The 54421-nt window shown below is 72.7% G+C and carries 58 protein-coding genes (1 of these 58 cut by a window edge); 25 read left to right on the top strand and 33 right to left on the bottom strand.

The window, feature by feature from the left end:
- Both ABEA43_RS41100 and ABEA43_RS41095 read left to right on the top strand, forming a co-directional pair.
- Positions 1 to 443, top strand: partial view of a sensor histidine kinase gene (locus ABEA43_RS41100; protein WP_345570760.1) — the 3' end only. The gene continues 685 nt to the left of window position 1, outside the view; 443 of the gene's 1128 nt are visible here — the last part of the coding sequence; the start codon falls outside the window, past its left edge; its stop codon occupies positions 441 to 443.
- Positions 440 to 1102, top strand: coding sequence for a response regulator (locus ABEA43_RS41095; protein WP_345570758.1), 663 nt, complete (start codon positions 440 to 442; stop codon positions 1100 to 1102). Before ABEA43_RS41100 ends, ABEA43_RS41095 begins: the two co-directional genes overlap by 4 nt.
- A 14-nt stretch (positions 1103 to 1116) precedes the next feature.
- On the opposite strand, the gene ABEA43_RS41090 is transcribed toward ABEA43_RS41095, so the two are convergent.
- Positions 1117 to 1614 (bottom strand): carboxymuconolactone decarboxylase family protein, encoded by a 498-nt coding sequence (locus ABEA43_RS41090; protein WP_345570756.1) that lies wholly within the window; start codon positions 1612 to 1614, stop codon positions 1117 to 1119.
- Between the two features lie 140 nt (positions 1615 to 1754).
- Here ABEA43_RS41090 and sigJ point away from each other — a divergent pair, with 140 nt between their 5' ends.
- Both sigJ and ABEA43_RS41080 read left to right on the top strand, forming a co-directional pair.
- Positions 1755 to 2696, top strand: a complete 942-nt coding sequence (gene sigJ, locus ABEA43_RS41085; protein WP_345570754.1) for an RNA polymerase sigma factor SigJ — start codon at positions 1755 to 1757, stop codon at positions 2694 to 2696.
- A gap of 81 nt (positions 2697 to 2777) precedes the next feature.
- Positions 2778 to 3332, top strand: coding sequence for a hypothetical protein (locus tag ABEA43_RS41080; RefSeq protein ID WP_345570752.1), 555 nt, complete (start codon positions 2778 to 2780; stop codon positions 3330 to 3332).
- Between the two features lie 338 nt (positions 3333 to 3670).
- On the opposite strand, the gene lexA is transcribed toward ABEA43_RS41080, so the two are convergent.
- Together lexA and ABEA43_RS41070 are read right to left on the bottom strand one after the other, a co-directional pair.
- The gene (gene lexA, locus ABEA43_RS41075; RefSeq protein WP_425570461.1) at positions 3671 to 4279 is read right to left on the bottom strand and encodes a transcriptional repressor LexA; all 609 of its coding nucleotides are present in this window, start codon (positions 4277 to 4279) and stop codon (positions 3671 to 3673) included.
- 238 nt (positions 4280 to 4517) lie between these two features.
- Complete coding sequence (locus ABEA43_RS41070) at positions 4518 to 5648, bottom strand: FAD-dependent oxidoreductase (protein ID WP_345570750.1); 1131 nt, start codon at positions 5646 to 5648, stop codon at positions 4518 to 4520.
- Between the two features lie 82 nt (positions 5649 to 5730).
- On the opposite strand from ABEA43_RS41070, the gene ABEA43_RS41065 reads away from it, so the two are divergent.
- The 3 genes from ABEA43_RS41065 (at position 5731) to ABEA43_RS41055 (ending at position 8421) form a co-directional block, all read left to right on the top strand.
- Complete coding sequence (locus ABEA43_RS41065) at positions 5731 to 6342, top strand: TetR/AcrR family transcriptional regulator (RefSeq protein WP_345570748.1); 612 nt, start codon at positions 5731 to 5733, stop codon at positions 6340 to 6342.
- Positions 6343 to 6430: 88 nt separating this feature from the next.
- Positions 6431 to 6877, top strand: coding sequence for an RrF2 family transcriptional regulator (locus ABEA43_RS41060; protein ID WP_345570746.1), 447 nt, complete (start codon positions 6431 to 6433; stop codon positions 6875 to 6877).
- A 95-nt stretch (positions 6878 to 6972) separates the two neighbouring features.
- Positions 6973 to 8421, top strand: a complete 1449-nt coding sequence (locus ABEA43_RS41055) for an MFS transporter (protein ID WP_345570744.1) — start codon at positions 6973 to 6975, stop codon at positions 8419 to 8421.
- Here ABEA43_RS41055 and ABEA43_RS41050 read toward each other — a convergent pair.
- Entirely contained in the window at positions 8414 to 9019 is a 606-nt protein-coding gene (locus ABEA43_RS41050) for an NUDIX domain-containing protein (RefSeq protein WP_345570742.1), read from the bottom strand. The genes ABEA43_RS41055 and ABEA43_RS41050 overlap by 8 nt on opposite strands.
- 78 nt (positions 9020 to 9097) lie before the next feature.
- On the bottom strand, positions 9098 to 9535 hold the full coding sequence (locus tag ABEA43_RS41045) for a DUF6223 family protein (protein ID WP_345570740.1): 438 nt from the start codon (positions 9533 to 9535) through the stop codon (positions 9098 to 9100).
- Between the two features lie 167 nt (positions 9536 to 9702).
- On the opposite strand from ABEA43_RS41045, the gene ABEA43_RS41040 reads away from it, so the two are divergent.
- The gene (locus tag ABEA43_RS41040; RefSeq protein ID WP_345570738.1) at positions 9703 to 9969 is read left to right on the top strand and encodes a hypothetical protein; all 267 of its coding nucleotides are present in this window, start codon (positions 9703 to 9705) and stop codon (positions 9967 to 9969) included.
- 2 nt (positions 9970 to 9971) lie between these two features.
- Here the strand turns inward: ABEA43_RS41040 and ABEA43_RS41035 are convergent, their stop codons facing one another.
- On the bottom strand, positions 9972 to 10631 hold the full coding sequence (locus ABEA43_RS41035) for a helix-turn-helix transcriptional regulator (RefSeq protein ID WP_345570736.1): 660 nt from the start codon (positions 10629 to 10631) through the stop codon (positions 9972 to 9974).
- 69 nt (positions 10632 to 10700) lie between these two features.
- On the opposite strand from ABEA43_RS41035, the gene ABEA43_RS41030 reads away from it, so the two are divergent.
- The gene (locus ABEA43_RS41030; RefSeq protein ID WP_345570734.1) at positions 10701 to 11555 is read left to right on the top strand and encodes an oxidoreductase; all 855 of its coding nucleotides are present in this window, start codon (positions 10701 to 10703) and stop codon (positions 11553 to 11555) included.
- A 13-nt stretch (positions 11556 to 11568) separates the two neighbouring features.
- On the opposite strand, the gene ABEA43_RS41025 is transcribed toward ABEA43_RS41030, so the two are convergent.
- Both ABEA43_RS41025 and ABEA43_RS41020 read right to left on the bottom strand, forming a co-directional pair.
- On the bottom strand, positions 11569 to 12288 hold the full coding sequence (locus tag ABEA43_RS41025; protein WP_345570733.1) for a haloacid dehalogenase type II: 720 nt from the start codon (positions 12286 to 12288) through the stop codon (positions 11569 to 11571).
- Positions 12285 to 12935 (bottom strand): GntR family transcriptional regulator, encoded by a 651-nt coding sequence (locus ABEA43_RS41020; RefSeq protein WP_345570731.1) that lies wholly within the window; start codon positions 12933 to 12935, stop codon positions 12285 to 12287. The genes ABEA43_RS41025 and ABEA43_RS41020 overlap by 4 nt, the downstream gene beginning before the upstream one ends.
- A gap of 115 nt (positions 12936 to 13050) precedes the next feature.
- On the opposite strand from ABEA43_RS41020, the gene ABEA43_RS41015 reads away from it, so the two are divergent.
- The gene (locus ABEA43_RS41015; RefSeq protein ID WP_345570730.1) at positions 13051 to 14112 is read left to right on the top strand and encodes a helix-turn-helix domain-containing protein; all 1062 of its coding nucleotides are present in this window, start codon (positions 13051 to 13053) and stop codon (positions 14110 to 14112) included.
- A gap of 268 nt (positions 14113 to 14380) precedes the next feature.
- Here ABEA43_RS41015 and ABEA43_RS41010 read toward each other — a convergent pair whose 3' ends face one another.
- Positions 14381 to 15874: an MFS transporter gene (locus ABEA43_RS41010; protein ID WP_345570728.1), complete on the bottom strand. Its 1494-nt coding sequence runs from the start codon at positions 15872 to 15874 to the stop codon at positions 14381 to 14383.
- Positions 15875 to 16098: 224 nt separating this feature from the next.
- Between ABEA43_RS41010 and ABEA43_RS41005 the strand changes: the two genes are divergently transcribed.
- Positions 16099 to 16470, top strand: a complete 372-nt coding sequence (locus ABEA43_RS41005; RefSeq protein WP_345570726.1) for a YciI family protein — start codon at positions 16099 to 16101, stop codon at positions 16468 to 16470.
- On the top strand, positions 16467 to 17750 hold the full coding sequence (locus ABEA43_RS41000) for an RNA polymerase sigma factor (RefSeq protein ID WP_345570724.1): 1284 nt from the start codon (positions 16467 to 16469) through the stop codon (positions 17748 to 17750). Before ABEA43_RS41005 ends, ABEA43_RS41000 begins: the two co-directional genes overlap by 4 nt.
- Here ABEA43_RS41000 and ABEA43_RS40995 read toward each other — a convergent pair.
- A complete protein-coding gene (locus ABEA43_RS40995) occupies positions 17719 to 18462 on the bottom strand; it encodes an SDR family NAD(P)-dependent oxidoreductase (RefSeq protein WP_345570722.1) in 744 nt (247 codons plus the stop codon). The genes ABEA43_RS41000 and ABEA43_RS40995 overlap by 32 nt on opposite strands.
- Positions 18463 to 18579: 117 nt before the next feature.
- On the opposite strand from ABEA43_RS40995, the gene ABEA43_RS40990 reads away from it, so the two are divergent.
- Genes ABEA43_RS40990 through ABEA43_RS40980 form a run of 3 tightly spaced genes read left to right on the top strand, consistent with a single transcriptional unit; the run spans position 18580 to position 20572 of the window.
- Positions 18580 to 19500: an RNA polymerase sigma-70 factor gene (locus ABEA43_RS40990; protein ID WP_345570720.1), complete on the top strand. Its 921-nt coding sequence runs from the start codon at positions 18580 to 18582 to the stop codon at positions 19498 to 19500.
- A 59-nt stretch (positions 19501 to 19559) separates the two neighbouring features.
- Positions 19560 to 20342 (top strand): protein phosphatase 2C domain-containing protein, encoded by a 783-nt coding sequence (locus tag ABEA43_RS40985; protein ID WP_345570719.1) that lies wholly within the window; start codon positions 19560 to 19562, stop codon positions 20340 to 20342.
- 50 nt (positions 20343 to 20392) lie between these two features.
- On the top strand, positions 20393 to 20572 hold the full coding sequence (locus ABEA43_RS40980; RefSeq protein WP_345570717.1) for a CGNR zinc finger domain-containing protein: 180 nt from the start codon (positions 20393 to 20395) through the stop codon (positions 20570 to 20572).
- Positions 20573 to 20587: 15 nt separating this feature from the next.
- Here the strand turns inward: ABEA43_RS40980 and pstS are convergent, their stop codons facing one another.
- Both pstS and ABEA43_RS40970 read right to left on the bottom strand, forming a co-directional pair.
- Positions 20588 to 21652: a phosphate ABC transporter substrate-binding protein PstS gene (gene pstS, locus ABEA43_RS40975; RefSeq protein ID WP_345570715.1), complete on the bottom strand. Its 1065-nt coding sequence runs from the start codon at positions 21650 to 21652 to the stop codon at positions 20588 to 20590.
- Between the two features lie 66 nt (positions 21653 to 21718).
- Positions 21719 to 22408 (bottom strand): hypothetical protein, encoded by a 690-nt coding sequence (locus tag ABEA43_RS40970; protein ID WP_345570713.1) that lies wholly within the window; start codon positions 22406 to 22408, stop codon positions 21719 to 21721.
- A gap of 467 nt (positions 22409 to 22875) precedes the next feature.
- Here ABEA43_RS40970 and ABEA43_RS40965 point away from each other — a divergent pair, with 467 nt between their 5' ends.
- Positions 22876 to 23346: an alpha/beta hydrolase fold domain-containing protein gene (locus ABEA43_RS40965; protein ID WP_345570712.1), complete on the top strand. Its 471-nt coding sequence runs from the start codon at positions 22876 to 22878 to the stop codon at positions 23344 to 23346.
- Between the two features lie 272 nt (positions 23347 to 23618).
- Here ABEA43_RS40965 and ABEA43_RS40960 read toward each other — a convergent pair whose 3' ends face one another.
- The 3 genes from ABEA43_RS40960 to ABEA43_RS40950 form a co-directional block, all read right to left on the bottom strand.
- The gene (locus ABEA43_RS40960; RefSeq protein WP_345570710.1) at positions 23619 to 24200 is read right to left on the bottom strand and encodes a dihydrofolate reductase family protein; all 582 of its coding nucleotides are present in this window, start codon (positions 24198 to 24200) and stop codon (positions 23619 to 23621) included.
- Positions 24201 to 24349: 149 nt separating this feature from the next.
- Positions 24350 to 26872, bottom strand: coding sequence for a class IV lanthionine synthetase LanL (gene lanL / locus ABEA43_RS40955; protein WP_345570708.1), 2523 nt, complete (start codon positions 26870 to 26872; stop codon positions 24350 to 24352).
- Between the two features lie 173 nt (positions 26873 to 27045).
- Positions 27046 to 27216, bottom strand: coding sequence for an SflA family class IV lanthipeptide (locus ABEA43_RS40950; protein ID WP_345570706.1), 171 nt, complete (start codon positions 27214 to 27216; stop codon positions 27046 to 27048).
- A gap of 269 nt (positions 27217 to 27485) precedes the next feature.
- On the opposite strand from ABEA43_RS40950, the gene ABEA43_RS40945 reads away from it, so the two are divergent.
- On the top strand, positions 27486 to 29399 hold the full coding sequence (locus ABEA43_RS40945; protein WP_345570704.1) for an ABC transporter ATP-binding protein: 1914 nt from the start codon (positions 27486 to 27488) through the stop codon (positions 29397 to 29399).
- Positions 29396 to 30274: a MauE/DoxX family redox-associated membrane protein gene (locus ABEA43_RS40940; protein WP_345570703.1), complete on the top strand. Its 879-nt coding sequence runs from the start codon at positions 29396 to 29398 to the stop codon at positions 30272 to 30274. The genes ABEA43_RS40945 and ABEA43_RS40940 overlap by 4 nt, the downstream gene beginning before the upstream one ends.
- Before the next feature lie 130 nt (positions 30275 to 30404).
- Here the strand turns inward: ABEA43_RS40940 and ABEA43_RS40935 are convergent, their stop codons facing one another.
- A complete protein-coding gene (locus tag ABEA43_RS40935) occupies positions 30405 to 31187 on the bottom strand; it encodes an AraC family transcriptional regulator (RefSeq protein WP_345570701.1) in 783 nt (260 codons plus the stop codon).
- Positions 31188 to 31309: 122 nt separating this feature from the next.
- Here ABEA43_RS40935 and ABEA43_RS40930 point away from each other — a divergent pair, with 122 nt between their 5' ends.
- Positions 31310 to 32734: an MFS transporter gene (locus ABEA43_RS40930; RefSeq protein ID WP_345570699.1), complete on the top strand. Its 1425-nt coding sequence runs from the start codon at positions 31310 to 31312 to the stop codon at positions 32732 to 32734.
- Here ABEA43_RS40930 and ABEA43_RS40925 read toward each other — a convergent pair.
- Positions 32725 to 34011 carry an MFS transporter gene (locus ABEA43_RS40925; protein WP_345570697.1) on the bottom strand — a complete coding sequence of 429 codons (1287 nt, stop codon included), beginning with the start codon at positions 34009 to 34011 and terminating at the stop codon, positions 32725 to 32727. The two genes, ABEA43_RS40930 and ABEA43_RS40925, sit on opposite strands and share 10 nt — an antisense overlap.
- A 31-nt stretch (positions 34012 to 34042) precedes the next feature.
- Between ABEA43_RS40925 and ABEA43_RS40920 the strand changes: the two genes are divergently transcribed.
- Entirely contained in the window at positions 34043 to 35074 is a 1032-nt protein-coding gene (locus tag ABEA43_RS40920) for a LacI family DNA-binding transcriptional regulator (protein WP_345570695.1), read from the top strand.
- Between the two features lie 440 nt (positions 35075 to 35514).
- Here the strand turns inward: ABEA43_RS40920 and ABEA43_RS40915 are convergent, their stop codons facing one another.
- Complete coding sequence (locus ABEA43_RS40915; protein WP_345570694.1) at positions 35515 to 36441, bottom strand: NmrA family NAD(P)-binding protein; 927 nt, start codon at positions 36439 to 36441, stop codon at positions 35515 to 35517.
- A 100-nt stretch (positions 36442 to 36541) separates the two neighbouring features.
- Here ABEA43_RS40915 and ABEA43_RS40910 point away from each other — a divergent pair, with 100 nt between their 5' ends.
- Positions 36542 to 37108, top strand: coding sequence for a TetR/AcrR family transcriptional regulator (locus tag ABEA43_RS40910; RefSeq protein ID WP_345570692.1), 567 nt, complete (start codon positions 36542 to 36544; stop codon positions 37106 to 37108).
- 28 nt (positions 37109 to 37136) lie between these two features.
- Entirely contained in the window at positions 37137 to 37640 is a 504-nt protein-coding gene (locus ABEA43_RS40905; RefSeq protein WP_345570691.1) for an SET domain-containing protein, read from the top strand.
- 3 nt (positions 37641 to 37643) lie between these two features.
- Here ABEA43_RS40905 and ABEA43_RS40900 read toward each other — a convergent pair whose 3' ends face one another.
- On the bottom strand, positions 37644 to 38423 hold the full coding sequence (locus ABEA43_RS40900) for an SDR family oxidoreductase (protein WP_345570690.1): 780 nt from the start codon (positions 38421 to 38423) through the stop codon (positions 37644 to 37646).
- A gap of 51 nt (positions 38424 to 38474) precedes the next feature.
- On the opposite strand from ABEA43_RS40900, the gene ABEA43_RS40895 reads away from it, so the two are divergent.
- Positions 38475 to 39065 (top strand): TetR/AcrR family transcriptional regulator, encoded by a 591-nt coding sequence (locus ABEA43_RS40895; RefSeq protein ID WP_345570689.1) that lies wholly within the window; start codon positions 38475 to 38477, stop codon positions 39063 to 39065.
- Between the two features lie 11 nt (positions 39066 to 39076).
- On the opposite strand, the gene ABEA43_RS40890 is transcribed toward ABEA43_RS40895, so the two are convergent.
- The 3 genes from ABEA43_RS40890 to ABEA43_RS68705 all read right to left on the bottom strand — a co-directional run bounded on the left by ABEA43_RS40890 (position 39077) and on the right by ABEA43_RS68705 (position 40209).
- A complete protein-coding gene (locus ABEA43_RS40890) occupies positions 39077 to 39217 on the bottom strand; it encodes a hypothetical protein (protein ID WP_345570687.1) in 141 nt (46 codons plus the stop codon).
- Positions 39218 to 39499: 282 nt separating this feature from the next.
- Complete coding sequence (locus ABEA43_RS68710) at positions 39500 to 39808, bottom strand: hypothetical protein (RefSeq protein WP_486348729.1); 309 nt, start codon at positions 39806 to 39808, stop codon at positions 39500 to 39502.
- Positions 39766 to 40209, bottom strand: a complete 444-nt coding sequence (locus ABEA43_RS68705) for a hypothetical protein (RefSeq protein WP_486348730.1) — start codon at positions 40207 to 40209, stop codon at positions 39766 to 39768. The genes ABEA43_RS68710 and ABEA43_RS68705 overlap by 43 nt, the downstream gene beginning before the upstream one ends.
- On the opposite strand from ABEA43_RS68705, the gene ABEA43_RS68700 reads away from it, so the two are divergent.
- Complete coding sequence (locus ABEA43_RS68700) at positions 40114 to 41235, top strand: hypothetical protein (RefSeq protein WP_345570685.1); 1122 nt, start codon at positions 40114 to 40116, stop codon at positions 41233 to 41235. The genes ABEA43_RS68705 and ABEA43_RS68700 overlap by 96 nt on opposite strands.
- Here the strand turns inward: ABEA43_RS68700 and ABEA43_RS40875 are convergent.
- Positions 41131 to 41901 (bottom strand): GAF and ANTAR domain-containing protein, encoded by a 771-nt coding sequence (locus ABEA43_RS40875; RefSeq protein WP_345570683.1) that lies wholly within the window; start codon positions 41899 to 41901, stop codon positions 41131 to 41133. The two genes, ABEA43_RS68700 and ABEA43_RS40875, sit on opposite strands and share 105 nt — an antisense overlap.
- 303 nt (positions 41902 to 42204) lie before the next feature.
- Here ABEA43_RS40875 and ABEA43_RS40870 point away from each other — a divergent pair, with 303 nt between their 5' ends.
- A complete protein-coding gene (locus tag ABEA43_RS40870; protein ID WP_345570682.1) occupies positions 42205 to 42540 on the top strand; it encodes a hypothetical protein in 336 nt (111 codons plus the stop codon).
- 46 nt (positions 42541 to 42586) lie between these two features.
- On the opposite strand, the gene ABEA43_RS40865 is transcribed toward ABEA43_RS40870, so the two are convergent.
- The 10 genes from ABEA43_RS40865 to ABEA43_RS40820 all read right to left on the bottom strand — a co-directional run bounded on the left by ABEA43_RS40865 (position 42587) and on the right by ABEA43_RS40820 (position 54285).
- Positions 42587 to 43981, bottom strand: a complete 1395-nt coding sequence (locus tag ABEA43_RS40865) for a sensor histidine kinase (RefSeq protein ID WP_345570681.1) — start codon at positions 43979 to 43981, stop codon at positions 42587 to 42589.
- Between the two features lie 44 nt (positions 43982 to 44025).
- On the bottom strand, positions 44026 to 44709 hold the full coding sequence (locus ABEA43_RS40860) for a response regulator transcription factor (protein ID WP_345570680.1): 684 nt from the start codon (positions 44707 to 44709) through the stop codon (positions 44026 to 44028).
- Positions 44706 to 45293, bottom strand: a complete 588-nt coding sequence (locus ABEA43_RS40855; protein ID WP_345570679.1) for a GerMN domain-containing protein — start codon at positions 45291 to 45293, stop codon at positions 44706 to 44708. The genes ABEA43_RS40860 and ABEA43_RS40855 overlap by 4 nt, the downstream gene beginning before the upstream one ends.
- A gap of 13 nt (positions 45294 to 45306) precedes the next feature.
- Entirely contained in the window at positions 45307 to 46497 is a 1191-nt protein-coding gene (locus ABEA43_RS40850) for an acyltransferase family protein (protein WP_345570678.1), read from the bottom strand.
- Positions 46497 to 47282, bottom strand: a complete 786-nt coding sequence (locus tag ABEA43_RS40845) for an SGNH/GDSL hydrolase family protein (protein WP_345570677.1) — start codon at positions 47280 to 47282, stop codon at positions 46497 to 46499. The genes ABEA43_RS40850 and ABEA43_RS40845 overlap by 1 nt, the downstream gene beginning before the upstream one ends.
- A 106-nt stretch (positions 47283 to 47388) precedes the next feature.
- Positions 47389 to 48189, bottom strand: a complete 801-nt coding sequence (locus ABEA43_RS40840) for a DUF6182 family protein (RefSeq protein WP_345570676.1) — start codon at positions 48187 to 48189, stop codon at positions 47389 to 47391.
- Between the two features lie 8 nt (positions 48190 to 48197).
- The gene (locus ABEA43_RS40835; RefSeq protein WP_345570675.1) at positions 48198 to 49004 is read right to left on the bottom strand and encodes a nucleoside/nucleotide kinase family protein; all 807 of its coding nucleotides are present in this window, start codon (positions 49002 to 49004) and stop codon (positions 48198 to 48200) included.
- Positions 48994 to 51411, bottom strand: coding sequence for a phosphotransferase (locus ABEA43_RS40830; RefSeq protein WP_345570674.1), 2418 nt, complete (start codon positions 51409 to 51411; stop codon positions 48994 to 48996). Before ABEA43_RS40830 ends, ABEA43_RS40835 begins: the two co-directional genes overlap by 11 nt.
- On the bottom strand, positions 51404 to 53134 hold the full coding sequence (locus ABEA43_RS40825) for a GH3 auxin-responsive promoter family protein (RefSeq protein WP_345570673.1): 1731 nt from the start codon (positions 53132 to 53134) through the stop codon (positions 51404 to 51406). Before ABEA43_RS40825 ends, ABEA43_RS40830 begins: the two co-directional genes overlap by 8 nt.
- Before the next feature lie 35 nt (positions 53135 to 53169).
- Entirely contained in the window at positions 53170 to 54285 is a 1116-nt protein-coding gene (locus ABEA43_RS40820; protein WP_345570672.1) for a hypothetical protein, read from the bottom strand.
- Positions 54286 to 54421: the final 136 nt, after the last annotated feature.

Here is a 54421-nt window from a genome sequence, read left to right as displayed (position 1 = left end):
CCCGGGAGCTGCGCGCGACGCTGGAGGCGCTGCGCGACGACGGCACGACCCCGGCGCGCGGGCTCGACGACGTGGCGGAGCTGGTGGAACGAGCCCGGACGACCGGCCTGGACGCGACGCTGACGATCGAGGGAGACCGCTCCGACGTGCCGGCCGCGGTGGACCGGACCGTGTACCGGATCGTTCAGGAATCCCTCACCAACATCGCCAGGCACGCCGCCGCCGCGACGGCGTCGGTCCGGATCGACTACCGTCCCGGCGCCCTGGCCATCCGCATCGACGACGACGGCAAGGCCACCCTGGACGCCGCCCCGGTGCCCGGCGTCGGGCTGCTCGGGATGCGCGAACGCGTCACCGCCCTCGGCGGCCGCCTGCGGGCGGCGCCGCGCGGCGAAGGCGGCTTCACCGTCCAAGCCGAACTCCCCGTGGACCGGACCTCATGATCCGCGTCCTGCTGGTCGACGACCAGCCGCTCCTGCGCAGCGGATTCCGCGCGCTCCTCGACCTTGAGGACGACATCGAGGTGGTGGCCGAGGCCGCCGACGGGCTGGAAGGCGTGGCCCTGGCCAGGAAACATCTGCCCGACATCGCGCTCATCGACATCCAGATGCCGGTCGTCGACGGCATCGAGGCGACCCGGCGCATCGCCGCGGACCCGGCCCTGGCCGGGGTCCACGTCGTCATCCTGACCAACTACGGCCTGGACGAATACGTCTTCGACGCGCTGCGCGCCGGTGCGGCCGGGTTCCTCGTCAAGGACATCGTGCCGGAGGACTTCCTCCACGCCGTACGCGTCGCCGCGCGCGGTGACGCCCTGCTCGCGCCGTCGATCACCCGCAAGCTGATCAACCGGTACGTCACCCAGCCACCCGGCACCGGCGCCGGCACGGGGCTGAAGGAGCTGACCAACCGCGAACGCGAGGCCGTCGCCCTGGTCGCGCAGGGCCTGTCCAACGACGAGGTCGCCGGCCGCATGGTGATCAGCTCACTGACCGCCAAAACCCACATCAACCGGGCCATGACCAAGCTTCACGCCCGTGACCGCGCCCAGCTCGTGGTCTTCGCCTACGAATCCGGCCTGGTGACCCCGCGCGGCTCCTGACGGCCTCTCCGGCGTCAGCCGGTGTAGTTCTTCCCGGGAGCCTTGCCCGGGATCGGCCTGGCGATGAGGGCGACGGGGATGAAGAAGCAGATCTGGCTCATCGCCAGGATGAGCGTCCACAGCGCCTTGTCGTCGTAGTGGGCGGCGGCCCTGGCGTACAACTCGTCAGGGACGCGTTCCCCGGACGGGTTCGGGGCGAGGACGGCCTCCACCAGCTCCAGCGCGACCCGTTCCGCGCCGGTGAAGTAGGGGGCGTCCTGCCAGGACGCCACCGCCGTGATGCGCTCCTCCGTCTCCCCGGCCTTGCGGAGCAGGCCGGTCTGCCGGACGGTGTGGTACGTGCTGCCGGCGATCTGACCGGCACGGAGCTGCACCAGGCTGATGGTGGTGTACGGGATCGAACCGTTCCTGGTGGCCTTGGCCATGGCTCCGGCGATGACTCCCAGCTCGGGGAAGAACTGGGCGGGGTCGGGCAGCCGTGACTGAAGGTCGTCCTGCGTGGTCGTGGACATGGTGAGGTTCCCTTCTAGATCTTCACAAGTCCGACGACACAACCGCCGGAAACGTGAGGAACCGTGCTGACCTCACGTTTCAGTACGCTGTCTCGTCTGATGGATGAGGACAATTGCGACAAGGGAAAGCCGGCGACACCATGACCACCCGAACCGAGCCAGGAGACGGCCTGAGCGCGATCATGAGCGAGCGGCGTCAGCTGATCAATCTCGCCTATCGGCTCCTCGGCTCCCTGGCCGACGCGGAGGACGTCGTACAGGAGACGTATGTCCGCTGGTACGCCATGTCCCGGCAGCAGCAGGAGGACATCGCGTCCCCGGGCGGCTGGCTGACGACCGTCGCCAGCCGCATCTGCCTCGACCTGCTCGGCTCGGCACGGGCCCGGCGCGAGAACTATGTCGGCGAATGGATCCCCGAGCCGCTGCCTGACCGTACGGAGTGGATCAGCGGACGGTGGGGCGGCGCCCCGGCCGACCCGGCCGATCGGGTCACCCTCGACGAGTCCGTCAACATGGCCTTCCTCGTCGTGCTCGAATCGATGACCCCGGCCGAACGCGTCGCGCTCATCCTGCACGACGTCTTCCGCTACCCCTTCGCCGAGGTGTCCGAGATCGTCGGCCGTACGCCGGAGGCCTGCCGCCAGCTCGCCTCCTCGGCCCGCCGCCGCATCCGCGCGTCGCAGCCTCCCGCGGCTCCGGCCGCTCCGGCGGCCGCGCAGGCCGGTGTCGTCAGGGAGTTCAGGCAGGCCTGGGAGGCCAGGGACATCGACGCCCTCGTCGGCCTCCTCGACCCGGGCACCACGATGGTCGTCGACGGCGGTGGCCTGGCCAGCGCCGTGCTCCGCCCCATCGAAGGCGGCGAGCAGATCGCCCGCTACCTGGTCAATCTCGCCGGCCGGGCCCCCAGCCTGGCGATCCTGGAGCGTACGGTCAACGGACAGCCTGGTCTGGTGGCCCAGCACGACGGCGTCACCGTGACGGTGGCCGCGTTCGACCTCGCGGGCGACCGGATCCAGCGCATCTGGGCGGTACGCAACCCCGAGAAGCTCCGGCCCTGGACGGACGCAGACCTTCCCGGGTGACCCCGGCCCGGATTGGGCCGGGCAGGGCGACGAAGGGCGATCGGCATGACCGCGGGGACATTTGGCCCTATGGTGAACGGCGTGCCACATTCCGGTCCCTCCACGGCCACGATGCCGAACCCGATCGTCGCCTTGCCCGACGGCCGAGCCGGTGACATCAGGTCGGCCGACACCCAGCCGATCGGCTTTGGCCGGGCTCCGCACATTCGGATCGCGCCGCCTCCCGTCGAGACGGCCGTCGTCCGCGTACTGCGCCGGCAGCGGAGCCATCTGGTCGTCGGCACCCTGCTCGCCGGCAGCGCGGACCACTTGTCCGACCGCGCCGCCAAGGCGTGGGCCACCCGCCGGCTCGTCGCGAGCAGGCTGCTGCCCTGGCGGCTCCTCGACGAGGCCGATCCGGCCGGCGGCTGGCACACCACGAGCGGCCTGCTGGTGGAGCGGTACGCCCTCTACCGCCATCCGGGCGGGTGGCGGCTGCTCGGCGAGGTGTCCTGGGCGGCCAGGCCGCGGATCGCCACGGACGAGGTGGCCCAGGCGTGGGCCGACGACGTCCTCCGGCTCGACGGCCCGCTCGGCTGGAGCCGCGCCACCGACGCGCCGGGCGCCACCACCTGGTACGCCGAGGACGGCGGCTGACAACCGGACCACGATCCACACTGGCCGCCACCGTCCACACCGGCCGCCATGGGACGGTCCGGTCAGGCGCGGCGTCGTATAGCCAGGTAGGCGATCCCGGTCAGCGCCAGGGCAAGCGTCAGATAGACGGCTGTCTCACCCCATTGCATGGCCCAATAGAGGTTCTTGCTCGCTGCACGGTGAGCCACCAGCCGCGGCGGCGCCCTGACGGGCTGCGGACCGAAGAATGCGCCATGGCACTCCTCCACACGGTGGGAACATCGGTCGGCTGCGTCCTGGCCCTCGCGCCGGCCCTGTTGCCCTCGGTAAGCCCCCGCCCCGGCGCTCAGACCCAGCGCTCAGACGCTGCGCAGGACCGAGACCACGATGCCCAGCACCACGGCGTCGTCGCCGTCGATGACGTCGTAGGCGGGATTGCGGGGTTCGAGGTACACGTGCCCGTCGCGCCGGCGGTACACCTTGACGGTGGCCTCACCGTCGATCATCGCGGCGACGATCTGCCCCGAATGCGCCTCGGGCTGCTGCCGGATCACCACGATGTCACCGTCGCAGATCGCGGCGTCGATCATCGAATCGCCGCGCACCCGGAGGCCGAACACGGTGCCGCGCCCGGTGAGGTCGCGGGGCAGGATCAGCGTGTCGTCCATGTGCTCGTCGGCCAGAATGGGCGTGCCCGCGGCGATGTCTCCGACCACGGGCACGGTCACCAGGCTGCTGGACTGTTCCGGCGCCGAGCCCCGCAGGAACAACCGCACGTCGATCGGCCGGGTCATCGTGCTGCTCCGCTGGAGGAACCCCTTCTCCTCCAGGCTCTTCAGGTGCTTCGACACCGACGAGGACGACCGCAGCCCCACCGCGTGGCCGATCTCGCGGGTGCTGGGCGGATATCCGTACCTGACCACCCAGTCCCGAATCGTGGCGAGGATTCGCTGCTGGCGTTGCGGCAGGGCCGAGAAGTCCAGGTACTCGAACGCATCATGGTCGTAGGTGGTCACCTGCGAAATGCTAGAGGCTGGCACGCCCCGCCGAGCCCGCGGCGTGTCCTGGCTTCGGGCTCGGTGATGTGACGATCAGGCCGTTCAGGTGGTCATCGCGGCGGATCGGGCGGCAGGCGTACGTGTTCCGGCCGGATGCCCACGCCGAGCAGGCGGCTCATCAGCGCCCGTACGAGAGGGATCCGGGCGATCACGCGGTAGTCGGGGGCGGCGTGGCCGCGCAGCGCGCGGTCGATGCCGAATCGCTGGGCGGTGCGCTGCAGCGCCTGGGTGCCACGGTGGGCGTACGCCTGCGCCGTCGCACCGCGGCCAGCGCCCGCCCGGCGATCGGCTCGCCGGTGGCCTGCGCCTGCTGGATGCGCCGGGTGAGCAGGTTCGCGGCGGCGACGGCGTCCTGTACCGCGAGGTTGATGCCCACGCCGGCGATCGGCGACATGGCGTGGGCGGCGTCGCCGATCAGCAGCAGCCCGGGCGCGTGCCAGCGGCGTAACCGGTTCAGCCGGACCTCCAGGAATCTGGTGTCGTCGAAGCCGGTGAGCTCGCCGACCCGATCGGCGAGGAAGCCGACGAGGCCGGCGACGTCGTCGCGCAGCGGCTGGATCCCGGCCCGCCGCAGCTCCTCGTACCCGCCCTTGCGGATCATGTAGGCGATGTTCCAGTAGGAGCCACGGTTGATCACCGCGACGGATCTGCCGCCCGCCATGCGCAGGTGGTAGCCCTCGTCCGGGTCGGTGTCGCGGCGGGTGAGCCGGAACTGCAGCACGTCCATCGGCGCCCCGAACTCGCGCGGACGCAGACCGGCCGCCCGGCGCACCGCCGAGTGCCGGCCGTCCGCGGCCACCACCAGGTGCGCCCGCACCTGGTGGTCGCCGTCCGGGCCGCGGAACCGCACCCCGGCGACGCGGCCGCCGTCGCGCACGACGTCGTACGCCTCCGCCTGCATGAGCAGGCGGAAATTCCGGTGGCGGGCGGCCTCGCCGACCAGCAGGTGCAGCAGGTCCCACTGCGGGACGAACGCGATGTACGGATATCGCAGCCCAAGGGTGGAGAAGTCGGCCAGGTCCAGCCGGTGGCCGTCGCGGACGAATCCGACCGTCGACACCTTGTGATGCGGCAACGCGAGAAACCGGTCGGCCAGCCCCAGCTCGTCCAGAACCTCGATCGTGGACGGATGCACGGTGTCGCCGCGGAAGTCGCGCAGGAAGTCCGCATGCTTCTCCAGCACCACCACCTCCACCCCGGCCCGGGCGAGCAGCAGCCCCAGGACCGCGCCGGCGGGCCCGCATCCGGCCACGCAGACCGTCGCCGTCAGTGTGGTCATGCTCCACCACCAATTTAGTAGACGTTCGCGTTCCCTATTGTGTCCCTGCAGAGTTAGAGACGCAAGCGTCTACTATTGCGAGGTGGCAGAGAGCAGAGCACATGAGCCGGCGGCGACGCAGACCCGCCGCCGCGGCGCCGCCCTGGAGCAGGCGATCTACCAGGCGACCATGGAGGAGCTCGCGGCCGCCGGCTACAGCGGCCTGACCATGGAAGGGGTGGCGCGGCGCGCGCAGACCGGCAAGGCCGCCCTCTACCGGCGCTGGCCGGCCAAGAAGGACCTCGTGCTCGAAGCCCTGCTCCGCACGCTGCCCCCCGCCCGCGAGGTCGCCCACACCGGCTCGATCCGGGACGATCTGCTCGCCGCCCTCACGATCATGGCCGAGGCCCTCGCGGGCGAGGCCGCCCGCCCCGGCCTGGACGTCATGATCGACCTGCTCCGCCACCCGGAGCTCAGGCAGGCTTTCGTCGTCCGGGTCATCGAGCCCCGGCTGCGCCTCATCGAGGCCACCCTGCACCAGGCCGCCGCGCGCGGCGCGATCACCGCCGGCGCGCCGGTCCCGCTGATCGCCCGGACCGGCCCCGCCCTGGTCATCCAGACGTTCCTGCTCACCGGCGAGCCCCCGGCCGGGGCGGAGCTGGCCAGGATCGTCGACGCCATCCTCATGCCGTTGCTCACCCCGCCGGACCGATGACACGTCGCTGCCGCGCTCTCCGGCGTGAGATTGACGGCCGACCGAACTGCAACTAGTCTCGTTACAGTTCGATCGAGAAGGGGGCAGGATGGGTCTCAGCAGCCGGAGTGCGGTCGCGATTCACGCGCTCACCTTGCTGGCGCGCTGGGGCGAGAAGTCGCTGACCTCCGCGGAGATCGCCGACAGCCTGGCGAGCAACCCGGTCCTCGTGCGGCGCATCCTCGGCAGCCTGCGGGACGCCGGCCTGGTGTGGTCCACCGAGGGACGGCACGGCGGCTGGACCCTCGCCCGCGCCCCGCGCGAGATCACCCTCCACGACGCCTACGCGGCCGTCGAGGCAGGGCCGGTCCTCTCGCGGCACGCCCATCCGGCCAGTGAGGCGTGCGAGGTCGGCCGCCACATGCAGGCCCTGCTCGATACGGAGTTCCAGGACGCCGAACGGGCCATGGAAGAGCGGCTCGGCCGGACGACCATCGCTCATCTGCTCCACCAGGTGCTGGAGAGGGAACGCGAGCTCGCGTCCCGGGAACGCTAGCCGAACGGCGGCGGAGGCAAGCCCTCCGCCGCTCTCTTTTCCCCAAACTGTAACTACGACAGTGGCAGTAAATGCCGTACGGAGGATGCCCCGAAATGACCTCAGCACCGCCCACAACCGAACGAACCGGCTCAGGCCCGGCCCTGCTGGCCGTGCTCATGCCGGCCATGCTCGCCACGGTCATCGCCAGCGACATGGTCAATCTCGTGCTCCCGGCGATCGGAACGCAGTTCGGCGCGTCCGAGGCGGAAATCGCGTGGGTCGTCACCGGCTTCCTGCTGATGTTCTCGATCGGCATCCCCTTCTACGGCCGCATCTCCGACCGGGTGAGCCTGCGGCGGCTGTTCTGCTTCGCCCTCCTGACCTACGCCGCGGGAAGCCTGATCTGCGCGCTCGCGCCGGAGCTTCTCGTCCTCGTGCTCGGGCGCATCGTGATGGGGGTGGGCGCGGCCGCGATACCGGTGCTCTCGATCATCGCCGTCACCAGGCTGCTGCCGGCGGACAAGCGAGGGATGGGGATCGGCGTGCTCTCCGCGGCCGCGGGCATCGGCACCGCCGCAGGACCGGCCGTCGGCGGCGGCATCGGGCAGCTCATCGGCTGGCCCGGATTGTTCTGGCTCATGCTCGTGGTCGCGCTGGCGCTGCTCCCCGCCGCGTTGCGCGTGCTGCCGGGCGAGGCCCCCGCGGGTGCGGACCGGTTCGATCTTCCCGGCGGCATCCTCCTGGGCGCCGGGGCCGGGCTGGTCCTGTTCGGCATCACCCAGGCGCAGGTCGCCGGCTTGGCCGCACCCTCGTCCTGGGTCAGCCTGGCCGTGGCGGTCGCGGCCATCGCGCTCTTCGGGTGGCGCACCGTGCGCGTCGCGCAGCCGTTCGTCCCGCCTGCGCTGTTCACCAACCGGGTCTACCGGGCCGCGGTCGTCGTCGCGTTCCTGGCCATGATCGTCAACCTCGGCGCCCTGGTCTTCGTCCCGCTGCTGCTGGTCGACGTCAACGGCCTCGGCCCGGGGGAGGGGGCCTTGGTCATGATCCCGGCGGGGGTCGCCGTCGCCGTCGTCTCGCCGTTGATCGGCCGCCTCGCCGACCGCGTCGGCACCCGGCCTCTGGTACTGACGGGGCTGGCGGTCATGGGACTGTTCGCCGTGTTCCTGTCGGCGGTCGCCGGAGGCCCGTCGGTGATCCAGGCCGGGGCCGGGATCCTCGGGCTCAGCGTCGGCTTCATCTTCGTGATGACCCCGATCATCAGCGCCGCGGCCGGCGCGTTGCCGCCCGATCAGGTCGGCATCGGCGTGGGGATCCTCCAAGGGGCCCAGTTCCTCGGGGCCGGCACCGGGCCGGCCCTGTTCGGTGTCCTGGTGAGCGCGAGGCAGCAGAGCGGCGGCGGCGCCGTCAACCCGCTGCACTCCGCTCAGGACGGCGCCGCCTTCTCCGACGCCTTCCTGGCCATGGCGGTGGTCGTCGTCCTCGCGTTGATCGGCGCGTACCGGATGCGTCCCGCGGCGGCGCCGTCCGGACCGGGCTCGCCACCCACGACGGCGGCTACGTGAGGGCCAGGGCAGCTATCAGCTTGCTGGTGAAACGGTGCATATGAGGGTCGAGAGCGTCTCCGGGCTCGGCGAGGACCTGCGGCAGCGACAGCCACTTGATCGCTTCGAACTCACCCTCGTCGAAGGAGACGACGTCGCCCGCCGCCGACCGCAGGATGAACCACAACGACACGTCGGTGTGCTGTCCGTGCCCCCGCGTTCGGGTGACGGTCACGAAGAACGGTTTCTCGCCGGAGACCGCCGACGGGACGGCCGGTACGTGCAACTCCTCGGCGCACTCGCGCACGACGGCATCCCATGGATCCTCCATCGGCTCGACGTGGCCGCCGCTGGGGAGCCAGAGGCCGGCCGCACGGTGACCGACCAGCAGCAGCTCCGAGCGGGCCTCATCGAAGGCCACGAAGTAGCTGACCAGATGCATCGGGGGAACGTCGGGCTTTCGTGTCCGCCAGAGCTGAGCCCCGCTCGCGACCCACTCCGCGACCGTGGCGAGGTGCGTACGCTCCTGCTCGTCCCAGGGCTCGACACCCGCCAGCAGCTCGATCAGCCGGCTGCGAAGAGGCCGGTCGGGAACGTCCAAGGCGTCAACGGCGATCACGGTCCTCATGATGCCAGGACCCGGTCCCTCAGATCGTGACGAGCGGTGGCCGCGTAGGCCCGGGCCGATGCTGATCGGTCACCGGCCGGCCGGAGAGCCCGTGCGGCGGGAGCGGGCCAGGGCCAGCCCGCCGATGACCATGGCGAGCAGCCCCACCACCAGGGCCACATAGCCCCCGACGATGCCGTAGCCGGTGCCGGGACCACCCTCGGCGGCGGCCACGATCAGCCCGCCGCCGACCGCGCCGGCCAGCCCCGCCACCAAGGCCACGACCGCCCCCCTCCGCCCGTTGCCGGCGCCGATCCGACCGGCGGAGCGGGCCAGGGCCAGCCCGCCGACGACCACGCCGGCCAGCCCCAGCAGCGCGGCCACGATGGACCAGAGCCGCCCGGCGGTCAAGGCGTAGGCACCGACGTCGGGCGGCGGCGCCAGGACGTGCGCGGCTGCCGGTGCGGCGAGCACGAGGCCTCCGAGCAGGGCGGCTGCGGCGGCGGCGAGCAGGCGACGGACGGACATGAGGGGCTCCTTCTCTCTGCGACTGGACGTCACCTGATGATGTCCGCACGGCCCGCCGCCGATCGTCCCGCAGGCGGATGCACTTCGCGCTGCCGCCGACGCCGCAGCCGCCTGCGACGGCTGCGGCAGGAGCCGGGAAACCTACTGCGGGTGCGGTAGCCGGTGGCGTGGACCTTTCGCGGCACCGCTGGAAGGACGAGGACGAATACCGGCACGGCAGGCGGCTCGGCCTGGTCGACGATCACGTTCACCGCCGGGTCGCCGAAGCGCGCCAGGAAGTCGTCGGGCTGATCGAGGCCCGGCAAGGCCCCTTCGCGCACGACTGGACGCCGCCCCGGCACGGGTCCTGGGCCGACCCGGCGCTGCCCGAGGAGGCTTTACGTCCTGAGGCCGGTGAGGCCGGACTCCTCCGCGCGCACCGCCGTACGCCTTGAGGTCAGCCGGTGAGGCCGAGCTCTCCGGCGCGTACCCCGGCCTGGAAGCGGGAGCCCGCTTCGAGCACGGCCAGCAGCTCCGCCACCCGCCGCCGGTAGGTGCGCAGCGACAGGCCCAGCCGCCGGGCCGCGGACTCGTCCGTGTGGCCGTCGCCGAGCATCCGCAGCACCGCCCGGCCGCCGGCGTCGAGCTGCGGCCTGTCGGAGCGCAGGTAGTCGTCGAAGCCGGTGGCCGCCTGCCACGCCGCTTCGAGCAGCGACCAGACGCCGCCCACCACGGACGGCGTGTTGGTCACGGTGTATTCCCTCGGCCCGCCGGACGCGGGCACGGCCTCGGCGAGGATGGCGAACGACCGGTCGATGACGATCGTCTCACAGGGGAGCGGGGAGGCGCTGATCCGCACCTGAGCGCCGCGCGCGATGATCTGCCGGAGGTGCCGCCGCCCGTCCTCGTCGGCGAGCGCGGCCGGGGTGAGCAGCTTGCGCACGGTGAAGGCGACGTGCCCGACCGCGCTCACCCGCCGATTGACCGCCTCGCGCGCCTCGGGCTGACCCCAGGTGTTCAGATCGCGCGCCGCGCACACGAACTCGTCCTTGACCGTGGCGAACAGGTGCCCGGCCCTGGCCACGAGCTCCGTTTCGCCACGTACGGTGATGACCACGGCCTCAGTGTATGGCAGCTTCCTGCCACCGCTTTGAGCCAGGAGCACCCGATCGGCGAGGCTGAGGTCATGACAGAGACCATGTTCCAGCTCGGCGGCGATCTCCCGGTACGCCGGCTCGGCTTCGGCGCCATGCGCCTGCCGAGGAAGGCCTTCACCAGCCCGGTCCGCGACCCGGAGTCCGGGATGGCGGTCCTGCGCAGGGCCGTCGAGCTGGGCGTCAACCACATCGACACCGCGTGGTTCTACCGCCACGAGGACGTCGCCGCGAACGAGCTGATCCGCAAGGCGCTGCACCCGTACGCCGCCGGGCTGGTCATCGCCACCAAAGTCGGGCCGCTGCGGGACGACCAGGGCATGCCGAGCGGGCAGGCCGGGCCCGGCCAGCTGCGCGCCCTGGTCGAGGAGAACCTGACGAGCCTCGGGGTGGACCGCCTCGACCTGGTCTACCTGCGGGTCGGCGGCATGGGCGGGCCGGGCGGCGAGTCGCTCGCCGAACGCTTCGAGGCCCTGGCCGGACTGCGCCAGGAGGGCTTGATCCGGCACCTCGGCGTGAGCAACATCGACGCCGCCCAGCTCGCCGAGGCCCGCGCCATCGCCCCGGTGGCCGCCGTCCAGAACAGCTTCCACGTGCAGGACCGCGGCGCGGCCGAGCTGCTGCCCGTCTGCGCCGCCGCCGGGATCGCGTTCGTGCCGTTCTTCCCGCTCGGCGGAGGGCGCAACCCGATCGACCCGGCCCGCCTGTCCCGGGTCGCCGAGCGGCACGACGCCACCACGGCACAGGTGGCGCTCGCCTGGCTGCTCGCCACCTCCCCGGCGATCCTCGCCATTCCCGGCACCGGCTCGATCGGCCACCTGGAGGAGAACATGGCCGCGGCGGAGATCCACCTCACCGGAGAGGACCTGGCCGAGCTCGAATCCTGAGCAGCCGCAGCGGTCAGGTGTTCTCGGCGTCGACCGCGTCCGCGAACGCGCGCATGGACGGGTAGGTCCGGTCCGGGGTGACGTCGGCCGACGGGGCCGGCGTCGCACCCCCGCCCGGGTTGTCGTGACGGCGGTTGATCCACACGGTCGGCAGGCCCGCAGCCTTGGCCGGGACATGGTCGTGGAACAGGCTCTGCGCCACGTGCAGCAGCCTGCCCTCGGCCACCCCGAGCCGCCCGGCCTCGTGCAGCAGCGCTGCGAAGTTGCGGGGGGACGGCTTGTAGGAGCCGATGTCCTCGGCGGTGAGGATGCTGGTGAAGGTGACGCCGAGGCGCTTGTTCGAGCCGGCGAAGGAGGCCCGGTCCACGTTGGACAGGATGATGAGCCGGTACCGGCGCGCAAGCCGTTCGAGCGCCTCGGCCGAGTCGGGGAACGCCGGCCAGTCGGGCACGGAGACCGCCAGCCGCTCGGCCTCGTCGTCGCCGACCGGCACGCCGAGCTGCGCACCCAGGCCGCGCATCGCCCGCGCCAGGATCCGCGGGTAGAGGTCGCCGGGGTGGTCGGCCTCGGCCTGCGCCTCGTGCGCCGAGTACGCCGCCAGCAACTGCTCGCCGGTCATCCGGAGCCCGTGCGCCCCGGCCCATTCGCGCAGCACGGCCGCGATGCCGCTCTCCCAGTCGATGAGGGTCCCGTAGCAGTCGAAGCTGAGGGCGTCGAAGTCGCCGAAGTTCACCGTGCACGCTCCTGGATGAGGTCGAGGAAGAACCGTTCAGAGTCGTCGAAGTGCTCGTTCCAGGCGGCCTTGACCCGCTGGAAGTCGCCGGAGCGCAGCGCCGCGAGCAGCACCTCGTGCTCGTGCGCCAGGTCGGCGACGCTGCCGTAGCTCGGGTGGAGCTGAGCGATGAGCAGGCGCAGCTCGGCGCTGAGCTCATCGAAGGTACGCAGCAGGCGGGCCGAGCCCGCGGCCACGAACACGGCCCGGTGGAACGCCACGTCATGACCGGCGACCACGTCCCACGAGACGTCGTCGCCCAGCGTGGCGAACTGCCGCGCCGCGACCTCCACGCCGGCCAGCGGCCGGGCCTGCGACATGACCAGCTCGACCGCGGCGGTCTCGATCGGGCGGCGCAGCCGGCACAGGTCGATCGCGTCCTCGGCGGTGAACGACCGGACCTGCGCGCTGCGCCCGCGCCCGCGTTCGAGCAGGCCGTCCGCCACCAGCGTCTGCACGGCCGCGCGCACCGTGGGCCGCGCCACCCCGAACTCCTGCGACAGGTCGGTGTCGCGCAGTTGTTCGCCGCCCCGGTAGTGCCCGGACAGCAGGCGGCGGCGCAGCTCGTCAGCGACGGCGTCCGCCACCGTAACCGGCTGGATCGGCATGATTACCTGTATAACAGCTAGACAGGCATGCACCTAGCGCGCGGATCGCTCGCATTCGTGGCAGTCTTGGCATCGAGGGGGCACTTGCGAAGGTCATCCACCGGAAGGGAATGACATGCCACCTCGTTCCGGCGGCGTCCTCAGGATCGTCTTCACCTCAGAAGACCTCGCGCTCACGCGGGTGGCGACCCGCACCGACCTGCTGTGGGAGCTGGTGGGCAGCCTGCACCGGCTGCAGGCCCGCGACGGCGGCGGAGCGATGGGGCTCTGGCGGCGGCAGACCCGTGCCCGGCTGACCGAGAGCGGTCTGCTGGCGTCGGTTCGCTCGGTGCTGCTGCCTCTTGCCCCGCGGGGGCCGTACTTCCCCGATTTCCTCACCCCGATCGAAGCCCAGCTGGGCGACGAGCAGGCCCTGCAGGCGCTCTCGGAGACGCCCAGAAGGCGGGTGCGGGCCGAGATGGAGCTGCTGCGCCGCGAGGCCGGCCTGCCCTCCGCGGAGCTGACGGACCTCGCACGCGGAGATGCCCGGGCCATGAAGCGGCTCGGGCGGCTCGTGGCCGGCTACCGCGACGCGGTGCTCACGCCGCGCTGGCCGCAGGCGGAATCGGCCCTCGCCCATGAACGCGCCATCCTGTTACGGCACCTGGTCGAGGGCGGCGCCGAGCAGTTGCTCGCCCACCTGACGCCGGTGGTGCGCTGGCGCCCTCCCGTGCTGGAGGTCGACTATCCGCCCGGCCTGGACCGGGATATCCGGCTTGGCGGGCGGGGACTGACGGTGATCCCGTCATACTTCTGCCGGGGCCGCCCGGTGGCGCTGGTGGATCCGGCGCTGCCGCCCGTCCTGGTCTGTCCGCTTCCGCGCCGCGCCGCCGCGAGCCCCGCCGCCACGGGCGACGCCCTGGTGGCGCTGCTGGGGCGGACACGGGCGGAGATCCTGAGCTGCATCGCGCGTGCGCCGGGCTGCAGCACCAGCGAGCTGGCCCGCCAGGCAGGGGTCTCGGTGTCCACGGCCAGCGAGCACGCCCACGTGCTCCGCCAGGCCAACCTGATCGTCAGCGTCCGGCAGATCAACCTGGTGCTGCACCATCCCACCGACCTGGGCACCGGCCTGCTCGCGGGGCACCCGGCCCGCGGACCGGCGTCTTTCGGCGGACGCCGAAACACCCTCGCGGTCTGACGGCGCTGCGCCGATGCTGGTACCCGCCAGCGCTTCGGCGAGCTCATCACGGGGCCCGCACTTCCGGTGCGGAAGTCCCTCCTCGCCGGCTCGTCGTCACTGGCCCGGGTTCGCGCCCGCTGCGGTCGGCGCGAGCCAGGGCGAGTGGCATCTTCGAGCCGCGGGGAGGGCAGTGAGCCGCTCGTAGCCCTGCCCTGACTTTTCCCGGCCGGAGACGGCCGGGAAAAGCTGGGCACGCTCGCCCGCACGCCGCCCTCCCGGGGGCCGATCAGGCGCGGCTCTCCTCGTAGCCGGGCAGCCCGGCCGGGGCGGTCCTGGTCTCCGGGCGCATGGTCAGGACCAGGACGGCCAGCCCGGCGAAGATGACCGTCGCGACGACGCCGGTGACGTGCAGGCTCGCGGTGAACGCCTGCCGCGCGGCGTCCAGCAGCTCCGCGCCCTGATCGGCGGGAAGGCGCCCGCTGGCGGCGATCGCGCCGGCCAGCGAGTCGGACGTGCCGTCCATCCGGCTGCGGTAGACCACCGCGGCCACCACCCCGAGCAGCGCGAAGCCGAGCGAACCGCCGAAGTAGTTGCCGGTCTCCGAGATCGACGCCGCCGAGCCGGCGCGCTCCGGCGGCACGGACCCCACGACCAGCCCGGTGCCCAGCGCGAACAGCGGGCCGGTGCCCAGTGCGAGGACGGTGATGCCGATCATCACCAGCGGCAGGGCGCCGGCGCCGTCCACGGCGACCAGCAGCAGGCTGCCCAGCGCCGATCCGGCCAGCCCGCCGGCGATCGCGGTCGTCTGCTTCATCCGCCGGGCCAGCGCGGGCGCGGCCATGGTGCCGACCGCCGTGCCCAGGCCCATGGGCGCGAACAGCAGCGCCGACTCGACCGGCGAGAAGCCCAGCACGCTCTGCAGGTACTGGGTCACCAGCAGGCCCGTGCCGGCCATGGCGACGCCGGCGAACACCAGCGCGACGAGCACGGCAGAGAACGGGCGGTTGCGGAACAGCCGCAGGTCCAGCAGCGGCGTCTCCAGCCGCAGCTGCCGGCGTACGAACAGGACTCCGATGGCCGCGCCGGCGACGAGGGCCACCGCCGACACCACGGACACGCCCTCGACGGCCAGCTGCTTGACGCCGTAGACCATCGACAGCACCGCCACGAGCGACAGCCCGACGCTGGCCGGGTCCAGCCGGCCGGCCTGGCCGCTGCGGAACTCCGGCAGCAGGAACGGCCCGGCGAGCAGCAGCAACGCCATCGCCGGCACGGCGACCAGGAACACCGATCCCCACCAGAAGTGCTGCAGCAGGAGCCCGGCGAGCACAGGCCCGAGCGCGCCCCCGGCGAACTGGCAGGCCGCCCAGATCGCGATGGCCTGCCCGCGCTGCCGCCCGTCCTGGAACATGTTGGTGATCAGGGCGAGCGTGGACGGCGCCAGGGTCGCGCCGGCGATGCCCAGCAGCGCCCGCGCGACGATCAGGATCAGCGGGCTGGACGCGAAGGCGGCCACGATCGACAGCACCGCGAACGCCGCTCCGCCGATCATCAGCAGCCGCCGGCGACCGATCCGGTCGCCGAGCGTGCCCATCGTGATGACCAGGCCGGCCACCATGAGCCCGTAGCCGTCGCTGATCCACAGCTGCTCGACGTTGGTGGCGCCCAGGCCGGCGCTCAGCTGGGGGAGCGCGAGGAGCAATGCCGTCATGTCCACCGCGACGAGGAATGTCGGCAGCATGAGGAGGGCCAGTCCCAGCCATGCCCGGTTGAGTCGCATATCGAAAACTTCCTGTTCTCTCGACGTTTCGCCCGTTGGTCGGAGCGGCCGGAAGCTTCTTGACATCGCTGCGGACGGAATTTCCCGCGTCCTCGCGGCCGGGCGACGGGACGGCGAAAAGTCGTGGGTAGGTTTTCGCCGGGGGATGTCAAGACGGCGGCGGCGGCTCCGACCAACCGGGTGAAGGGCCCCGGCCGGGGCCCGCGAACCACGAGGGGTACGAGATGAAGTTCCTGATCAGCATGCATATCAACCCGGCCGTGCTGGACGCGCTGACCGACCAGGAGAAGGCGGCGATCGGTGAGGGCCACGGCAGGTTCATCGAGGCGCTGAAGGAGTCCGGTGAGCTGATCACCACGCAGGCGCTGGTCGATCCGTCGCAGGCCGCCGTGGTGTCCGTGCGCAACGGCCAGCCGGTGGTGACCGACGGCCCTTTCCTGGAGGCGAAGGAATATCTGGGCGGCTTCTACCTGATCGACTGCGAGGACAAGGACCGGGCGATCGAGCTGGCGGCGCAGATCCCGGACGCCGCGATCGAGGGCCTGGGGATCGAGGTGCGGCAGGTGATGTTCGCTGACGGACAATTGGAGGCATGACCGCACAATCCATCGAGGACCTGCTGCGTGAGCTCACGCCGCAGGTCCTCGGCGCGCTGGTACGCCGGTACGGCCAGTTCGAAGGGTGCGAGGACGCCGTGCAGGAGGCCGTCCTCGCCGCCACCGTGCAGTGGCGGGCCGAGGGGGTGCCGGGCAGCCCGCGCGGCTGGCTGACGACCGTCGCGTCCCGGCGGCTCATCGACCAGATGCGCAGTGACCACGCGCGCCGCGAGCGGGAGTCGGCGACGGCCGCCGAGGTGGTGCCCGAGGACGTGCCGGACACCGACGACACGCTCATCCTGCTGTTCCTGTGCTGCCATCCGACGCTGACCGCGGCCTCCCAGACCGCACTGACGCTGCGGGCGGTCGGCGGCCTGACCACCGCCGAGATCGCCCGCGCGTTCCTGGTGCCGGAGGCCACGATGGCGGCCAGGATCAGCCGGGCCAAGCAGCGCATCAAGGCGTCCGGCAGCTCGTTCGCCCTGCCGGACGGCGCGGAGCGCGAGGAGCGGCTGCGCGTCGTCCTGCACGTGCTCTACCTGATCTTCAACGAGGGCTACACCGCCTCATCGGGCAGCGAGCTGCACCGCGCCGACCTCGCGCACGAGGCGATCCGGCTGGCCAGGATGGTGCACGCGCAACTGCCCGAGGACGGCGAGGTGACCGGGCTGCTCGCGCTGATGCTGCTGACCGACGCCCGCAGGGAGACCCGGACGACGGCGGCCGGGGACCTGGTGCCGCTGGACGAGCAGGACCGTGCCCGGTGGGACCGCGGGCTGATCGACGAGGGCATCGCGCTGGTCAAGGCGTCGCTGGCCGGCCCGGAGCTGGGGCCGTACCAGCTGCAGGCGGCCATCGCCGCCACGCACGCCGACGCGGCCACGGCCGAGGCGACCGACTGGCCGCAGGTGCACGCGCTCTACCTGATCCTGGAACGGATCGCGCCCAACCCGATGGTCACCCTCAACCGGGCCGTCGCGCTCGCCGAGACCGAGGGCCCGAAGGCAGGGCTGGCCCTGCTGTCCACCTTGGACGGTGACGAGCGGATGGCCGGGCATCACCGGCTGCTGTCGGTACGGGCGCATCTGCTGGAGAAGGCCGGCGACCCGGCCGGGGCGTACGAGCTCTACCGCCGGGCCGCGAGGTCCACCGCCAGCATCGCCGAGCAGCGCTACCTGGAGTCCCGGGCCGCCGCCGTGGCCTTGTCGAAGGCGCCGGGACGAGAGGCCAGGGACAGCGCTCACCGCGTCACCAGGCCACGGGGCCGAGGCGATCGATGAAGATCCCGGTCGGCCCGTCGGCGCCGATCGTCGCGAGCCGGACGATCGAGTCGGTGCCCTCGGTGACCGTCAGCTCGCCGGTGTGATGGTTCATGTCGGTGGCGGCGAACTTGCGGTTGGCGACCTCTCCGGGGGTGGCGACGTTGAACTTGATCCCCGGGAGCGCCTGGGCGTACCGGACGGTGATCATGTTCAGCGCCGCTTTCGAGGAGCTGTAGGCGAGCTCGTGCATCTTCGAGACGGGCTGGTCCGGGTCGGTCACGACCGCGAAGGAGCCGCCGCCGCTGGACACCATCACCACCCGCGGCTGGTCCGCCGCCTGCAGCAGGGGGAGGAACGCGTGCGTGACCCTGATCGGGCCGTACACGTTGGTGTCGTAGACGGCGTGGAGGTCGCCGGCCGTCGCCTCCGCGGGCGCGACGATGGTCCCCGGCGCGCCGGCGTTGTTGATCAGCACGTCCAGCCGGTCGGTGTGCTTGCTGACGAGCCGTACGGCGTCGGCCACCGACTCCTCCGAGGTCACGTCCAGCGGGACGAGGATCACGTTCGCGCCACCGTCGGCCAGCTTGCCGGCGGCCGCCCGTCCCCGGCCTTCGTCACGCGAGCCGAGGAAGATCGTCCAGCCCAGCTCGCCGAGCCGCCTGGCCGCCTCGAAGCCGAGTCCCTTGTTGCCTCCGGTGATCAGCACCGAGGTCTGTTCCGTGTTCGTCATGCCCCCTGAGACGAGGTGCCCGGCCCTGTTGTGACATGAGGTGACCGACCTCACCATCCGGACCGGGTGGGAGCTGCGCTAGCCTTCGGGACGTCGGGGCACGAAGGACGGGTTGAGATGGCGCGAGAGACAGAATTCGAAGAACTGCGACCGCTGTTGTTCTCGATCTCCTACCGGATGCTGGGCAGCGTGACCGAGGCCGAGGACGCCGTACAGGAGACCTGGCTGCGCTACGCGGCGACCTCGACGGAGCCGCAGTCCACCAAGGCGTTCCTCTCGGCGACGGTCACCAGGATCTCGATCGACGTGCTGCGCTCCGCCCGGGTCCGCCGTGAGGCGTACGTCGGGCCGTGGTTCCCCGAGCCGCTGCTCACCGACCCCTACCAGGACCCCGAACGCGCCGCGGAGCTGTCCGACTCGGTGTCGATGGCGGCGCTGCTGCTGCTGGAGCGGCTCAGCCCGCTCGAACGCGCCGTCTTCGTGCTCCGGGAGGTGTTCAGGTTCGAGTTCGCGGAGGTCGCCTCCGCGGTGGGCCGCTCGGAGGCGGCCTGCCGCCAGCTCGCCTCACGGGCCCGCCACCACATGCAGGACGGCCGTCAGCGGTTCGAGACCGACCGGACGAAGCGGGCCGAGCTCGCCGAGCGATTCTTCGACGCGCTCAAGGGAGGGGACGTCGACGGGCTGCGCGACCTCCTGGCCGCCGACGCTCAGCTGGTCAACGACGGCGCCGGCAAGATCGGTGGTACGAGCCCCATCTTCGGCGTCGACCGGATCGTCCGGGTGCTGATGATCGCCGTGACGCCGTTCGCCCAGATCGGCGTCATAGTGGAGCCGCGCGAGGTGAACGGCCGGCCGGGCGCGATCATCCGCGACCGCGACGGCAAGGTCGTCTCCGTCTGGACGCTCGACATCCTCGACGGACGCGTCCAGTCCATCCGCTCGGTGGTCAACCCCGACAAGCTCGGGCACCTGGGTCCCGTCGCGGACGCGCACGCGATCATCCGTGAGAAGAACCAGCTTCGCCGCCGGCAGACCTGACCCGTTGTTATGATCAACTTCCTGATCGGAGGGAGTGGCGCCGGGACATGCGGGTGACCATGACGAGCGTTCCGAAGCGGACCGACCACCCGAACGAGGACTTCACCGGCGCCCTGCCCGCGGCCGCGGTGCTGATCGACGGCGCCGGCATCCCCGGCAGCGAATCGACCTGCCGCCACGGCGTCGCCTGGTACGCCGCCCGCCTGGGAGGCGGCCTGCTCGGCCTCTTGGCATCCGTGGGGGACCGCGGCCTTCCCGCCCTGCTGGCCGAGGCCATCGAGCAGGTGACGGACGCGCACCGGGACACCTGTGACGTCGCCGACCCCATCAGCCCGTCGGCGACCGTGGCCGTCCTGCGCCTGTCCGGCGGCCTCGCCGAGTACCTGGTGCTCGGGGACTCGGTCCTCGTGCTCGACAGGGCGGACGGTACGCCGCTCGTCGTCTCCGATCCCCGGGAGGTGATCATCAGCCGGTCGTACGAGCCCGCGCTGGCGGCCGCCGCCCGAGGCGGCGACGAGTACCAGCGGATTCTGCGGGACCTGCGCGCCAACCGGAATCAGCCGGGTGGCTTCTGGCTGGCCAAGGACGACCCGGGGGCGGCGGACGAGGCGATCACCGGAAGCTGCCCGATCGCCGAGCTGACCGGCGCCGTCCTGCTCAGCAACGGGGCGAGCCGCATCGAGGACCGCTTCGGGCTCGCCGGCTGGCCGGAGGTCATGGCCGTGCTGGCGTCGAGCGGGCCCGGTGAGATCATCCGTCGCGTCCGGCAGGCGGAGGCGCGCGACGGGGTCGCGGCGGACGACGCGACGATCGCGTACTGCACCGACCTCGGCGCGGCCTGACCGCCGGCGGCGCGCCCGTCCGGGGGCGCCGTATTACGGGGGCGCGGGAGATGATCGAGCTGCTGTCCGGGCCGTTCTCCGGGCGCATCAGGGAATGCGCGAGCGACGACTGCCCGCTGGTGTTCGTCGACACGTCCCGTCCCGGCGCCCGGCGCTGGTGCGCGATGGAGCGCTGCGGCAACCGCCACAAGCTCCGGGCTCTCCGCGCCCGGCGGGCCACCGACGCGTGATCGCCGTGCTCTCGTTCAGCTCGTGACGCCCAGCCTGTGGCGCACCTTGGCGAGCAGGCCCTGCGGGAGCGGCGCGTAGCCGTACAGAGGAAGGTAGGACTGGCCGGCGTCGCCGGCCGTGTAGTTCAGGAAGGCCCGCACCAGCGGGTCGGAGTTCCTGGAGCAGGCGATCTCGTACGTGACCAGCACGATGGGGTAGACGCCCTTTCCCTTGGTCAGATAGTCGAACGCCACCACCAGGTCATCGTCGCCCCCGACGCTCCTGGCGCCTTCCATCGCCTTGGTGGCGCTGTCGGGCGAGGGCGCCACGAACTGGCCGGCGGCGTTGCGCACCTTGGCGGTGAGCAGGTGGGAGTTGCTGGCGAAGCCGTACTCCACGTACCCGATGGAACCCGGGGTGTACTTGACGGCGTGGGTGATCCCCACGGAGCCGGTCACACCCTCCCCGGCGCCGGTCCAGGTGGTGGACGGCGCGTGCGGCCAGTGGCCCGCCGCCTTCAGGTAGGAGGTGACGTTGTGGGTCGTGCCCGAGTTGTCGGAGCGGTGGAAGAGGCTGATCTCGGTGTGCGGCAGGAGCCCGCCGCGGTTGTCGGCGGCGATCTTCGGATCGTCCCACCGGTTGATCCGCCCGCTGAAGATGCCGGCCACGGTGACGGGGGAGAGCTTCAGATCCGGCACGGTGGGCAGGTTGTAGACCAGCGCGATCGGACCCACCACCATGGGCAGATGCACCGCCCGGTTGCCGCAGCGCTTGTCGGCGAGCGCCCGTTCGTCCGATCGCATCGGCACGTCCGAGCCGGCGAACGCGGTCTTGCCGTCGATGAAGTCGCGAATGCCGGCCCCCGATCCGTTGGCCTCGTAATCGATCCGCAGACCGGGGTGAATCCGGTGGAACTCGGCACGCCAGGCGTCCATGGCGCCCTTCTGCGCGCTCGACCCCGAACCGGAGATCGACGCGGAGATCGGCGGGCTCTCGCTCACGTCCTCACGCGTCAGCAGCACGGCACTGCCGAAGCCGATGACGCAGGCGGCCAAGGTGAGAGCAACGACCAAAGCCGCCGTCCATGTCACTCTTGCCACCCGCCAAGCCTATGAAGCGATCATTCAGCGGAAGTTCACCATCCGTCAAACTCCTGGCCCGTGTCCTCAGCCCCTGGGCCCGTAGAGCGTGCCGGCGATGTGCCAGACGATGAGGACGACGAGCCACAGGAGGGCGCGCCTGGTCGGTGGCGGGCCACCGCGGATCAAGGAGACACCCAGGGGGACGAACGCGACGCAGAGGCCGGCCGCGGCGATGATCGACTGCGGTTCGGTGCCCTTGAGCGTCCCGAGCGCGAGCGCCGACATCAGGCCGAGCGCGATCGAGCGGCCCAGCCCCAGGGCGCCGGAGCGGTAGGCGCCGACGGCCAGCACGACCCAGCCGAGGAACGCCGGTCCCGAGAGCGTCCTGAACGGGTGCCAGCGCGTGTCCCGCCAGGCCAGGTAGTAGTCGTCGATCCCGTCGATCATCGCTTGCAGGCCGAAGCTGTCGGTCAGGTGAAAGGCCAGGTGATCGGTGCCGAACTGGAAGGTCCGGGTGAACAGGCCGACGATCACCAGGCAACCGCCCCACAGCGCCCACATCGGGCTGGTGGCGGCGATCCGTTGCGCCAGCGCCATGACCGCCGGCCACAGCAGGACGATCCCGGTGGCGAAGCAGGCGTAGGCGGCGGTGATGAGGGTTGGGTGACGGGTGTAGGCGGCGAGCTGATCAGGGAAGAAGTAGTGGAACGGCGAGCGCAGGAGGATCCCGGCCATGAGCAGGGCCGGGCCGCCGATCAGCGCGACGGCGCTCACCCAGCGTCCGGGAAACGGCGGTTGCCGGCCCAGGTTGGCCGCTGCGTTGCCGGCGCGCCGGTCCGCTTCGGCCTGTCGCCAGCGTGTGATTCGCCCGCGAAGCTCAATGGTCATCTGGTCCTGCCCATCCTGTCGGTGTCGGTGTCGGTGTCGGTGTCGGTGTCGGCGCTGGCGCCGGCGTCGGCGCGTCCCGGCGCGGAACGCCGGGTGCATCAGCATGGTGATGGGCAGCGCGGCGGAGGCGCGTCTGGCTCAGGCCGCATCTTCGACCGGCGAGCCGTACGACCTGGGGTGGATGCGATATCCGACCGTGGTCAGATGCCGGACGACCGGCGAGGCGATAACTTCTCCGTCATGGAGTGGGCTGGGTGGCGGCGCGGCGGCAAAGACGTCGCGGACGCGGTGACGGCGGTCTCCGTGACGCTGATCGTCGGCTACGCCATCGTCGATCCGCCGGGACCGACGTCGTGGTGGCCCGCCTGGTCGGCCTGGCCGATAGCGGTCGTCGTGAGCTTTCCCGTCGCGGTCCGGCGGCGCCGGCCGCAGGCGGGCCGTGGCGGTGTCCCCGATCCGATTTCACCCTGGCCGGCCCGTCGATCAGCGCCGGCGATGGCAACGACATCCTCGACCGAGCCACGCTCGACCGGATCCGCGCGGACTGCCTGGCCGGGGCCGATCCCGGCCAGGCGCCCCAGTCACCCGCGTACGGTGACCTGCGCGGGCTGCCGCCGCTCCTGCTCGCGGCGGGGGCGCGGGAGCTCCTGCTCGACGACGCGCGACGGCTCGCCGGGCTCGCGTCGGCCGCGGGCGTGAGCTGCCGGCTCGACGTCTACGACGGCATGCCGCACGCCTTCCACGCGACCACGCTCCCCGCCGCGGCGACCTTGTTCCGCCGCGTCGCGGAGTGGACCGGCGCCGAGTCGGTGACCCCCGCCTGACCCACCCGGGTCGGTGACCCCCGCCTGACCCACCCGGGTCGGTGACCCCGGGCTGATCTACGCAGGTCGGTGACCCCGGGCTGATCCACGCGGGTCGGTGAACCCCGTGCTGACCCACCGGGTCCGTGACTCTCGGGCTGGCCCACCGGGTCCGTGACCCCTCGGGCTGGCCCACGCGGGTCGGTGGCCCCGGGCGGACCCACGGGGTCGGTGGCCCCCGGGCTGACCGACCCGGGTCTGTGACCCCCGGCTGGCCCACCCGGCCGATCGGCTCAGTGGCGGACGCGGTAGCGGATGTGGGTGGCCTCCGGCGTGTCGATCACTCGGACGATCTCCAGCTCGATCCGCGACGGCAAGGCGTCGAACAGCCGGCGGCCACGACCGAGCAGCACCGGGACCTGATGGATCTGCACCTCGTCCAGCAGCCCGGCCTCGAGCGCCCGCTGCGCCGTGTAAGCGCCGTGCACCAGCACCTCCCGCCCCCCGGCGGCGGCCTTCGCCTGGGCCATCGCGCTGGCGATCCCGTCGGTCACGTACGTCACCAGCGGATGATCCGCGACGGACGGGCCGGGCGGCCGGTGACTGAGCACGAAGGTCGGGACACCGTGATGACCCCCGCCCCAGTGGCCGGCCTGCTCCGCGGTCCGCCGCCCCGCGAGGACGGCGCCGGTCGCGTTGTACTCCTCGTTCAGCCGGCCGGCCACCCCGTCCGTACGGTGGGCCTCTTTGTCCGGGGTGAGGCCCCATTCGTGCAGCCGGATGAAGCCGTCGCCGCCGGGATTGCCCGGTTCGTCGTTCGGACCCGCGATGTACCCGTCGAGTGACATCGACATGTAGAGCACTGATCCAGACATCGAACCCCCTTGATCCGAACTCCGGGCTTCGGCAGGCAATCTAGTGGTCATGAGGGGGCATGACCAGCCGCCAGGAGGCTCGCAGGTCGCTGCTTCATTCCGGCTTCATCGCCGCTCCGGGCCAAGGGATCGGACGTCGGGGAAAGCTCCTAACCGGGCAGCCGCCAGGCGGACGTCCAGAGGCGGGCGCCCGCGCGGCGGTCGAGGCGGCGCAGGAAGGACAGGACGCCCGAGGCCCCCGTGCTCCAGGTGAACCCCGCCTTGTCGAGGTCGTTGCCCGGGAACACGGGGGCCTCGGGCGCGCCGCCGCTGCGCAGCAGCATGAGCTCGACGATCTCCTCGGCGCCGCGCCAATAGGCGTCGTCACCGGTCACCATGGCCAGGTCGATCAGCGACTCGCCGATGCCCGCCAGCCCGCAACACTGCGACACCACCCACGCCTGGGGCGCGATGGCCAGGCACGCCCGTCCGCCGCGCTCGGCCAGCTCCAGATAGCGGTCGTCGCCGTACGCCTGGGCCGCGTGCGCCAGCGCGCCCGCGATGCCCGACATGCCCTGGCACCAGGAGGCGCCCATCGGCCTGGCGCTCGGCCCGGCCAGCTCGCCGAGCAGTGCCTCGGCCGTCACCGCCAGCTCCGCGAACTGCTCTCGCGCCGCCTCGCCCGCCGCCTGATCGCCGGTGACCTCGTGATAGGAGAGCAGGAAGTCGGTGCAGCCGGCCGCGCCGTGCGCGTAGGCGGCGTCCACGGCCACGCCGGTGTCCGGCTGGGCCGGGGCCACGGCGTCCTCGGACTCGGTGACCTCTCCCGCGATCAGCAGCCTGGCGCACTCGGTGGCCACGGCGAGGTGGCCGGAGCCGGGCTCGATCGCCGCGAGCGCCAGATGGCCGGCGCCGATCCCGGCCACGCCGTGCGCCTGGTCGGCGCGCTGATCGCCGTTCAGGAGGATGGGTGTCGGGGGCTCCAGCTCTGGTACGGCGGTCAGGCGGGCGGCGGTCAGGAACAGCGCCGTGCCGGTACGCCCGAAGTAGAGCGCGGGCGGCAGCGCGGCGGGCGGCATGACGCTCGCCGTCCACCGGGCCAGATCGGCGGCCACGGTCTTGGCCTCCGGGTGGTGCAGCAGCTCCATCCCGATTCCGGCCGAGCCGCCGTAGACGTTCGTGACGGGCGGGCTCGACCTGCGGGCATCGGCGGGGCCGTCCATGAGGCTCTCGGCGAAGCGGGCGCACTCGCGCGTGGTACGCGTCAGCACCTGTGACAGCAGGTCCCCGGTGAAGCGGACGGCCGGAACGGGCCGTACGTCAGCAGGCCCGCCGCCCAGGCGGCCGGATCTGAGGTCGGCGGCGGCTTCCGTGCGCCGCGCCGGGTCGAGGCTCATGAGCCGCGGCAGCAGACCCACGACGCCCGTCGTGACGCCGGGGAACATGCGTTCCAGGCACGCCAGCGTACGTTCGGCGTTCGTGGCGTTGTCCGGGTCGATCATGATCGGGTTCATGCCTGCGCAGGCGAAGAAGAGGGTCGCGCCCAGGGAGAAGTAGTCGTCCGCCGGCTCTGAGTCGCGGCCCGTCCGCTGGTCGGGCACGCTGTAGCCGCGGGTCCAGCCGGGCAGTTGCAGGCTGTCGTACCTGCTGTTGCCGAAGTCGATCAGCGTGCAGCGGCCGTCGTCGCCGAGCACCACGTTCTTCGGTGAGAGGTCCCTGATCACGACGCCGCGGGCGTGCACCGCGTCGAGCACCGCCAGCAGGTTCGCGGCCAGGGCGCCCAGGTCGCGCTCGCCGCCGCCGTCACGGAACAGGCCCTGCTCGCCGACGTACCGGTTGAGGTCGAGGCTGCCCGCGTCGGTCATGACCAGGAACTCGTCCGCGCCATGCCTGAAGTGGTCGATCGGCGCGGGCACGCCCGCCACGCCGCGCAGGGCCTTGAGCACGCGAAGCTCGTTGCGCAGATACATGCGCAGGTCCCAGCCCTCGGTGTTCTCCCCGACGTAGGCGCGGGCCTCCTTGACGATCACACGGCGGCCGGTGGGGCCGGTGGCGCGGTAGACGTTGCCGCGCGGGCCGCGCACGACGCCGGAGGTGAGGCGGTAGCGGTTGCCGATCAGCCGCGCGGGCTGCTCGCCGTCCCCGGCCGGGCCCTCTTCTGATGGCTGCTCCGATGGGCGGAACGGGTCGGTGGCCCAGGGTGGGCAGGAGAACTCGGGACCTGCGGCGCCGGGCAGCGCCGCACCGTCCGGGCCCATGATCACGAGCTCGAAATCACCGTTGTCGTCCACCCGGTATCGAGGGGCGAAGGGCGCGTACCGGTAGTAGACGGGCGCGTCCTGCCGTACCCGACGGTCGCTGGCGATGCGCGGCGCGGGCATGTCCGTGAGGGCGTCGGCGAGGGCGTGCCCGAGCGCGACGACCGCGTCCTGCGCGGGATAGGCCGTGATGGCCTTGCCGACCGCACCCGCGTCGAGGTCGCCGGAGTTGAGCTCCCTGAGCATCTCGGGGGAGCGCACCACCTTGAAGTCGCAGCCGGCGGCGAGCAGGACGGGCAGCGCGCGGTCGAGCGTTTCGCCGAGGGTGCCGGGACGTGCGGAAACGTGAATTTTCCAGCCTTGCACCGGAATATCGGCGAGCGGCGCGTGCACGCTTACCCATGTGTCGTCGGCGTAGATTTCCCTGCCATTCATATCGGCAAATCGGGTAAGGATGCCGGTCACATTCACGGCGGCGGTCGCGTCCATGTCTCCACTCCGGTAACCCGTGCGAAACAAGGGCGGCACAATAGCACGTGACGCCCTTTTCAGGTCATGGCGAAGCGGCGGTTTCGCAGCCGCGAAACCGCACGCCCCTTATTGCCGGATTACACGATGGAAGGGCAGCAGGGGAAGCTGCTGCACACCGTGCGCTTGCAGGTGTTGACGCAGGCCTGCGGGCCGTGCAGCAGCGCGGTCAGCTCACCTTCGAAGTCGACCTCGAAGTCTTCGAAGTCGAGTACGCCCGCATCGCGGGGCTCCAGGGCCAGAACGGACATGGGGGGCTCCTTTCCGTGGCCGCGGGTGGGCGGCCATCGTCGATCCCGGGCCAGAGACGGCACTTGGTAGACGCCGTTACCCAAGCCCTGACCGTGACTCAGATTCGTGGTCACAGCCAAACGGACGCATTATGTGCATATATCAAGATGCCTGTCTATAACCGATCTGTAGCCCGTCCGGCACAGACCGGAATGCGCTTGCCTGACCTTTACACGGCCGCAGGGGTGATCTAGCTTGTCATAGTGATTTGTCGCCTAACGCCCATCGCATGACGTTTTGGGGAAGGTTGCGGCGCCGGGCCCCCGCTCCGCCGGTGGACAAGGCGGGCCTGGTGGCGCAGTACTGGGAGAGCCATGACGAGGAGCTCCTGACCGCGAGTCTGCGCAAGATCGCCCGCCGGCTGCCCGCCCTGGTGACCGCCGCGCTGCGGCTGGCCTGGCAGGCGAGCGCGCCCGACACGGTCGTCGCCCTGGCGGGCAACGTCCTGGCCGGCGTGTTCACGATCTACGGGCTGATGGCGACCTCGGACGTGCTGGGCTCGCTGTTCGCCGCGGGGCCGACCCCCGATCGGGTACGCGGTGCGCTGCCCGCCCTGGCGCTGGTGGCCGTGGCGGCCGGGCTGCGTGGCGCGCTGCTCGCCGCGGCGGGCTGGGCGCAGGCCAGGCTCAAGCCGCAGGTCGAGAGGCTGGCGGAGACGCGGCTGTTCGAGCTGACGACGCGGGTGGAGCTGGCGGCGTTCGACGACGACGACTTCCACAACGCGATGCGCCGGGCCCGCGACAGCGGCGTGCCGGACACGGCGAACGTGGTCGAGGCGACGATCTCCGCGCTGACGGGCCTGGTCGGCGTGCTGTCCGCGACGGTGGCGCTGGGGGTGCTCCACCCGGTTCTCATGCCGCTGCTGCTGATCACCGCCGTGCCCGCGGGCTGGGCGGCCGTACGCGCCGCCCGCCTCGGCTACCAGGCCTTCTACCGGCTGTCGGCGGCGCGGCGGCGCAAGTTCATGCTCTCCGATCTGATGGCCGAGCGCCTGCCGGCCGCCGAGGTGCGCGCGTTCGCGCTGCGTGACTTCCTGCTCGGTGAGTACGCCAAGGTCGCCGACCTCGAACAGGACGTCCAGCTCGACGTCGCGCGCCGCCGTACCGGCGTCAAAGCCACCGGTGACCTGCTGACCGGCGGCGCCACGCTCGCCGTGTACGGCGCGCTCGCCGCGCTCCTGGCCGCCGGCGTGATCCCGCTGGCCGTGGCGGGCACCGCCGTACTCGCGATCAGGACCGGGCAGTCCTCGCTCGCGGGCCTGATCCAGACGCTCAACCGCCTCTATGAGGCCGGGCTGTACTTCGGCGACTACCTGGCCTTCCGCGAGCTGGCCGGGACCCGGATCCCGCCGGACCCGGGCACCGAGCCGGCCGGGCTCGGCCGGCTCGCCGCCGACCGGATCACCTTCACCTACCCGGGCGCGGGACATCCCGCGCTGCGCGAGGTCAGCGTCACGGCCGGCCGGGGCGAGGTGATCGCGCTGGTCGGCGAGAACGGCTCGGGGAAGACCACGCTGGCCAAGGTGCTGGCCGGTCTGTACCGGCCGCAGTCGGGGACGATCCGCTGGGACGGCCATGACCTGTCCGACGTCGACCTGCGGCGGCTCGTCTCGGTGATCGCCCAGGACCACACCCGCTGGCCGCTCACCGTACGCGAGAACATCCTCATGGGAGGCCCGCTCGACGAGGAGCGCCTGGCGGACGCCGCCGCCGCGGCCGGCGCCGACGAGGTGGTCTCCGCGCTCCCCCTCGGGTACGACTCCCTCCTCGACCGGCGCTTCCGCGGCGGCCACGACCTGTCGGGCGGGCAGTGGCAGCGCATCGCGGTGGCGCGCGGGTTCTACCGCGACGCCGAGCTGGTGATCTTCGACGAGCCCACCTCGGCCCTCGACGCGCGGGCCGAGCACACCCTGTTCGAGCGCATCCGCAAGCACGCCGAAGGGCGGGCGATCGTGCTGATCACCCACCGCCTGGCCAGCGTCCGGTACGCCGACCGCATCTACGTCCTGGACCGGGGCCGCGTCGCCGAGCAGGGCACGCACGCCGAGCTCATGGCCCGCGACGGCGTCTACGCCGAGCTGTACGGCCTGCAGGCGGCCGCCTACCGGCTCGACGAGGCGCTTCCCCGCGAGCCGGTCACATGATCGAGCCGGCGTCGGCCGTTTCCGGGTCCGCGTACCTGGCGTTGATCGCGGTGCTGCTGTACGCCGTGGTGGGCAAGGCACGTGACGTCCGGGCCTTCGCCGCCGCCATCGGGGGCTACCGCCTGCTCCCCGGCCGCCTCACCGTGCCGGCCGCGTACCTCGTGATCGCGGCGGAGGTCGCCGCGGCCGGGCTGCTCGCCGCTCCGCCGGCCCGCCGGTGGGGCGCGGTGCTCGCCGGGCTGCTGTTCGCCGCGTTCCTCACCGGGATGGCGTCGGTGCTCAGCCGCGGCCTGCGCGTCGCCTGCGGCTGCTTCGGCGGCGACGCCGACGCGGTCAGCCCGCGCACGCTGCTGCGCACCGGGCTGCTGCTGGTCCTGGCGGTGCTCGCCGCCGTCGCGGGCGGAACCGGGTTCAGTCCGGCGCACCTGCTGTTCGCGCCGTTACTCCTGGCGGCGGCCCTGCTGCCGCCGGCGCTCATCCGCTCATCCGCCCCGCCCGCGCCGGGCCCGCGGCCCGGCGACCGCTTCGTCCTGTCGGCTCCGCCCGCCGGCCACCCGGTCCTGTACGCGCTGATCTCGCCGTCCTGCGGCTTGTGCTCGGCGATGCTGCCCGCCTTCGCCGCCGCCGCGAGCCGCATGGACGTCGTCCTGGTCGGCGCCGCGAGCGAGGAGGAAGTCCGCGCCTACCTCGACGGACATGGTGTGGACCTGCCGCTGGTCATCGACCCCGGCGTCTTCGAGGCCAACGACATCCCGTGGCCGCCGTACGCGGTGCTGACCGGCCGGGACGGAGTCGTCCTCGCGGCGGGCGGCGCGGCCGATCCCGTACGGCTGACCGAGCTGATCGACCTGGCCACAGACCGCATCACGGGATAGACCCGGCCGCCGGCGCTGCCGCGACGAGCAGCGGCCGGATGCCGGCGGCCATCGCCCGCCGGATCGGCCCCGGGGCGAGCTTCATCTTCGGGACCGACCTGCTGGTCGACGGCGGCGTCATCGCCTCGGCTCAGGCGTCGAGGTCTCCGTTGAGGTAGCGCCCTGGCGAGGTGCCGACCGTCCGGCGGAACGCGGCGAGGAAGGCGCTCGGGGTCGCGTACCCCACGGCGTGCGCGGCCTGCGACACCGGCCGGCCTTCGGCGAGGAGCGGCAGTGCGGCCCGCAACCGCATGTGGGTGCGCCAGCGGTCGAAGCTCATCCCCGTGTCACGGACGAACAACCGGGTCAGGGTACGCCGGCTCACCCCGGCGGACCGCGCGTGGGCCTCCAGGCTCCGGGAGTCCGAGGGGTCGGCGAGCAAGGCGTCGGCCACGGCGCGCACGCGTTCGTCCACCGGAAGCGGAACGTCGATCGGCAGCGCGGGCAACGGCCGCAACAGGTCCAGCACCACCGCCTCGGCCCGCAGCCGCGCGTCGTCGGCGAGCTCCTCACGGGCGAGGTAGCCGAAGAGCTGGGCGAGGAGCCCGTCTACGCCGACCGCGGTGGGCTCCGCCCAGTCCAGGGCGCACCGCTCCGGGTCGAAGTAGAGACCGCACAGCACGGCGTCGCGGGTCGCGCCCGTCCGGTGGACGACTCCCGCCGGCAACCACAGCGCCCGAGCGGGCGGCAGGACCCAGTACGAGTCGCCGACGGCGACGCTGAGCACACCGCTCCGCGTCCACGCCAGCTGGTGGTGCGTGTGGCTGTGCGGGGAGATCCACTGCCCTGACGCCAGCGGGAAGCGCCCGACCACGATCACTCCTGGCCCGGCCGGGACCGCGGTGTCGCCGGCTTCGATCACGCGTGTCCTCATGACGACATTGTCTGGCCTCATCGCGGATTGTGGCCACCTTCGTCGGCGAATAGCGTCGTCGGGGTGCTGATCTATCCCTTTCGCTGGATGAACAGGCAGTCCTCGTCGGCGGGACGCCGGTCGTGACGCCGGTGCCCGGCCTGGTCGCCGGTCGCCGCCGGGCGGCGCTGGTCGTGCTGTGCTTCGTACAGTTCATGCTGATCCTGGACGACACCGTGGTGAGCGTCGCCCTGCCCAGTCTCCGCGAGGACCTGGGCTTCGGCGGCCCGGGGCCGGCCTGGGTCGTCAACGCGTACTTCCTGGCGTTCGGCGGGCTGTTGCTGCCGGCCGGCCGCGCGGCCGACCTGCTGGGCCGGCGCCGCGTCTTCCTCGCCGGGGTGGCGCTGTTCGGCCTGGCGAGTCTGGCCTGCGGGCTCGCCCAGCAGCCCTGGCAGCTCGTGGCGGGGCGGTTCGTCCAGGGCGCGGGCGCGGCCATGGCCGGCCCCGCCGCGCTGTCGCTGATCACCCTGTTGTTCCCCGGCACCGGGGAACGCGCCCGAGCACTGGGGATCTGGGGCGCCGTCGCCGCGCTGGGCGGCACCACGGGCCTGCTGATCTCCGGTGTGCTGACCGGCCTCGTCTCCTGGCGCTGGATCTTCCTGATCAACCTGCCCGTGGCGGCGGTGGCCCTCGCGCTGGTGCCTCGCCTGGTGGCCGAGAGCCGGGCCGCCCGCCGGGCGCGCCTGAACCTGCCCGGCGCCCTGCTGGGCACCGCCGCCGTGGTGTCCCTGGTCTACGGCCTGCTGCAGGCCGGCGCATCGGGCTGGGCGGACGCGGCCGTCATCGGTCCCCTTGTCCTGGCCGCCGTGCTGGCCGCCGGGTTCGTCCTGGCGGAGTCGCGGGCGGCCGAGCCGCTGGTGCCGATGTCGTTCCTGGCCGATCGGACGCGTGCCGTCGCCAACGGGGCGACCCTGCTGTTCTCCGTGGCCATGTACGCGATGGCGTTCCTGCTGATGATCCACCTGCAGACCGTGCTCGGGTACGGCCCGCTCCAGGCCGGCCTCGCCTACCTGCCCTACGGCGCCGGAATCCTGCTGGGCATGCGGCTGTCCGCCCGCATGATGACGAGGATCGGAGTGCGCTGGACGCTGGTCCTGTCATTCCTGATCAGCTCGGCCGGGCTGCTGCTGCTGTCCGGCGTGGCGGCGGGTGACTCGTACGGGTTGGGCGTGCTGCCCGGCATGCTCGTCACGAGCCTGGGATGCGGGCTGACCCTGCCGGTCCTGGCGGTGGCCGCGCTCACGGGCGCCACCGGGGAGGACGCCGGTCTCGGCTCGGCCTTGTTCAGCTCCGTGCAGCAGATCGGCGGGGCGGTGGGGGTGGCGGCGCTGGTCACCGTGGCGGCGGGCGCCCTTCGTACGGCGCAGGAGGGCTTCTCGCTCGCGCTGACCGTCGCCGCCGCGCTCGTCGTCCTCGGCGCCGTCCTCATCGCCGCCCTGCTCCGGACCGGTCGCCCGGCCGCCGCGTCCGATTCCGCCGCTCACCGGACTCCAGCACGTCAGGGATGATCGCTCAGGGCCGCGGTCACGTCTCTCGCCGGGGCCCTTGCCGGCTTGAGTGCGGACAGGGCCGGGAACGTCGCCAGGAGCGCGGCGGTCAGCGCGGCGATGCCGAGGAACGCCTTCTGCACGCCGGTGGCGTCGGCGAGCAGGCCGAAGTAGGCCGGGCCGACGAGATAGCCGAGGTAGGCGACCGTGGAGATGGCGGACGTGGCCCGTCCCCGTGACCGGTCGGGGACCGGCCGGAGCCCGTAGGACAGCAAGGTGGGAAAGAGCACCGACGTGCCCGCGGCGGCGATGATGACGCCTGCCAGCGCGAGCGGCAGCGTCGGTGCGAACGCCGTGAAGAGGCCGCCGGCCGTGGCGATCACACTGCCGCCGGCCAGCGTGGCGATCGGGTGGCGCAACGTGATCGTGGCGACGACGACACGGGACAGGGCGGCCGTCGTGGCGAACGCCGCCGGCGCCAGGGCGGCCAGCGGCGGCGCGGCCGCGAACGCGTCGGTCAGCAGGACGGCGCTCCAGGACTGGTAGGCGTTCTCCGACGCGAACGCCAGCGCGCCGATCCCTCCGATCACGAGCAGCGCGATCCGCCACGACCCGAGACCGGCCCGCGCCTGCGCGACCCGGCCCCCGGACGCGACGGCGTCGTCGGCGAGTGCCGAGCGTGTGGCGGGGGCTGAGCGCGTGGGGGCAACGCTGGCGGGGGTCGAGCGCGTGGCGGCGTCGCCGACGGGGGCCGATCGTGTGGCGGCGACGACGGCCACGCCGAGTGCCACGGTGACCACGGCGCTCGCGGCGAAGTTCACCAGCACGCTGCCGGCCATCGCGGCGAGCGCGCCGGCGCCCAGGCTGGAGAGCGCGACCGTGGCGGAGAACGCCGCATGCGAACGGGCCACGACCGGGCGCCCGGTCCGCTGCTCGACCGTCGCCGCCAGCGTGTTGATCGCCACATCAGCGGCTCCGGAACCGGCCCCCGTCAAGAGCGCGCCGGCGCACAACGCGGCATGGCTCACCGACACGACGGAGAGCACGAGGCCGGTGATGCCCAGCAGCGCGAGCAGCACTCCGGCGACACGCAGCCCGAGCGCGTCGACGAGCCGTCCGGTCAGCAGCATGGCGGGCAGGGCTCCGGCGGCCACGAAGAGCAGCGCGACGCCGAACTCCGCATCGCTCACGCCGGCTTGGTCTCGCAGCAGGGGGAGCGTGGCGCCCCACACGCCCCAGAAGGCGCCGAATCCGGCGAAGCCAAGGAACGGCGCCGCCCGGAACATCGAAGTTGACATATGTGTAACGCTACACAAATAAGATGGCCCCGTGCCGACCAACCGCAGACGCGTGACGCTGAAGGACGTGGCGGCTCGTGCCGGGGTGTCACCCATGACCGCCTCCTACGCCTTCACCCGCCCGGCCCGGGTCGCGCCCGCCACCCGCGACCGCGTGCTCAGGGCGGCCGACGAGCTGGGGTATCACCCCGACGCCGTCGGCCGGGCGCTGAAATCCGGCCGTACACAGCAACTCGGGGTGGTCTTCTGCGAGCACCTGGCGTACGCCTTCGACGACCCCCAGGCGGCGCAGTTCCTGGCCGGGGTCGCGGAGGTCTGCGTCGAGGAAGGCCGGGGCCTCACCTTCATCCCGACCCGGGGCGACGCCGACGATGCCGACCGGGTGCTGTCCGCGGCCGTCGACGGCTTCGTGCTGTGGACCACCGCCGAGGACGATCCGGTGCTGGCGGGGGTCGCCGGCGACCCCCGCCCCGCCGTCATCCAGGGCGGTCCCGCACGGCAGGGGATCGCGTGCGTCACCCAGGACGACTGCGGGGCCGCCCATGCGGTCGCCGCCCAGGGGCTCCGCGACGGCCGGACGCCCGTGGTGATCTCGTTCCCGCTCGATCGCGATCGTGAGCGCATGATGACGACCGGCGCGAACCTGCCGCCACACGCACCGTTCCCCGTCACCGACGCCCGCCTGCGCGGCTACCGCGCCGCCATCGAGCAGGCCGGGCTCAGCTGGACGAGCACGCCGATCGCGGTCGTGGCCCGCAACACGCAAGGAGACGGCTTCTCGGCGGCGCGCGAGCTCGCCCCCCAGCTCACCCCCGACGCACTGATCATCGCCATGAGCGACGAACTCGCCACCGGGGCCCACCAGGCCCTCCGGGAGACGCACCCGGCGGCCGCCTACCTCGGCTGGGACGCGTCACCGGCGGGCCTTCGGCTCGGCATCACGTCCGTCACGAACCCGCTGCGAGACCAGGGCCGCCGCTGCGCCCTCCTGGCCCTCAAGCCCGACCAGCCGAACGACGAAGAGATCCCGTGGACCATCGCCTCCGGGCCGGAGCCCGGCTGACCTGCGGTCTCGCGGCCTGCGATGCCCGCCCGATCTCTGCGCGGAGGCCGGTGCCGGCGACTGGGGTGGCCCGCTCGGCCCCTGCGGCGACACCGGCTCCTGCCGCGACCTCCGCCTTCTGTCTCGACCTGACGACCTTCCAGGTCGGCGTCCTGGTCTGGCGCAATGACGTGGTGACAGAGGTCAAGAAGCGGTCGCCGGACCTGAAGGGCCTGCGGCAGCGGGCCGTCATGATCGAGTACATCGGCGCGAAGATGCGGAAGAGCGCATCGGCGAGCAGCTCCGCGCGGTGCGCAAGGCCGTCGCCGCCTCGGCCAAGGCGTTACGGCCGGGACGGAAGGCCCGTGACGTCATCGCGCCCCTGTACGGCAAGCGCGGCAGCCTTCGACGCCGTGGACGCGTACGAGGGCTGTCCGAAAACCTCCTGAACGCCGCTACGGTCAGGCCGTGGCCCGCAGGTTCTCGTGCGCCCATTCCTCGAAAGTCGTGAGCGGAAGGCCGAGGGCCCGCGCGAACTCAGGGCGGGCGGGCTGACCGGTCACGTTGATGAATTCGTGCGAAGTGATGCCCGGCCCGGGCATTCCCGCGGCGACCGCCTCCTCCGTGGTCATGTCGGGCGCGGTCAGCTCCGTGCCCAGAGCGCGGGAGAGCACGTCGGCGATGTCGGTCATCGACAGGTAGTCGCCGGCCAACTCCAGCTCGACCTCGTGGAACCGCTCAGGCGCGGCGAAGGCCGCGGCGGCCGCCGTGCCGATGTCCCTGACCGCGATGAGAGAGAGCCGGGTGCCGGGCTTGAGCACGGTCGCGATGCCACCCTCGACGCCGCGGGGGAGCAGATATGCCACGGACGGGAGGAAGTTCTCCATGAAGAATCCCGGCTTGATGATCGTCCAGTGGGTGAAGCCCGCCTCGCGTACCCGGTCCTGAGCGCCGGTCTTGGCGGCGTAGACGGGCTCCATCGGCGCCCAGCGGCCTTCTGCCCAGCCAGGAGCTTCGACGTGCCGCCCCGCTCCGGAGACGGAGGTGTGCACGAACTGCGGCACGCCCGCGGCCAGCGCGCCCTCGACCAGGTTGACGGCCTGGGTCAGCTCGCCTTCGAAGTCGAAAGCGGTTCCCTTCATCCCGGGCATCTGCACCGAGAAGACGGCCCGGGCTCCCTCCGCGGCCCTGGTCACGGAGCCGCGATCGTGGAGGTCGCCGGTGACCAGCTCGGCGCCGAGCGCCTCGACTGCCTTCGCCCGGTCGGTTGCCGGGTCGCGGACCAGCGCCCGGACGGGGACGCCGGCCGCGAGCAGGGCGCGGGCGGTGGCTCCTCCCTGCTGTCCAGTGGCGCCGGTGACCAGGACAGGTGCGGAATCGGTGGACATGAGGCCTCCTGTAGTGCGCGGACATTAAACGGCGGACCCCGCCGTTTCTGATTTGGTACGATACGGCGGACCCCGCCACTTAGCAAACGGAGGTGACGCGATGTCCGTCCAGCGTGCGGACGCCCGGCGCAACTACGTACGCCTGCTCGCCGTGGCCGAGGAGGCGGTCGCCACGTACGGCGCCGACGCGTCCCTGGAGCAGATCGCCCGCACCGCGGGCGTCGGATCCGCCACCGTGCGCCGGCACTTTCCCAGCCGCCGCGCCCTGCTGGAGGCGGTCTTCCGCGAACGGGTCGAGACCCTGTGCGCCCACGCCCGCGACCTGACCGGCAGGGCCGACACCCGGGCCGCGCTGCTGGAGTGGCTGCGCGCCGTCACCGCGGACGCCGCGACCATCCGGGGGCTGGCCATGGCGCTGATCCGCGAGCAGGCGGCCGAGCCCGGCGCGGCGTCCGAGGCCTGCTGCTCGGCGCAGCTCACCGAGGCGGGCGACCCGCTGGCGCGCCGCGCCGCGGACGACGGCGCGCTCGCGCCGGGCGTGAGCATCGCTGACCTGCTCACGCTCATCACCGGCATCGCCCTGGCCACGGAGCACCACCCGGACCCCGCCGCCGAGGCGGACCGGCTGCTCGGCCTGGCCGTAGCCGGAGTCAGCCCCCAGGGGTGAGCGCAGAGATCAGAGAAAGGCGACCACGATGAGCACGAATTACGCGACGGACTCCTGGCTCACGCCGAGCGCCCGGCCCCGGTCCTCCCCGATCCACGGCACCGGCCTGGTCGCCGTCGAACAGATCCGCCAGGGCGAGGTCGTCATGCGGATCGGCGGGCAGGTCATCACCGACGAGACCCTGGCCCGGCTCGTGCCGCCCTACAGCAGCCTCACCGTCGAGGAAGGGCGGCACCTGCTCCTCGACCCCGCCCACCCGGTGCGCTACGGCAACCACTCCTGCGACCCCAGCCTCTGGCACGACGACGCCACCACCGTGGTCGCCCGGCACGACCTCGGCCCAGGTCAGGAGCTGACCATCGACTACGCCACCCACACCGGCGTCGAATCCTGGTCGATGGCCTGCCACTGCGGCAGCCCGCTCTGCCGCCGCACCGTGACCGGCGGCGACTGGCGGCTGCCCCCTCTCCAGGCCGTGTACGGCGTCCACTGGAGCCCGCCCCTGCTCCGGCGGATCGAGAATCAGGAGTAGCTCTCACCCGGTGCTGTCGGCCAGCGCCACCCGCGCCCCGAGGTGCAGCCCGCCGCTGGCGTCCAGTACCTGCCCGGTCACCCAGCGGGCATCGTCGGAGGCGACGAGGGCCACCACGTCGGCCACGTCCTCGGCCCGGCCGACCCGCCCCAGCGCCGCCTGCCCGGCGAGGAACGCCGCCGCCTCAGGGGGGAACAGCGCCGCGTTCGCCTCGGTCATGGTCGCGCCCGGTGCGACGACGTTCACGGTGATGCCGCGCTCGCCCAGAGCCAGGGCGAGGGTGCGGCTCATGGTCTCCACCGCGCCCTTGGTCATGGCGAACGAGGTCTGCGCGGGGTTGGCGATCCGGGTGACGGCCGAGGAGAGGCTGATGATGCGTCCGCCGTCGGCCAGCAGCGGGAGTGCGCGCTGGATGACGAAGTAGGGCGCCCTGACGTTCACCGCGAAGAGCCGGTCGAACTCCGCGGCCGTGTCGGTCTCGATCGGACCGGCCGGGGCGGCCGCGGCGTTGTTGACCAGGATGTCCAGGCGCCGCCCCGCCAGGACGGCCTCCAGCTCGGCGAACAACGCGTCGGCGGCCCCCGCGAGCTCCAGGTCCGCGCCGATCGGGAAGGCGCGCCCGCCGGCCCGTTCGATCCGCTCGACCGTCTCCTGCGCCGCCGCCGCGTCTCTCCCGTAGTGGACGGCGACCAGGGCCCCGTCGGCGGCGAGCCGTTCTGCGATCGCCCGCCCGATGCCGCGTGAGGCTCCGGTCACCAGAGCGGTCTTGTCTGTCAGTCTCATTGCGTACCCCGCAAACTTGTTAACGACTACCAACGTGATAGGTTGTATCAGGTGGTGGAGGAACAGACAAGCCTGCGCGAACGGCGCAGGGCAGAGACCCGGCGCACACTGCAGGCGCACGCCATTCGCTTGTTCATGGCGCGGGGCTACGACGCGACCACGATCAACGACGTCGCCCAGGCGGCCGGGATGTCGGTGATGACGCTGTACCGGCACTTCGCGACCAAAGAGGACCTGGTGCTCTACGACGAGTACGACCGGGAGACCGCGGCGGCCCTCGCGGCGCAGCGGCAGGACGAGCCGCTCCGTCGGCGGATCGCCCAGGCGCTGGTGCGGACCGCCACCACGGCCGTCGAGTCCGACCGGGACCTCCTGCTCGCGCGCCTGCGCCTGATGATCTCCACGCCCGCCCTGCAAGCCCGCCACCTGGACAGCCAGTACGCCACCGAGATCGCCATCGTCGGCACCCTCTGCGCCGGCGCCACCGACTCCGACCTGGAATTCCGGGTCCGCAGCACGGCCGCCGCATGCCTGGCCGCCACCCATGTCGCCCTGCTCCGCTGGGCCGAGGACGACGGCCTGCCGGACCTGCCCACCCTCATGCGCCAGGCTCTGACCTCGGCCTTCGACACCGCATTCTGAACGCGCCGGGGTCAGAACTTCGTCGTCGCATCGACCCTGGCAACCGCACGGATCTGCCGCTCGGTCATGCCCTGTACATGCTGCAGGTTCGCGCCCCGCAGATCCGCGCCGATGACGACGAGGCCGGTGGCGGCCTGGATTCCGGTCGTCACCCCCGATGCGGCCGCCCTGCAAGGGCGTTGCTGATCGGCCCCGCTGCACGGCGCCTGTCCGGCGAACGCAGGCCGCTCACCGCCGCCGAGCGCGCCCGGATGACCGCCACCGAGCGGACGGAGGCGCTCAACGCCGCACGTCACACCCTGTGCGGGACGACCTGGAAGGGCCGATGCCCGGCCGGGCGCCCGCCGCCTGAGGCGCACCGGATCAGGAAGCCGGGCGAGAAGCACGCGGCCGCACCACTACCCCCCGGTCCGCCGCTCCTGATCGACGCCGGCTCAGGCCGTGACGTAGAGGTTCATGCCGGCGTAGTCGAAGGTGACGGCGCGGGACCTGAGGAACTCGTGGGTGAAGTTGCCGACCGTCTCGAACCCGAACAGGTCGAGCCACGGCCAGGCGCCCGCGACGCCCGGGACGTTCCGGCCGGTCGCCCGCCCCAGGCTGATCCGGGCCGGGGCGATCGCGTAGGACGTCATCCCGCCGGAGTCCTGCGGATGGTCGTAGTCGATCTCGACGCCGGCCCGTTCGGCGTTCGCCACCGTCATCATGATGCCCAGGCCCATGCCGCCGGTGTCGACCGACGCCACGCGCGGCCCGTAGTCGTTGACGCTGCCCAGCGTGCAGGGCACGTGGTCGCCGGCCAGCCACAGCGGCAGCCGGCCAGAGCCTCCCTGAGCGGCCTGGGCCCTCCGCGCCTGCGCGGCGGTCTTGCGCCGCAGGACGAGCGCCTGGCCGGCGTAGTCCATGGTGGCGATGAAGTGGTAGAGCAGCGTGGTGCCGATGACCCCGGCCGGCTGGGTGCCGTCCGGCAGGTCGGGCATGCGCAGGCTGTACCAGTCCACGGGGACGGTGCCCAGCGTGATGCCGCCCAGCCCGAACGATCGCATACGCCGTGGTAGGTGGTGAGGGTCTGCCCGGCGGGATGGGTGGTGCTGGTGGACACCGCGCGCAGACCTGCCCGCTCGGCCGTCGCGGTGGACAGGGCCAGGGTGGCGCCGGTGTCGATGAGGAACGTCTGGGGCTCGCCGCCGTTCACCGAGGCCCGGACGCAGGGCAGGGGATCGACGGTGACGAAGGGGAGCCGGGCCTCCTGCGCGCCCTGCAGCCGGTACGGGGCGCCGGTCACGCTCGCGTACAGGTCGGCGTACGCGGCGTCGGTCTCCTTGCCCGTACCCCGCAGCAGCGGCACCGCGGGCGGCAGGTCGTCCTGGCGGATGTGGCACTCGGCGAGCTGCCGCTTGGCGAAGGCGTCCCCGGGGGCCAGCCTGATGGCCTCGGTCAGAAAACGCCTGGCCGGCTCGAACCGGTTGGCCAGCAACGCGATCCGCCCTCGCTGCGTCAGCGCGTGCGCATCGGCCGGGTTCTCGCGCAACAGGCGCGCGAAGGCCCGGTCGGCCTGGGCGAACCTGCCTGCCTTGAAGAGCTGGTCGGGGTCGCCGGGGGATGGGACGGCCGCCGCGGCGTCGTCCGGCAGCAGCGCGAGCATCGCGGAGCCGGCCGTCAGGCCCGCCCGCGCCAGGAGATTTCGTCGACTCATGGGCACACCGGCCATCGAAGCCGGAACCGTGTTTCCCCGGCGTTTCCGCCTGCACGGTCGTCCCTTACGCACGGCGCTCTCCTCATGAGGAGCGGTCAGGCGGCGATCTCGGCGGTGCGGTTGCCCAACCGTGGCTTCGCGGTCCGGACTTTCTCCGACCGGCGCTGGCAGGAGGTCGCCGAGGCACGCCGCGCGCTGCTGGAGGGCTGCGGCAACCCTGTGCCGCTGGACACCTTCGACCGGCTGTGGACGGCCGGCGAACTGGCCCGCCGCTGGCCGGCCCACCGTGCCCCCGGCCGCGACGGCGTCGCGGAACACCGCCGCCCGGAGGAGGCGGCCCTGGCCAGCGACGCCGCCGCTGCCCGGCGCGGCTCAGAGGTCCGGATCGACGAACGGAGTGGCGTCGGCCCGGGCGCCGGTGATCGATTCGACGATGTCGGCCGCCAGGTCGTACACGGGACGATTGCGGTTCTGTGAGGCCCGCCGCAGCAGCTCGAAGCCTTCGTGGGCGGTGCACCGCTGCTGGCCCATGATGATGCCCAAGGCCTGGTGGATGATCTCGCGGCTGGCCAGCGCGGTGCGCAGCTGTTCGGTCAGCTGGGCTTGGCGGGCCGCGCGCAGCACCGCCTGCAGCAGCAGCCCGGTGTGCTCGGCGGTCACTTTGATCGCCTGCCGGGTCGGCCGGGTGAAGGCGGTCTGGCTGATGCTGGGGGAGTACAGGTTCAGCGCCGCGACGGTCTGGCCGTCGGCGTTCAGGGGGTGGGAGTAGATGCTGCGTACGCCGTGCGTGAGCATCTGGGCGGTATAGGTGCCCCAGCGGTGTTCGGTGACGATGTCCCGGACCATGGTGATCTGGCCGGTGTTGATGGCGGTCACGCAGGGGCCGCCCTGTTCGTCGAGGTCGTACTGGATCTCGTCGATCATCAGCGCGTGCGCGTCGGAGGAGGCCACGGTCATGATCTGGCCGGCCCAGCGCAGGGTCACTCCGGCCATCGGCGCGTGCGGGGTGATGCGGCCGGCGATGACGGCCAGTTCGCTCAGGGCCTGCCGGATGTCGCTGGTGGCCAGCAGCACCTCGGTCAGCTCACGCAGATCGGGAGCGACGATCTCGGGCGGTTCGGCTTGCTTGTCAGGTCCGGACATGAGGCGGCGACTCCACGGGGCAGCCGCGAAACGGCCTGCCCCGGATGAAAGCGGTGATGGTGCAGGTGAGCGGTGCGTGCGCGCCCTTGGGGGGCTGCGGCGCCGGCTTCCTGACGCTGCCACCTCGACGAAGAAGGATGCCGGCGTCCGGCCTGCCGCCTTCTCCCGGCCACATCGGCCGTGTCGTCCTCTCCCGTGCGCCGGACGGAGATTCATCGCCAACCCTACACGGTTGCCGCTCAAGCCCCGAGTGACCGCATTAGGCTGATTCCCGGACGACCCGGACGGAGGCGGCCGACGCCGATGAACGACACTGACCCGCACATCCACGTCGAGCAGAAGGTGATGCAGGCCGGTGCCGCGTACCGCAACCTGATCGTGTCGTCGTTGGGGCGCGCGCCTGACGCGCCGAGCGTCGTCACCACCGGCTGCGGGCTCCAGGTCCCCTACGCGATGACCTCGCCGCACCCGGAAAGCGTCACCTGCCTCGCCTGCCGCGAACACGCTCACCAGGCGCACCTGCGCTACGCCGAGCAGGTGGAGCGCCTGAGCGCGATGCCCGGCGCGCCCGTCACCGCCGGCCAGGCGGCCGAGGCCGCGCAATGGGCCAGGGACCGCGCGCAGAAGTTCGCCGGCTGACGCGCCCCGTCAGCGCGCCCTCTTCCGCCACGCGGTGACGCGCCTGTCAGCGCGGGCCTTCCGCGCGCGGCAGGGTGAGGGTCAGGACGGCTCCGCCGCCGGGCGCGCCGGCCGCGGTGAGGGTGCCGCCGTGCAGGCGCGCGTTCTCGGCCGCGATGGCCAGGCCCAGACCGCTGCCTTCGGTACGCGTACGGGCGGCGTCCGCCTTGGTGAAGCGGTCGAAGACATGGGGCAGCAGGCCGGCGGGGATGCCGGGCCCGTCGTCGGAGACCGTGATGACGATCTCGCCGGCCTCGGCCCGGACCTGGATGAGCACCGACGCCGCCGGGCCGCCGTGCCGCAGCGCGTTGCCCACGAGGTTGGCGAGGACGACGTCCACGCGGCGCGGGTCGAGCCGGGCGCGCAGCCCCGGGGGAACCTCGGTGCGGACCCGGTCGTGCCAGTGCCGCAGCGCCAGGGTCTTGGCGATGAGCTCGCCCAGGTCGACCTCGTCGAGATGCAGCACGGCGGCGCCCGCGTCGAAGCGGGACACCTCGATCAGATCCTCCACCAGGCGGGTGAGCTTGCGGGTCTCGTCGGAGACCAGGTGCAGCGCCTCGGCGGTGAGCGGGGCGAGGCGGCCGGAGCCGGCGTCGGCGTCGAGGACCTCGGTCACGGCGGACATGGCCGCCAGCGGCGTACGCAACTCGTGGGACACGTCGGCGGCGAACCGGCGCGCCCGCGCCTCCATGGCACGCAGCGCGGCCGCGTCGGACTGCAGCGTGGCCGCCATGGTGTTGAAGGTGCGGCCCAGGTCGGCGAGCTCGTCGTCGCCCGTGACGCGGACCCGGGTGTCCAGACTGCCACCGGCCACCTGCTCGGCGGCCGCCCGCAGCCGCCGTACCGGTCGCAGCAGTCTGCGCGCGGCCAGCAGCGCCGGGACGATGGAGGCCAGGGCGACCGGCAGGGCCCCGGCGCGGGCGGCGGCCGCCAGCGTGTCCACGTCCTGCTGCTGGGAGGCCAGGGAGAAGGAGGCGTACACGACGAGCGGCGCGGGGTCGTGCGGGCGCGCGGCGGCGGTGACGGGGAGGGCCACGGCCAGCCAGGGCGTCCGGTCGCGGTGGAAGCGCTGGGCCAGCGCGGTGGTCGCCGAGACCGCTCGGGCGCGCAGCGGCGCGGGCAGCAGCGGCGCCTGCGCGCCGGCGGTGACGAGCGGGCCGCCGCGATAGGACAGCGCGGTGCGCCAGCCGCGCGGGCCCGCCGCACGGTCCAGCTGCAGCGCCAGCGTACGCAGGTCCGCCGCGGCCGGGTCGGCGGGCAGGTCGGGCGCCCGGGAGACGAGGTGGACGCGCAGCTCCTGCAGGGCGTCGGCCTGGACGCGCTCCACGATCGCGGTGCGGCCCTGGCGGAAGGTGAACGTGGCGGCGGTCAGCGCGCTGAGCACCGAGACCAGGAGGAACACCAGAACCAGCTGCGCCCGCAGGCCACGGGGGAGAGGCGGGCGGATCACAGCGGCCCGAACCGGTAGCCGAAGCCGCGCACGGTCTGGACGTAGCGGGGAGTGCGGGGATCGTCCTCGATCTTGGCCCGCAGCCGCATCACGCACGCGTCGACCAGCCGGTAGTCGCCGTGGAAGGCGTGCTCCCACACCTGCTCCAGGAGTTGCTGGCGGCTGAAGGTCTGCTCGGGCGCGGCGGTCAGGAACAGCAGCAGCTTCAGCTCCGTCGGCGCCAGCGCGAGCTCCGCGCCGTGCTTGAGCACCCGCAGGGCGACCCGGTCGATGAGCAGGTCGCCGTGCGTCGTGCGGGCCAGATCGGGGGAGGCGGGCTGGGTGGTACGGCGCAGCACGGCGCGCATCCGGGCTTCGATGACCTCGCTGCTGGCCGGCTTGATCACGTAGTCGTCGGCCCCGGCCTCCAGGCCCACGACGACGTCCACGTCATCGTCGCGCGCGGACAGGATCACGATGGGCACCTGGCTGAACGCGCGGATGCGGCGGCATGTCTCCAGGCCGCTCATGCCGGGCAGCATCAGGTCGAGCAGCACGACGTCGGGCGCGCTCGCGATGAGCTCGGCCAGCCCGTCCTCGCCGGTCGCGACGAGCAGGGTTTCGTGGCCCCGGTGGCGCAGGCCGAGGCTCACGCCCCGGCGCACGGCGGGGTCGTCCTCGATGACGAGCACGCGGGTCACGAGAATCCTCCCTTTTCTGCCGGGGTCGCCGACCCGCTCTCGTCGCATCTGACCGGCCAGGGCTCACCGGTCATTCCGGGCTCGAACACCTCGATGACGGGGGCGCGGCCGGCGCCTGGGGCGGCGGCGGCCGTACACACCAGCTGGCTCACCGCCACCGGCGGCAGGTCGCGCACGAGCCACGGCAGACGCAGCTCCACCCGGCCCTCGGCGGTCCTGGCCCGGATCGGCCGGGTGGCCGGGGGCAGCCGCGTGTTCAGCCCCCGGGCGCGCTCGGCCGCCGTGGGGCCGGCCAGCAGCGCGGCCATGGCCTGCTGCAGCCGATCGCCGGAAGCCGCCGGCCTGGACACCGGCCAGGTGCCCTCGGGCGTGACGAAGTAGACCCGCAGCAGGCTGCCGCTGCTCTGCGTCAGGCCGCCCTGGACCGGCTGACCGGCGGGACGCGCATCGGTGTCGGTGATCCCGCAGCCCGCCAGCGTCGCCGCCGCGACCAGGACGGCCGTCACGCGGCACAGCGCTCCCGGCGTGTGTTCGCTCTCGCTCTTCGGCATGATCTCCCCGGCTACGGCTGCGTTCCTCGGCATGATCTCCCCCGGGCTACGGCTGGTTGAGCCTGCTCACGTCGACCGTCCCGGCGCCGGGCTCCGGCCGCGGTATCGCCGCCCACAGCCCCGCCGCCAGCACCCCCGCGGCGGCCAGCGCCGCCCATCCGCGGCGCCCGGCGGCCCACCGGGCGCGCAGTCGTACCGGATCCTCGACGGTGACCTTCGAGATTATCGCAGCCAGGAGCGACAGCCCGATCGCGGCGATCGTCCAGGCCCAGCCGCCGCCCCCGGCCTCCGGCCGGGGCAGCAGCAGATAGACCGGCCAGTGCCACAGATACAGGCTGTAGGACAGCTCGCCCAGCCGGCGCGGTACGGCGCTGCCGGCCACCCGGCCGACCAGGCCGTCCGGCGTACGGGCCAGCAGCGCGATCAGCACGGCGCAGCCCAGCGAATGCGCGAACATCCCGCCCTGGAACAGGCCGGGCGCCTGCTCCCCGCCGGTCAGCACCCATGAGGCCGACAGCCCGCACAGCAGCAGGACGCAGATCACGTCCACGGCCGTGCGCGGCAGGCCGGCCACGGCGTCGCGGACGGGCGACGTGGCCGCGGCCGCGCCGAGCAGCAGCGAGAAGGCCCTGGTGTCGGTGCCTTCGTAGGCGCGGGTGGTGTCCACGGCCGCCCCGAGCTTGATCATGAGCAGGAGCGAGACGAGCGCACCGGCCACCGCCACGAACGCGACCCGCCGCTGCCCGCCCGGCCCTCTCCCGGCCAGCGCCACCACCGGGGGCCAGGCCAGGTAGAACTGCCATTCGACGCCGATGCTCCACAGATGGGCGAACAGGCGGGTGTCCGAGGCGTTCCAGTAGCCGATCCGCTCGCCGATGTAGTGCCAGTTCACGCTCTGGGCGGCCACCCACGGCGCGTCCTGGAGGGCGGACGCCAGCAGGCCCGGCCTCGCGAACGCCCAGGCCAGCAGGAGCGTCGACGTGACCATGACGGTCAGCGCGGGCAGGAGCCGGCGGGCCCGGCGCCCCCAGAAGGCCACCAGGTCGAGGCGGCCGTCCCTGCCGAGCTCCGCCAGCAGCAGGCCGGTGATCAGAAAGCCGGACAGGACGAAGAACAGGTCGACGCCCAGGAACCCGCCGCCCAGCCGCCCGGCGTGGAACAGCAGGACCGCGGCGACGGCGAGCCCGCGCAGCCCGTCGAGCGCGCCGATGTGCGCGCGGCGCGGGGCTGGGCCCATCAGCCGCAGCCGAGTTTGACGAAACGCTCGTCGCCCGTCCACGGCCCGGTGGCCCAGACTTCGGGCGCGGCCGGGGTGAAGCCGGCCAGCTCGCCGAGCCGCTTGGCGAACCAGGTGGCGAAGGCCGCCGACCCTTGCTGGCAGGAGTGGATGCCGTCCTTGGCGCGCTGCGCCTTGCCGGCGGCGTAGTCGCCGCCCCACAGCTCGGAGGCGTCCAGATAGCGAACGTGCGCGGCTCCGGCCGCCTTGGCGGCCATCGCGGGGGCGCTCCTGATCGCGTTCTCGTGCGGCTTGAAGAATTCGTCGATCTTGAACGGCGGGGCGGACACCAGCACCAGCTCGGCCCCGGCGTCCCCGGCCGCCTTGGAGAGCTTCCGGTACGCCGACAGCTGCTGGCGGGCGGTGCCCCAGTCGTAGGTGGTGATCTGGTAGGCGATCACCGTCGGCCGGAAGGAGGCGAGGCTCTCCTTCAGCGTCTTCCAGGTGTCGGCGGCCGCCATGGCCGTCACCTCATGGTCACCGGCGACGACGTTGCCGCCGCCGTCGGACGTGACGTTCTTGAACGCCGCACCGCCGGCCTTCAGCGCCGCTTCCAGGGCCGGGGCCTGCGCGCCCGCGATGGAGTCGCCCATCCATAACACCCTGACGCCGGTCGCGGCCTGCCCGGTGGGGGAGGAAGAGGCGGTGGACGCGCCGCAACCCGCGAGCGCGGCGGCCACGACCAGGATCGCTCCGGTACGGCGGCCGGTGGACTTGGGGAGAAACGAGGTCGGCTGCATGGCCATCAGGCAATCAGACGAATCCACAGGTCAGCCGCGTTGTCATCGTTTCATCACACGATGGGGGACCGGCCGTCACGAAGGGCGGCTCGTCAGGGTTGTGACGCACTCTTCAGGGCGAACGGGCTTGCACGGACAGATACGCGTGGGCGTGGAGGCGGCCGGGGGAGCCGGGGTCGGGGAGGACGCGTATGCGGGCATAGCGGGCCTCGGGATCCGGGTGGCCGGGGAGGTGGCGGATCAGCAGGCGGCCGACCCCGGTGAGGAGGCCGTCCAGGGTCGCCTCCGCGATCAGGTGGTTGACGTGGACGAGGTAGTCCTCCAGGGGCAGGGCGCCGACCGGGACGTCGAGGTGGGCGTCGGGACCCTCGGCGGCCAGACGGGCCTCCTGGGTGAACGGGGCGGTGAGGCCGCGCGGGCCCCGGAACGGGTGCAGCAACCGGCGCAGTCCCTCCCGGGTCGTCAGCGGTGCGGGGCCGTACCAGGCGATGGAGCCGTCGGCGGACACGTGGTCGAAGGGATGGCGGTCGGTGAGGTTGCCCGGGTCGCCGGCGAGGAAGATCGTCTTGGTGAAGGCGGCGTACCAGGGCGCGCGCCCGGACTCCGGGATGCTCCGGGCGAAGGCGTGCGCGGAGGCGGCGAAGGCCGCGGGGTCGAACGCGCGCAGGACCGCGATCACGCCGACGTCCTGCGCCGAGTCCGGGCGAGCGGGGAAAGGGAGGGGCAGGGGCCGAGGCGGAGGCAGGGGCTGGGAGCGGCGGACGCGGGCGATTCGCGCGTCGAGGTGCGCGCGCAACGTCTCCTGTCCGTGCGACGTCCCCTGTCCGTGCGACGTCCCCTGTCCGTGCGACGTGCCCCGTTCGCTCGACGTGCCCCGTTCGCGCGACGTCTCCTGTTCGGGGACCGGGGACATGGGGTCTGTCACAGTGTGGCCAGCTGGGCGACTTGGGTGGCGATGTCCTGGGCGGGACGGTCGTCCACCTGGATGCGGTGCACCCGTACCGATGAGAACGCCTTGAGCGACTCCTCGTAACCGTCCCGGATCAGGGGGAGCAGGTCGGGGCGCTCGTGCGGCTCCGGGTGGCGCTCGCGTGCCCGCACCCGGCGGGCGGCCTCGGCGACGTCGATGTCGAGCAGGATCGCCACGTCGGGCGGTGACACCGCGAAACGGGCGGAGAGCTCGGCCACCAGCGCCTCCGGAGGCAGCGTCAGCAGGCCGGCCAGCTCCGCCCCGAGCGTGTCCAGCCGTGGCGTGCGCCCGCCCGGCCGCCGGGAGAGGGCCGCGCACCAGGCACGGGCGGCCTGGACGGCGGCGGCCGGCTCCTTCGCGAGCTGATCGCGCAGGACAGCGCCGCGGCCGGGAACGGTCACCCGGTCGATCGCGGAGCGGTAGAGCGGCAGGTAGGTGAGCGTGTCGATCAGGGGATGCCGCTCGGTGATGATCGCCGCGGCAGGCCCCCGCACGAAGAACCGCTCCACCACCCCGTACGTGCACATCTGCAGGTAGAGGACGGCGAGTTTCAGATCGGGGCTGCCCAGGCGGTCGGCGCCCGCCGACAGCGTGTCGAGGTGCCGGGACAGCTCCCGCAGGGGGCCGCCGGGGTTCTCGTGCGGGCGCAGGCACGACAGCACAACAACCGGGGCATTGCGGGCGAGCAGCCGGGCGCAGGTGCTCTTGCCCGACCCGTCGATGCCGAGCAGCGCCACCCGTACGGGCTCAGTGCGCATCGGGCTCTCCTGCCACGGCGTCCTCGATGGCGATCAGCCGCAGCGTCGTGGCCAGGACGCGGCTCAGGAACGGCAGCTCGCGCTGCCCGTGCACCATGACGTACAGCAGCAGCCGGGTCACGGCGAAGTCCCACAGCGCCAGCCGGTAGCCCTCACGCCACGCCTCGGGCCCGTCCGCCTTACCGACGGCTTCCCGGTGCAGGTCGAGGAGGGCGGCGACGCGCGCCGCGCCGACATCCGGCGGCAGCACGAACGCCAGCAGCTCCGCCAGATCCCGCTGCGGGACGTGCAGCGTCGCCAGCTCCCAGTCGTAGGCCACCAGGCTCAGGTCGGCCGAGCGCAGCGCGATGTTGCGCGGGTTGAAGTCGTTGTGCACCAGCGTGCGCGGCATCGACTCCAGCCGCCGCCACCACTGCGGGATCTCGGCGACGATCCGGCGCAGCCGGGCCGCCGCGGCGGCGTCCAGCAGCTCCGGATGCTCGGACGCGCCGTGCTCCAGCAACGCCGCCCACAGCTCCCGCATGGCCGTCATCCGCTCGGCGCTCTGCACCGGGTCCAGCCAGGCGCGCAGCTCGTCGTCGCGGCCGAGGAAGGCCGCGTGCACGGGCGCGATGCCGCGTATGGCCGCGGCCAGGTCCTCCGGCCGCCAGCGTTCCGGGGTGTCGGCGCTGTCCTTGAGCAGCACGTCAGGGCCGAGGCGTTCCATGGCGATGACGTACGCCTCGCGCCCGGCGTCCTCGTGCACCCCATACGTGCGGGGCAGCACCGCGCGCAACGCCGGTTCCGCGGTGCGGTAGACGGACAGCTCACGGGTGTGCAGGGCCTTGAAGCCGGTCCACTCGCGCCAGTGCGGGTAGAGGTCGGCGACCCGGCCGCCGCAGAGCGAGGCGAGTTTCGCCGCCTCGATGATCACCTCCTGGTCGAGCGGCTTGACCTTGAGCACCAGGTCGGTGTGCCCATGGTCGCCGTTGCCGCCGTCGCCGTCCCGCCGCCAGGCCACGCGGGCCGGGAAGATCCCCGTGGTCTTGCGGCGGTCGCCGCGGGCGGCGAGTTCGGTGATGAGGCTGGACCCTGACGCGTCCTCGATCCAGGCGACGTCGGTGACCTCCAGGCCGGGCGCGTCCAGGGCGCGGGCCAGCATCGGCCGGAGCAAGGGGGCGCCGAGGTCGTCGCGGCTGAGCCAGTTCACCCGCCTGCCGCGGCCGAGCCGTTCGTGCGCGTCGGCGAACTGCCCACCGGCGACGGCCGCCATCGTGGACAGGTTGAGCGCGAGCGCGAACCCGCAGATGATCTCCGCGAAGCGGGCCGCGTGGCCCTCGCCGCCGCAGCCGAGCACCTCCAGGTAGTCGCGCTGCCGCGCCAGCCTGGTGCCGCCGCCGACCACGCCCGTGACCAGGCTCGGCAGGACCAGCGTGGCCCGTAGCTCGCCCTCGGACACGTCCACCGCGAACAGTCCGGTGCCGGACTCGTACACGCTGGCGATGTCCTGCCCGGTCGCGACGAAGATGGCCGCGATGACGTTGGCCGCGTCGATGTCGTGGCCCGCCATGCCGGCCTGCTGCCCGGCCAGCACGCAGTGCCGGTACAGCCGGTCCACGGCCTCCGGCGTGCTCTTCAGCACGCGGCGCACCGTCGTACGGTCCAGCACGCATTCGGCCACGACCCGGGTGCCGCGGCCGGAGATCATGTTCAGATGGGTGAACTTCTTGTCGCCGCTCAGGTTCGCCTCGATCGCGAACCAGACCGGCGCGAGCCCGGGCATGGTGGCGAGCTGATCGTTGATCCACTGGCAGGCCCGCCAGGTCGCGGCGGTGGTCATGTTCTGGCCGCTGGCGTCGGCGGTCTCGTACACGAAGCGCACATGGACGGCCCTGCCGAGCTGAACGGGGTCGATCAGGGTCAGCCGTGAGTGGGCCGACACCTCCGCCACCCGGCGTTCGAGCTCGTCCTTGCGCGTCACGATCCAGCGGGCGAACTCGCCCGCCGCGCTCAGCCCGGCGAACTCGAACACCGGCGCCCGCGTCATGCACTGGGAGATGACCTGGCTGGTCACCCCGCCCGCCAGGGTGATCGCCTTGGCGCCGCGCGCGACCGAGGCCACCAGGGCGCCCTCGGTGGTGGCCAGCGGCGCCGTCACCATGCCTTCGACGTTGCGGCCGGTGAACAGCAGCGGCCCGGCCAGGCCGACCGGGATCTCGACCGCGCCGACGAAGTTCTCCACGTTGCCGGGCAGTGAGCAGGGGTCGATCGTGGACTGCTCCAGGGAGCGCAGCGGGGCGCTCGTGGTCTTCCTCAGCCAGGCGAGGAGGTCTCGTCTGGCGCGCTCGGTGTACTGGCCGCGGCCTGGCAGGCTGGGGTAAGGCAGCTTCCGCAGCAGGTCGGTCGAGGGCTCGACGATCTCAGACAACGCTCGCCTCCCGTCCACCCGTGCCCGTGCCCGTGCCGGGGAGCTCGCTCGCTCCCGAGCCGGCCAGCACGCGTGCCCATGCGGCGGGATCGTCGCGGAACACCCGGTCCTTGACCCGGGTGGGCCGTTCGCCCTCCTCCACCCGGCGCCGCCATTCCGCCCAGAACGCCTCCACCGCCACCGCGTGCACCACCGGCTCGGCCAGGGCGCCCGACCGGCGCGCGGACGCGTACCCGGGCGCCTCATGGCACAGCCCCTCGTCGAGCGCGGCGCGGAACGCCCGCGTCTCCGGCTCCGAGGGCGGAGCCGGGAACGCCACGGCCGCCTCATGTCCGGGTGCGCCGTCCGGCAGGGCCCGGTACATCACGTTGCGGACGGCCAGGCCCGTCGTCCCGGACGCCGCCGTCACCGCCCGCAGCACGTGCGACTCGCGGACCCGCTCGCCCGCCGCGGAGACCAGGCCGGCGCGGCACGAATACTCCACCAGCGGCGTCGCGCCCGCGAACCCGAGCACCTTCACGATGTCGCGCACCGCGCACCGGTACAGGCCGCCGACGTGCGAGACCACCACGTGGTACTCCTGACCCTCACTCAGCTCGTGCGGCTCCAGGGTGTCGCTCCACGGCTCGATGGGCTCGTCGGCCGGGATGAACTCGTAGAGGCAGCCGCTCACCATCAGCGCCCCGCCGGTGGCACGGCCGGGCACCGGGACGGCCAGCGGCCCCTCCGATGAGCCGATCGGAGCGGGGCGGATGCTCAGGCCGGCGCCGTAGTCGTCGCGCAGCGCCGGCAGGTAGAGCCGGGACACGTAGGTGTTCCAGGTCAGGAGGAGCTCCAGCCGCGGCCAGACGTCGGCGGGGCGCAGCGTGCCGTGGCGGGTGGCCGCGCGCTCCAGCTCCGCCGCGCGCTCCGGGGCCGGTGACCGCAGCGCCCTGCCGCCCACCGTCCCGTCCCTGATCTCCTGGACCAGGCGGGGCCACCAGAGGCCGAGCTGGTGAGGCAGCGCGGCGGCGATCGCCGGGTTGATGGCGATGACCCCCCGTACGTCGTGTTCGGCGGCCAGCCTGAGCCGCAGGTAGGCGCGTTCCCATGGCCCGGCGCCGGCCAGTTCGTCCGGCAGGCGGCTCCATGGCGCGCGGTTGCCGAGGCCGACGGCGAGCTCCTCGCCCGCCTTGGCGAAGTCGAGCTGGCTCGGGCCGATGTGCGGCCGGCCCCCGCTCGTCCGGCCCGTCGGTGAATGCGGGTCCTGCCACAGGTTGAGCACGGCGTCGTCGCGGGAGAGCAGGGTGGGATGGTGCCGTACGAGCTGCGCGAAGCCCGCGAAGTAGAACGGCAGGAAACAGCGGCGCAGGAACCCGGAGGTCACCGGGATGCTCTTCTCCCCGCCCGTCGTGCCGCTGCTGGCGAAGAACGCCGAGGGCTCCTCACTCGTCAGCACCCGCTGCTCGCCGGCGTGCACGCGCTCCAGCCACGGCCGGAACTCCTCGTGCCCGCGGATCGGTATCGCCCGCCGGTAGCCGGCGGCGTCACGCACCCCGGCCAGGCCGTGCTCGCGCCCGAACGCGGTCTCCCCGTTCGTGGCGAGAACCTCGGCGAGCACCGCGGCCTGGGCGGCGCGGGGGTCGTCCAGCGAGGCGAGAGCCTGGTCGCTCTCGTGCAGGACCCGCCGCCGGTACGCCTCGGCGCGCTCGGCGGGGGAGGCGAAGGATCGGTCGGTGGTCATGGCCCTCCTGGTCGTCGGATTCTGGTCGGCCCGCGTCACAGGTAGACCTGGTCGAGCAGGGCCGCCGGGGCTCGCCGCGCGAACAGGAAGTCGGTGAGGCGGTAGGGGTCGGTCCAGCCCGCGGGCGTGGCGAACCCGCGCAGGAACGCGGGCAGGTCACACCCCTCGCCCGCCTCGCGCACCATCCGGCCGGCCCGCGACAGCGCACGGTGCAGCAGGTCCAGGCGGAACGGCTCGGAGGAGGTGCGTTTGAGCATCCCGATGAAGAACAGGCGCATCCCGAGCCGGTAGGCGGCCTGGTCGAACTCCCGCAGGCACAGCTCGGCGAGCCGGCCGATGGAGTGGCCGTCCCAGCCGCCGTGCCTGCTGGAGCGCACGGCGCCGCCGATCGGTACGCGCCCCAGCGGCAGCCTGTGGGGACGCGCCCCCATCACGCCCAGCACCCGGGCGAGCAGCGCGTAGTCGTGGGCCAGGTCGTCGTCGTAGACGAGCAGCACCTCGTCCCCGCCGGCCAGGCGGGGGAGCAGGTCCCGCAGGATGACCAGGAGGTAGTTGGCGTGCCCGTCGGCGCCGATCACCGTGCGCAGCGGCATCCCCCACCGGGTGCCGTCCAGATAGGCCGGGCCGCCGTGGCGGCGGTGGTCCACGCACAGATGACGCCGCGCCAGCAGCTCCACGGTCTCGTCGATCGAGGCCGCCGCGGGCCGGTCGGCGGTCAGGCCGGGGTCGTGCACGCCGAGCAGGTCGAGCTGCCGTTTCCAGTCGCGGGTCGTCGCCTGGGTGGACGGGTGCACCCAGCCCTCCTGCTCGACGCGCTCGGTGTAGTGGCGCAGCCGGTCCATGGGGCGGGCGTCGCCCGAGGCATGGAAGCGTACGTAGAGGCGGCCGAGCTCGTCGGTGGGCAGGGCGTCGTGGTCGAGGTCCGCGTGGTGGCGGTCGAGGTAGTCCCAGAACTGGATCGTCTGCCCCGTCAGGTTGGCGGCACGGGGGTTCCAGTAATACTCCAGGTCGCGGACCGGCCGGGTGGCCCGGTAGAGCGTGTCCATCCACAGGAAGCCCTTGATGTGGGTGGGCAGCAGGGGCTTGGTGGCGGTGATGGTGACCGGGGCGAGCAGGAGCCGCCCGGAGGGACCGCGTGCGTTCGGCGTCACGGACGCTCCTCTCGTACCCGATCGCCGGTGCCCGGCACCGCCGCCGATGCTGCGCGGCCTGGGCTGGCGGCTAACACTGCCGCCAGCCCAGGCCGCGCAGCGCCTTGCGCAGCGCCGCGGCCAGACGCGGCCAGGC

Origin of the sequence: Nonomuraea rosea, assembly GCF_039539705.1 — a bacterium.
GTDB lineage: Bacteria > Actinomycetota > Actinomycetes > Streptosporangiales > Streptosporangiaceae > Nonomuraea > Nonomuraea rosea.
This window is presented reverse-complemented; position numbering and strand designations above follow the sequence as displayed.

Coding starts and splice junctions, on each gene's coding strand:
- ABEA43_RS41095 (WP_345570758.1), top strand. CDS start 440: ATGATCCGCGTCCTGCTGGTCGACGACCAGCCGCTCCTGCGCAGCGGA.
- ABEA43_RS41090 (WP_345570756.1), bottom strand. CDS start 1,614: ATGTCCACGACCACGCAGGACGACCTTCAGTCACGGCTGCCCGACCCC.
- sigJ (WP_345570754.1), top strand. CDS start 1,755: ATGACCACCCGAACCGAGCCAGGAGACGGCCTGAGCGCGATCATGAGC.
- ABEA43_RS41070 (WP_345570750.1), bottom strand. CDS start 5,648: ATGACCACACTGACGGCGACGGTCTGCGTGGCCGGATGCGGGCCCGCC.
- ABEA43_RS41060 (WP_345570746.1), top strand. CDS start 6,431: ATGGGTCTCAGCAGCCGGAGTGCGGTCGCGATTCACGCGCTCACCTTG.
- ABEA43_RS41055 (WP_345570744.1), top strand. CDS start 6,973: ATGACCTCAGCACCGCCCACAACCGAACGAACCGGCTCAGGCCCGGCC.
- ABEA43_RS41045 (WP_345570740.1), bottom strand. CDS start 9,535: ATGTCCGTCCGTCGCCTGCTCGCCGCCGCCGCAGCCGCCCTGCTCGGA.
- ABEA43_RS41030 (WP_345570734.1), top strand. CDS start 10,701: ATGACAGAGACCATGTTCCAGCTCGGCGGCGATCTCCCGGTACGCCGG.
- ABEA43_RS41020 (WP_345570731.1), bottom strand. CDS start 12,935: ATGCCGATCCAGCCGGTTACGGTGGCGGACGCCGTCGCTGACGAGCTG.
- ABEA43_RS41015 (WP_345570730.1), top strand. CDS start 13,051: ATGCCACCTCGTTCCGGCGGCGTCCTCAGGATCGTCTTCACCTCAGAA.
- ABEA43_RS41010 (WP_345570728.1), bottom strand. CDS start 15,874: ATGCGACTCAACCGGGCATGGCTGGGACTGGCCCTCCTCATGCTGCCG.
- ABEA43_RS41005 (WP_345570726.1), top strand. CDS start 16,099: ATGAAGTTCCTGATCAGCATGCATATCAACCCGGCCGTGCTGGACGCG.
- ABEA43_RS41000 (WP_345570724.1), top strand. CDS start 16,467: ATGACCGCACAATCCATCGAGGACCTGCTGCGTGAGCTCACGCCGCAG.
- ABEA43_RS40995 (WP_345570722.1), bottom strand. CDS start 18,462: ATGACGAACACGGAACAGACCTCGGTGCTGATCACCGGAGGCAACAAG.
- ABEA43_RS40990 (WP_345570720.1), top strand. CDS start 18,580: ATGGCGCGAGAGACAGAATTCGAAGAACTGCGACCGCTGTTGTTCTCG.
- ABEA43_RS40985 (WP_345570719.1), top strand. CDS start 19,560: ATGACGAGCGTTCCGAAGCGGACCGACCACCCGAACGAGGACTTCACC.
- ABEA43_RS40980 (WP_345570717.1), top strand. CDS start 20,393: ATGATCGAGCTGCTGTCCGGGCCGTTCTCCGGGCGCATCAGGGAATGC.
- ABEA43_RS40960 (WP_345570710.1), bottom strand. CDS start 24,200: ATGTCTGGATCAGTGCTCTACATGTCGATGTCACTCGACGGGTACATC.
- lanL (WP_345570708.1), bottom strand. CDS start 26,872: ATGAATGGCAGGGAAATCTACGCCGACGACACATGGGTAAGCGTGCAC.
- ABEA43_RS40950 (WP_345570706.1), bottom strand. CDS start 27,216: ATGTCCGTTCTGGCCCTGGAGCCCCGCGATGCGGGCGTACTCGACTTC.
- ABEA43_RS40945 (WP_345570704.1), top strand. CDS start 27,486: ATGACGTTTTGGGGAAGGTTGCGGCGCCGGGCCCCCGCTCCGCCGGTG.
- ABEA43_RS40940 (WP_345570703.1), top strand. CDS start 29,396: ATGATCGAGCCGGCGTCGGCCGTTTCCGGGTCCGCGTACCTGGCGTTG.
- ABEA43_RS40935 (WP_345570701.1), bottom strand. CDS start 31,187: ATGAGGACACGCGTGATCGAAGCCGGCGACACCGCGGTCCCGGCCGGG.
- ABEA43_RS40925 (WP_345570697.1), bottom strand. CDS start 34,011: ATGTCAACTTCGATGTTCCGGGCGGCGCCGTTCCTTGGCTTCGCCGGA.
- ABEA43_RS40915 (WP_345570694.1), bottom strand. CDS start 36,441: ATGTCCACCGATTCCGCACCTGTCCTGGTCACCGGCGCCACTGGACAG.
- ABEA43_RS40910 (WP_345570692.1), top strand. CDS start 36,542: ATGTCCGTCCAGCGTGCGGACGCCCGGCGCAACTACGTACGCCTGCTC.
- ABEA43_RS40905 (WP_345570691.1), top strand. CDS start 37,137: ATGAGCACGAATTACGCGACGGACTCCTGGCTCACGCCGAGCGCCCGG.
- ABEA43_RS40900 (WP_345570690.1), bottom strand. CDS start 38,423: ATGAGACTGACAGACAAGACCGCTCTGGTGACCGGAGCCTCACGCGGC.
- ABEA43_RS40875 (WP_345570683.1), bottom strand. CDS start 41,901: ATGTCCGGACCTGACAAGCAAGCCGAACCGCCCGAGATCGTCGCTCCC.
- ABEA43_RS40870 (WP_345570682.1), top strand. CDS start 42,205: ATGAACGACACTGACCCGCACATCCACGTCGAGCAGAAGGTGATGCAG.
- ABEA43_RS40855 (WP_345570679.1), bottom strand. CDS start 45,293: ATGCCGAGGAACGCAGCCGTAGCCGGGGAGATCATGCCGAAGAGCGAG.
- ABEA43_RS40850 (WP_345570678.1), bottom strand. CDS start 46,497: ATGGGCCCAGCCCCGCGCCGCGCGCACATCGGCGCGCTCGACGGGCTG.
- ABEA43_RS40845 (WP_345570677.1), bottom strand. CDS start 47,282: ATGGCCATGCAGCCGACCTCGTTTCTCCCCAAGTCCACCGGCCGCCGT.
- ABEA43_RS40840 (WP_345570676.1), bottom strand. CDS start 48,189: ATGTCCCCGGTCCCCGAACAGGAGACGTCGCGCGAACGGGGCACGTCG.
- ABEA43_RS40835 (WP_345570675.1), bottom strand. CDS start 49,004: ATGCGCACTGAGCCCGTACGGGTGGCGCTGCTCGGCATCGACGGGTCG.
- ABEA43_RS40825 (WP_345570673.1), bottom strand. CDS start 53,134: ATGACCACCGACCGATCCTTCGCCTCCCCCGCCGAGCGCGCCGAGGCG.